This window comes from Negadavirga shengliensis (assembly GCF_042652345.1).
Classification (GTDB): Bacteria; Bacteroidota; Bacteroidia; order Cytophagales; family Cyclobacteriaceae; genus Negadavirga; species Negadavirga shengliensis.
This window is the reverse complement of record NZ_JBHSJJ010000020.1, coordinates 1-57,671: the sequence shown is the minus strand read 5'-3', so window position 1 is coordinate 57,671 and position 57,671 is coordinate 1. Positions and strand designations below refer to the sequence as shown.

Genomic DNA, 57,671 nt, shown 5'->3' with positions numbered 1-57,671 from the left:
TTATTTCACATGATGCCGGTTGGTACTCTCCAGGGGAAGAAAGCGGAGGAGATTTCCGGCCATTCAGTACCATAACCCGAAAATTTATTCCCCTGCTGCTGGAAAATGGATGGGAAGAGGCAGACATCAGGCAATTATTGGAAAAAAATCCTGCCAAGGCATTTGCTGTTCGCGTCAGAAGCACTTCTTAATACCCTTTAACCGTTCCTGAACAAATCAAATAAATATACAAACGACTCAAATTACCTAAATGACCAACCCATGAAAATCAACAAAATGATACCCGTTTTTTTACTGATGTTTTTCAGCCTTTCCCTGCTGTTTGCCCAAGAGGTGAAAATGAAAAGCATTTTTAACGGCAAAAACCTCAAAGGATGGACGGTAGAGCCTGCTGAAAACATCTGGTGGAAGGTAGAGGACGGGCTGCTGTCCGTAAAAAATGACCCCACCAAAACAGGTTCCACCTTATGGACAAAAAAGAAATACAAAGATTTTATAGTAGAGCTTGATTTTCTAATGGGTGATGGCGTGGTAGATTCGGGCGTGTTTTTGAGATCTGAAAAAGACCAGATACAAATAGGGATCTCAGGTTCGCTGAAGCGGGATATGACAGCTTCCCCCTACATCCCGGGCAAAGCCTATCCCGTAGAAGCCGAAGGGGTGCCAGCCCTGTTAAAAAATGATGACTGGAACACCATGAGGATAAAATTGGTGGACGAAACCTACACCGTCTGGCTCAACGGAAAAGAAGTGATGACCTATACTTCAGAGAACATGCCGGAAAAGGGCCCGGTTGGCCTACAGCTTCATCCGAATAATGAGATGAGTATTCAGTTCAAAAACATCAAAATAGGCAATCTCTGAGTTATTGATCACGAAAAAGCAGTCCGCGATCTTTTCTCTATGATCAATTATAATAGAATCCGGATATAACCTGAAATATCATGATTGACAGGACACTGGGTGGAAAAGTGTCAAGTTCCTGAATGACATTCGTCATGTTTATAATCAGCTGTATTTTGTTATTTTGGGGTATACCAAAACAAAACCCGAGAAAAACATGAAAAGAATTGTTGTTCCCATCGACTTTTCCCCTTATTCAGAAAAAGCCTTTTTAAGTGCGGTAAAGATTGCAGCCAAAGGGGATGCCTCCATAACCTGTATCAATGTGGTCAATACCACAGTAGATTGGAAAAACCTATCCGAGAAAGAAAAAGCCAGGCATCAGGAAATCCTCGACAGGCAATCAGAGGCAATTGATAAACTAAAGGCCTTCATCATAGACCATAAGGTGAAACATAATCCCGTAGAGGCAGTGGTAGAGGTAGGAATTCCCGCGCATTGTATAGCAGAAACCGCAAAAAAACAAATGGCAGACCTTATCATTATCGGTGCTTACGGCAGGGGCTACGAAGAAGGCAAATTCATAGGCTCGACCATGCAAAAAGTCCTTCGGTTCGCCGATTCCCCGGTATTGGCAGTAAAAAGAGTGGTGGATAGAAGGGCCATGAAAAAAATGGTCTTCGCCTCCCTGTTCAACGAGGACAGCAGGCCTGCTTTCGTCAGGATGAAACCTTTGATAAAATCCCTGGGAGCCTCCGTCTATTTCCTTTATATCAATACACCATCGAAGTTCACCAACAGCGGCAAAGCTGAAGAATTGATGCGTAAATACGGTTCTGGTAATGAGGACCTGATTATCCACAGGCATATTTATAATCATGACGAAGCGGAAAAAGGGATAATCGATTTCTCGGAAAATCAGAAAGCAGGCTTGATCGGGATCGCCTCCAACACCCGTAAATCCAATTCAAGCTATCAAATAGGTGTTACGGAAACGGTATTGTACAAGACCGAGATCCCGGTTTTGAGTGTGAAATTTGAATGACCAAACGGAAAAAACCAAAGCCTCTTGACGGAAGCTCAAGCCGGCCTTGGTTTTTTTCCTTCGTGAATCCTGTGGAGGTATATCACGGCATCCCCCATATGGTCCAAACCTGAAAACACCTGCCTGATCACATTGGTCAAGGTGGAGATGGGCACATCAGGTTTATGAAATTTCAGCTTTTGGTATAAAGAATGGATGATTTCAAAATATCCGAAGCGCACGCTCGGCTTTTCTTCCACCAATAAATTATCCTCATAACGATCCCCTTCATGATAGGTTTTCAACTGACTCAGGCACGCAATGACGGTTTCCTTGAGGTTCTGCAACAATTCACTGACCAAAGGATCCTCTGATGCTTCCATTTCTTTTATATTATGGATGATATCTTTGAATTCCTTGGCACCATATACCATTGAACGGAGTGCCCTCATCATCAGCATCAGGCTTTCTGCCTCTTCCGCTCTCAAATTCTCTTCCTGGACGTGAATGCCGTATTCCGTCAGTTCATCCTCCAGGTATTTTAACATCGCATATTCCGACATCAGGTCCTTCGGTTGGTAGATAATCCTCTTCCATACCGAAGCGTCTTTTTTGGGACCAAAACTTTTGGTCATCAGTTTTTTAATGAATTTCATTGTCCTGTCCAAAACCAAGGCGATTTCCTTCTCAAAAGAAAGGATGGCCACAGAAGGCATTTCGGTACTGACATGCTTTATGAAAACCGATACACCCTTCGGTTCAGAACTTCCGAATTGTTTTCTAAGCCACTTTTCCATGTTTCCTAAAAACGGATAAAAAATCAATATGCCGAAAACATTGATCAGGGTATTCAGCAAAACCAATTCCATTAGAGGGTCTGCAATCTGAAAAACCCCGGCAGCAAGTGAAATCATCTCGTCGATAAGGAAAAATGTGGAAACTCCCGCTACGGATTTGAATATCAGGTTTGCCAGGGAGAGCCTTTTTTTATCAGCCGTCCCCCCTATGGCGCCTATCACCAGCGTAAAAGTAGTCCCTATATTTGCTCCGATAGTAAGCGCAAGGGCATGGTTCATTTCGATCACATCAGCGTTAAGGGCACTTAATACAATCACAATCATTGCCGAACTGGATTGGATGAGGGCTGTCACCACAATCCCAACCAACAAAAACACCCATAACCCATAACCGGTATAATCCCGGAGGTCTATTTGTTCAGCTATATTCTCTATGGCGGTTTTCATAAAGTCCAAGCCCAGGAACAGTAACCCGAATCCTACTAAAAAAATACCTGAATTTTTAAGAAACGGGCGGCTGGACATAAACAGGTACGTCAAAGTTCCCAAAGCCAGAAAGGGAAAAGCAAAGTCCGCAACGCTTATTTTAAAACCCAACGTGGCTACGATCCAGGCCGTAAAAGTAGTTCCCAGGTTTGCACCCAAAACCACTCCAAGGGAATTTCTCAGACTGATCATCCCCCCTCCTAAAAAAGCCAAAACCATTAAGGTCACCAACGAACTGCTCTGGAGTATGGCCGTGATCAACGTCCCCACAAGGATACCTTTCCACCCCGTATCTGTGAAACGCTGCAATAAATCTTTAAAGGATTTACCCGCCAGTTCCCTTAGGGCAAACTCCAATTGATTCATCCCCCAAAGGAAAATACCAATTCCTGCCAGGAATTTCCAAAAATCAAACGATTCCTCCATCATCTGCAACAAAACCGCCATCAAGCTCACCACAGCTATATTGCCGGTCTAATTTTATAAAGAATTAAAACCATAGCTCATACCCTAATCCCGGGTCACCCGTAATAACAAACATACACTTCAAATTTAGGAATAAATATTGCTGAATGTTTTTTATCATCCATTAACTTCACGGAGCGTTCAGATGAGTGAAAAAACAACAAAGGTAGATGAAGAGATAAAACAGTCCAGCACCTATCGGAAAATAGACAGAAAAATGGTATCCTGGATGAAAGCCAATGGGCTGTTTGTCTTAAGGATCAGCATCGGCATCATTTTCCTGTGGTTCGGGGCTCTTAAATTTTTTCCGGACCTGAGTCCTGCGGAAGATTTAGCCGAAGCCACGATTTCTATGATTACATTTGGTCTCTTCTCGTCATCCCAGATCAATACGGGTTTGGCAATTTGGGAAGTGCTCATCGGCTTGGGACTTTTATTTGGAAAATTCATGAGACTGACCCTGCTGCTTTTGTTTCTTCAGTTGCCAGGCACATTCCTTCCGGTGTTTCTCTTTCCCGATCAGGTTTTTGAAATAATACCGTTTGTACCTACCTTGGAAGGTCAGTACATCTTTAAAAATCTGGTATTGATAGGAGCTGGCTTGGTGATGGGGGGCTTTCTGGAAAAAAGGCCTACCGGAGGACTAAAAGACCAACCTACCAAGTAAATTATTAGCGGTTCTTTGGTAATTCTTTCCTAATTTCGGTTTGAAAATATTTTCACAACCTTTAATTATCTTTACCATGACCCAAAGAAGAAAGTTTTTTAAAGATTCTGTCAAAGCAGGACTCGGACTGGCTATTCTCTCGGGAGCCACTGCTACTTCATCAAGTGCAGCGCCATATAAACAAACAACCGCGAAAACCTCTCCCTATAAGCTGTCGCTCGCTGAATGGTCCTTACGGGACTGGTTGAATTCGGAAAAAATCAGCAATCTCGAATTTCCCGAAACTTCCAAGAAAGAATTCGGCATTGAGGCCGTGGAATACGTAAGCAGTTTTTTCAAAGGAAGGGAAACCGACCAAAATTACCTCAGAGAACTCAAGCAAAGAAGCGATGATCATGGGGTCAGAAATGTCCTTATCATGGTGGATATGTGGGGAACTGAGGGCGCCCTGGCCAGCCCGAAATCGGATGAGAGAAAAAAGGCTGCCCAAAACCATCATAAATGGGTGGACGCCGCCAAATACCTGGGCTGCCATGCAATCAGGGTCAATGCCTCTGGCTATCGTGACGCCAATTACCAGGATGCCAAAAACTATTTTGCAGACGGCTTGTCCCAATTGGTGGATTACGGACAGAAAAATGACATCAGCATTGTGGTAGAAAACCATGGGGGATTTTCCAGCAACGGGAGATGGCTGGCTGAGGTGATGAGGGCCGTCGACCATGATTACTGTGGCACTTTGCCGGATTTTGGAAATTTTGGAATAGATATGGAAAAAGGCATTTTTTATGACCCTCTGGTAGGAATGGCCCAACTCATGCCCTATGCTAAGGGGGTAAGTGCCAAATCCATGGGTATCGGCCCCAATGGCCAGGATACCACGATAGACTTCCCAAAAATGATGAACATCGTCGGCGCTTTTGGATTTGAAGGCTATGTAGGGATCGAATGGGGAGGCGGATATGCCAAAATGAATGCGGAAGAGGGAATCCATGCCACCAAAAAGCTTTTAATGGAAATTATTGGCTGACAAGGGCAGGTCGCTTTGGTTCTTAATCGCCTTGCCGGCGGCGGGTCTGAAATATTGTGCAATCGATTGCTTACTTTTTTCCGTTATCCGCTGTTAATGCTTACCTTTATACCAAATTCCCGTTTTATAGAAATTTACGACCGGTAATTACATAAAAAACAAAATATTAATAACTAAAAAACCAATAAAATGAACAAAAGTACTTTATTGTTGCTTTCCCTTTTATTGGGGATGATCGCAGGATGTGATGGCCCCGCCGTGGAAAGTAAAGACGGTTGGACCAATTTATTTGACGGCAAGAGTCTCAATGGCTGGACACGCCTGGACGGCGAAGCGGAATTCGTTATTGAAGACGGCGCCATTGTGGGCCGGGCGGTCGCCAACACCCCCAATACCTTTCTTGTCACAGAAAGACAATACAAGGATTTCATTCTCGAACTTGAAATCAAAGTTGAAGATGAATCCAGCAATTCAGGCGTCATGGTAAGGGGGCAGCATGACCCCGGTGCCCGAGATGGAAAAGGCCGGGTATTCGGATACCAGGTGGAAACCGATCCTAAAGAAAGGGCTTGGTCCGGCGGTATCTATGATGAAGCCCGGAGAGGATGGCTGTATCCGCTTGACTTGAATCCCGAAGCAAGAAGCGCCTTCAAATTGGGTGAATACAACAAATACAGGATCGAATTCATAGGAAACACCCTCAAAACCTGGATCAACGGTCAGGAGGTAGCCTACCTCGTAGATGAGATGGACGGATCGGGTTTTATCGGTCTTCAGGTTCATAGCATCCCTAATCCGGAGGATGCCGGCAAAAAAACATATTTTCGAAACATACGGATCAAAACAGAAGATCTGAGCCCCACTCCTTTTGAGTCGGATATATTTATCGTAAGTACATTGGACAATGAATTAACGCCATATGAAAAAGAAAGGGGCTGGAAACTGTTATTTGACGGGGAAAGCAGCGAGGGATGGAGAAGCGCCAAAAGCGAGAGTTTCCCTGAAAAAGGCTGGACCATCCGGGACGGCGTTCTTACCATAGAGGCATCTGGAGGGGGAGAATCCACCCATGCGGGGGATATTGTTACCCAAGACAAATACAGTGCCTTCGATCTGGCATTTGATTTCAAACTTACTGAGGGAGCCAATAGCGGTGTCAAGTATTTTGTGACCCTGAGTGAGGGCAACAAAGGTTCTGCCATAGGCCTGGAATATCAGGTACTCGATGACGAAAGACATCCTGATGCCAAACAAGGCAAAGACGGGAACCGGACTTTGGCGTCACTGTATGACCTGATCAAAGCAGACAAACAAGCCAGATTCGTGAGACCCATCGGCGAATGGAATAAAGGCAGAATTGTCGTTTATCCCAACAACAAAGTGGAACATTATATCAATGGCCTGAAAGTGGTGGAATACATAAGGGGATCTGAGGACTTCAGAAAACTGGTGGCGGACAGCAAATATAAGATATGGGACAATTTCGGTGAAGCGGAAGAGGGACATATACTCCTCCAGGATCACGGCGATGAGGTGCATTATAAAAGTATAAAATTAAAAGAATTATAATATATATATTTTTATCCATAAATTTAACTTATTTAAAAAAAGGGATTATCTAATAATCCCTTTTTTATTTAAAAATATGCGTAACTAATGGGAATTGTTGCTAATTTTTTATGATAAAAATCCCTGAAAATATTTTTAATATTGAAAAAAGATATAATTTTACCGATTAAAGAAGAAAACTACCACTTAACAGCGCAAAGAATGAAATCGATTTCATGAGTTTGCTTTGTTTTCTTACCGCCCGTTATCGGGTTACTGACTTAGCATAGCCTATTGAAAACGCCAACGGACTGCCTATGATGAAATAACGCCTACTCCCGGGAGACTGCTCCACCCCCCAATCACCCCTAGGTACAACTACCGAAATCAACCTAACCAATTACAATAAACACCAAATGTTATGTCAAAAATGATGTACTTAAAAGCAGGGCTAATATTGTTCCTGCTGAATTTAAGTTGCCATTTGTTTGCACAAGACGTGCAGGTAAGTGGCCAGATCACAGATGAAAACGGTGCTCCTATCCCGGGTGCATCCGTCCTGGTCCAAGGTACTTCCACAGGAGTCGCAGCGGATATGGATGGCAATTACAGCATTTCCGCTCCTGCCGATGCCACTTTGGTATTTTCCTTTATTGGATATACCTCCCAGGAAATCGAAATCGGCAACCAGTCCCAAATAAACGTTACCCTCCAACCCGATCTTTCGGATCTGGAAGAAGTGGTAGTGGTCGGGTATGGTACGGCCCGAAAATCCCAGTTGACGGGCGCAATTTCCTCCGTGGGCAACAAGGAAATCGTTGAACTCCCCATCACCGATGCCCGGCAGGCCCTGCAAGGGCGGGCTACAGGGGTAGACGTCACCCAAGCCGGCAGCAAGCCCGGTGCAGAGCCCCAGGTACGTATCAGAGGGCGCAGGTCTTTTAATGCCGGAAACGATCCGCTGTATGTGGTGGATAACATCCCCATAGCAGGCGGTATAAATGATATTAACCCCCAGGATATTGTATCTATGGAGGTGTTGAAAGATGCTTCCGCCACCGCCATTTATGGCTCCAGAGGGGCAAACGGCGTGGTTCTTATCACGACAAAAAGAGGAGAAGTGGGTAAAACCGTCGTCTCTGTCGATTCGTATTACGGGGTCAATCAAAGTTTGGGGAGAATCCAGAATTTTAACGGAGAAGAATTTGCGGAATACAAAAGGGAATCCAGAAGGGCAGTGGGCCAATACCCGGAAGGACCGGCCACTCCGGAAGCGGATGCCACGCTGTTCGAACCCGTTGAATTGGAGAGCATCGCGCTGGGCAGAAGTTTCGATTATATAGATGCCCTTACCCGGACGGGATCCATTCAAAGCCACCAGATCAGTGTCTCGGGCGGAAGTGACAAAACCACCTTTTTCCTCTCCGGAAACCTCTTCAGAGATGTGGGGGTCGTGGAACTACAGGATTTCAGCCGGTACTCGTTCCGGGCAAATATCGATCACCAACTGAATGATAAATTCAGGATCGGTACCTCCACCCTATTCACCTACAGTGAAAGGAACGGGGAAAACTTCAATCCATTGGGCGGGGCATTACAGGAAAATCCCTTGGGAAGGACTTTTAATGAAGATGGATCCATCAACTTTTTCCCTACCCAAGATGGCCTGAGAACCAATCCGCTGGCTGAAATTGTGCCTGGGGCACACGAGGACCTGACCAAAAGGTACAGGATTTTCAACAGCGTATACGCGGTTTGGGACATTGCCCCGGGGCTTAATTTCCGCGTAAACTTTGGCCCTGACATTACCATCAGAAGGAGTGGCAGGTTTATCGGCGCCCAAACCAATGCCAGAAGAGGCGGCGACCCGACCGGAAGTATTGATGAAGAATTTCAGGTGAACTATACTTTGGAAAACATCATCAACTATACCAAGACCTTTAATGAAGCCCATACCTTCCAGTTTACAGGCTTACAATCCTTGCAAAGGGACAACAGGGAGTTTACCAACATCAACGTTTTGGGGGTTCCTGCTGAAGGTCAGTTGTTCCACAGATTGGGTGATGCCAGCCAGATCACCGAAGCAGGAACAGAGCTTATCCAATGGACTTTATTGTCCTTTATGGGAAGGCTGAATTATGACTACCAAGGGAAATACCTGGTAACCGCAACCATCCGGGCAGACGGCTCCTCCAGGTTTGGCGAAAACAACCGGTTTGGCTACTTCCCCTCTGTAGCTTTGGGATGGAATATCGGTGATGAAGGATTTCTTCAGGGAAGTACTTTCCTCGACCAACTTAAACTGCGAACCAGCTATGGTTCTATCGGTAATCAAGGAATTGATCCTTATCAAACGCAGCCCCTGTTGGCAAGGACGGCATATGAATTTGGCGGAAACGCGGCTTTCGGTTTTCGGCCCAACACCATTGGTAATCCCAACCTGCGGTGGGAAACCTCCACAACGGCCAACGCAGGGTTGGACTTTGCTTTTTTTCTCAGGGAAGGATTGCCGGTAGTCTGGAATATTACGTAACCACTACCTCCGACCTGCTTGCCCCTCAGCCGTTGCCCAATTCAACCGGCTTTGACGGCTTTATCACCAACGTCGGTAAAACCCAGAACAGAGGTATCGAACTGACATTAAGCACCATCAATATAGATAGAGGGGACTTCAGATGGTCAACGGATTTCATCTTTAACCGCAACCGTGAGCAGATTTTAGAATTGGCCAATGGAGATGACGTAGGTGCCGGGCGCTTTATAGGTGAACCCATCACCGTCTTCTTTGACTGGAATAAGATCGGCATTTGGCAGCTGGATGAAGCCGATGTGGCAGAATCATACAGTGACCGTCCGGGTGAGATCAAAATAGAAGACATCAACAACGACGGGCGTATCAATGCGGACGACCGGAAGATCCTCGGATCCCCGGTGCCGGATTTCTCCGGAGGCATTACCAACCGGCTTTCTTACAAGGGAGTGGATTTGTCTTTCTTTGTATTTGGCAGGTTTGGTTCAATGATCCGAAGTGCTTTCCACACAGGAGGATTCAATGCTTTGGCAGGCAGATATAATAATCTCAACGTGGATTATTGGACGCCTGATAATCCCACCAATGACTATCCACGCCCGAACCAAAACCAGGAATTCCCCAAATATTCGTCTTCCCTGCAATATTTCGATGGTACATTTTTAAAAGTCAGGAATATCAACCTGGGCTACACCTTACCTACCCAAGTGGTCGAAAGGCTTAAAATGGAAAGTCTTCGGATATACACCAGTATTCAGCAGCCGTTCATCTTCTCTGAATACAGAAGCCGACATGCCGGCATAGATCCGGAGACCTTTGTGGATGGTGAGCAGGGAGTGGAAGGAGGCGTCATCAACTCCAACATATCCCCCGCTGTAACCCAGATCACTTTCGGCATCAATGCCAGGTTCTAATCATTTAACTTCAATTGTATCCAAAATGAAAACGAATATAAAAACCATAATTTCACGCTCTTCCAAAGTCTGGCTTATTGGAGCCATCTTCTGGGCTACTGTAAGCTGTGAAGGGTTGCTGGAAGAAAAAGTCATTTCCAATGTAGGAACGGATTACCTGAATACGCCCAGCGGATTAAACGACGGCCTAAATGCTGCCTACAGCTCTCTCCGCGCCTGGTATGGCACCGAAAGAGGGAACAACCTGACGATCTTTGGTACGGATACGTATACCAACGGGGCTGACGGTGCTTTTAAATTCATGAACTTCTATACCTCTGATTTTGATTCGCAAAACTCCCATATCAGGGAATTATGGGATCAGTTTTATGAGGGCATCAATACCTGTAATGCCGTCATAGAAAGAGCACCGGGGGTTGAAGGGATGGATGAAGAAGTTCGGAATCAGAGGGTAGCGGAGGCCAAATTCATACGGGCACACAATTACTTCATTCTTACCCAGCTTTTTGGGGGAATAGACCTTCAACTCAGTGAAACCACCGTCCCGACCAATTTGGTAAACAGGTCCACTGTACCTGAAATGTATGCAGCTATCGTTCAGGACCTGGAAGAGGCCATTCCTCATTTGGAGGCTGCATCCCAATCCGTCGATTATGGCAGGGCTACACGTCCGGCTGCCGAACATCTTTTGGGAAAAGTTTACCTTACCAAGGCCACCTCCGAGGCGGCGGAAAGCGACGACTATGCCAAAGCTGAGCCTCTCTTACAAAGTGTAATTGACAATTATGACTTCACCTTACTGGAAAATTTCGGCGATATCCACGCTTTTGGCAACGAAGTAAACAGCGAAGTGGTTTTTGCCATTCAATACAGCAGAAATCTCCTCACCAACGCCGGAGGCAACAATGCCCATGTCTTTTTTCTGATGGAATACGACGTACAGCCCGGAATGCGCAGGGATACTGAAAATGGCCGTCCGTTTAAGCGGTATAGGCCCACAGATTACACCTATAATGTCATATTCGCCGACAGGGAAAATGACAGCAGGTACTACAACACCTTTCTGGATGTCTACTATTCCAACAATCCCGGCACCTTTAATACGAATTTTGACCAATCCAAATCGCAGGTGGAATTTGCTTTGGGAGACACTGCCATATACATCCCGGGACACGAAATGCCTGAATCAGAAAGGGCACAAAAACCCTATCAGGTGTTGGTACCGAGTGCCTATAACGAAAGACTTTTTCCTAGCATGAGAAAACACATGGATCCGGGAAGGGTCGATCTTACCCAGTTTGAAGGGGGCAGGGATTATATCGCCTTCAGATTGGGAGAGACCTATCTCCTTCTGGCTGAATCCCAACTCATGCAGGGGAAAATATCCGAAGCCACGGAAAACATAAATACCGTAAGAAGAAGAGCGGCATTTCCCGGCAGGGAAGCAGAGATGGAAATCTCACCAGCTGAGATGGATATGGAAATGATAATAGAAGAAAGGGCCAGAGAACTTATCGGTGAGCAACAAAGATGGCTGGACCTCAAGCGCTGGGGCTTACTGATAGAAAGGGTTACAACCCATAACCCACAGGCCACCGGAATCCAGGATTACCATGTGTTAAGGCCTATCCCTCAAAACCAAATAGACCGCACTGAGGGAAACGAAGCAAATTTCCCCCAGAATCCCGGATACTAAATTCAGATAATTTGAAATGGAAAGGGCCAGAATTGATTTCAGGCCCTTTCTTTTACACGGGTAGGAATCAAAACATCCCATGGTATTTCATGGTATCCCTTATTCTGGAAAGGAACAATTTGACTTTTTCATAGGGGTCTCCCGCTCCCAGGGTCTCAACCGGCAGGTATCCATGATATCCGCTGTTTTTGATAATACGCATCAGTTTTTCCAGATCAACGTCTTCTTCTTTCCCAAAGTGATTCACCTTTTCTTTAATCTGCCAACTCACTGCATGGTTTATATTACGGGCAATTTCTTCATAAGGCTCCTTTTGGGAGTAACTCCCGATATCAAGAACCAACCCAAACCATTTAGAATCCACGGCTTCCACAACAAAATTGACCTGATCCGCTGTCTTGATAAAATCATTGTGGTTTTGCAAGGCAACCAGCACGCCATGCTGCGCCCCGAAAGCCACGCAGGATTTGATGTCGTCAATCATCCAGTCCGCCACCTTGCCCCACTCCTCTTCGGCTACCGGCTGGGTACCGGAAAATATCCTGAGGACAGGGGCTCCGAGTTTGGCAGCGGCAACAATCCAATTTTTTACCAGCTGGATATCCTTATCTCTCTTGCTTTTGTCCGAATGCGTAAAATCGTTTCTGACACCCGTTCCGCTGATATGGAGGCCAAGACGGTGGGCCTTTCTTTTAACCTCATATAAAAAAGCATCCTCCGGAACATCAGGATATCCGGGAAAATAATAGGCCGTTAAATCCAACCCTTGAAAGCCCTGACCGGCACAGAATCCCAACAGTTCATCCAAAGACATTTCTCCTTTCGTCAACAGCGCGTTAAATGAATAGGCATTGAGACTCAATTTCAAATTATTGGCACTACGTCCGGGTTGGGATTTAAGACTGTCCTGCGCCAAGACGGCGCCTGTACACCAGGTGCCAGCCGCCATCCACACACCACCTTTCAACCATCTTCTTCTATTCATAATCGGTTTATATCAAAGTTTACCATACTGTTTTATATATAAAGAATGCCAGGGGCACGGTCATTTAACTAAGTCAAATATGGTATTTCGAACTATTTGCTTGTAAAACTGCTGGTTTCCAAGAGTGCCTGGTTGCCCCCAGCCTACCCTGGACATCTTACGAAACTAAGGGGGATGATCCGAAACCCTACTTGACATAACACTGGCCCCTTCATCAAAAGAAAAGCAATTGATTTCAGTTGACAAATTTTAACGCGCTCCCACACCAAAATCCGGCACATTATATCTCGCCGATCCCAATTTCTCCGAATGTTCCGTTTATTTTGTGCAATCGATTGTCTAAATTTAGAGAATCATTGGAATTTGAAACAATAAATTTTTAATATTACCCCAATTTAATAAATAAAACGAAATGGATAGCTTGATTAAACCTACAAAAAATACATTTTTGACGGATGATTTTCTTTTGAAAAGTGATTTTGCCAAAAGACTTTATCATGATCATGCCAAGAAGATGCCCATCATCGATTACCATTGCCATTTATCCCCTCACGATATAGCCACTGACCGGCAGTTTAACAACCTTACTGAAATCTGGCTGGAAGGAGACCACTATAAATGGAGGGCCATGCGAACACTCGGTGTAGATGAAAAGTACATCACCGGGGATGCCACCGGCCGGGAAAAATTTCAAAAATGGGCAGCGTCGGTTCCCTATACCATGAGGAATCCCTTGTACCACTGGACCCACTTGGAGCTGCAACGGTATTTTGAGATCGACCAGTTGCTTACTGCCGACTCCGGGGACGAAATATATGAAGAAGCCACCCATTTGCTACAGCAGAAAGAATACAGTACGCGGGGACTGCTCTCCAGAATGAATGTGGAAGTGGTATGTACCACAGATGATCCGGTCGATGGTCTGGAATTTCACCGGGAAGCAAAGAAAAAAGGCATCCCTTTAATACTGCTTCCCGCCTTCAGGCCCGATAAGGCTTATGCCGTGGAAAACCCTGAAAATTACAATAAATACATAGACAAGCTGGCCGAAGTCAGTGGTACGACCATTGGCTCCTATGGCGACTTGTTATCCGCTTTGGAAAACCGCGTGGATTATTTTCACCAAAACGGGGGCAGGCTGTCCGACCATGGGCTGGAACAGCTGTATTTCTTTGAAGAAGGGAAACATAACATCGGCAAATTATTCGAAAATATCAGGAACGGGAACATCCTCGATCCGGAAGAAGTGAGGTACTTCAAATTCACGACCCTCACCGAACTGAGCAAAATGTACCACGCCAAAGGGTGGACGCAGCAATACCACCTGGGGGCTTTGCGCAATGCAAACGAAAGAATGTTGAGGGTGCTGGGACCGGACACCGGATTTGACTCCATCGGCGATTTCCCCCAAAGTGTGTCCCTGGCCAAGTACCTCAACAACCTGGATTCCAGTGACCAGCTGGCCAAAACCATATTGTATAACCTCAACCCGGCTGACAATGAGATCATGGCCACCATGGTGGGCAATTTTAACGACGGCTCCGTAAAGGGCAAGGTTCAGTTTGGATCGGGATGGTGGTACCTGGATCAGAAAGACGGTATGGAAAAGCAAATGAATGCCCTTTCCAATATGGGCATCCTCAGCTGTTTTGTGGGCATGTTGACCGACTCCAGAAGCTTCCTTTCATTTCCCAGACACGAATACTTCAGAAGAATCCTGTGTAACCTGATAGGGGAAGATGTCAGCAACGGCGAGCTTCCCGCAGATGAAGCCTGGCTCGGCCAAATGGTGGAAGACATCTGCTATAACAATGCCCGTGAATATTTTGGGTTTTATAAGGTGTAAAATAGGGCTCCTTGGAAAATTAATCTATAAAAAGCCACGAAGAGGGGCGATGACACTCTTCGTGGCTTTTTTCTGTTTTCCTGGCTGATTTCTGGTTCAATTATGTATTGAAAAAATACAATTTATTTTCCGGGGAGTATCTTCGGTGAGGGGTTTTTGGCTATCGGGCGCAGTTATCCCATCAAAGCAATTTTGGAGTGCTTCCGGCTTAGGCTGCCCTGTCTGCGGGGGGTGGTCTTTCCTGTTTCCTTTTTGCGATTTTTACCGCATTGGCTGCCATGGTGGCAAAAAGTACCATCAGTTTCTCGCGCTTCTCACCTTTGACCTTTATTTTCCTGAGCCCGTAATGGTCCTTGTGGGTTCCGAACACACCTTCCATCACAGTGGCCCTCTGTCTGGCTATTTCACCGCTGAGCATCTGTTCGGCCCTCGAGTGCTTTTTCGGGCCTTTTTTGGGGAAACAGGTGAATATTTTGTTTCCCGTGCAGTACCTCCTGTTGGCATTGGAGGCATATATCCGGTCAGCCCCCAGCTGTGAGGTCTGGCCAAACACCGTTTTGTGTTTCAGCACCGACAGTTTCAGCCTCGTGGTTTCGTTGAAGTTTTTGAAGCTCATGGCATCCAGAAAGGAAAGCCCGTCCACCTGGAGCATGTGTACCTTCATGCCGAACTCCACAGGTTTGTTTTCCTTGCCCCTTTTAATGGGTCTCACGTAGGGTTTGTGGAGGGAAACGATCCTGTCCTTCAGTTCTTTGGGCTGGTGGTCCAGGAGAAAAACCTGCTGGACCAGAACCTTTTTGACGGTCCTCAGGCAGGAAAAGTCTTCGGGTCCCATACATTCCGCCCTGGACACATCCAGGACTTCCTGAAGCTGTTTTAACCCTTTTTCCAGAAGGTAGACAAGGGATTCGCGCCTCTTTTTGGTCTCCTTATAAGTGTTCTTTCTTTTCCGGAAGTAGGCAAGCTGTTTCCTCTTCTGTTCCACGTATTTTGAACGGGGCCTTTTGGTCCCAAGGATCCTGCAGAGCCTGTAAAGCTGTTTTTCGAAAACCCAGTGGCAGCTCTCCCATAACAGTTTGACATCCGTGGGGAAACGGATATAGCTCTCATAACAGGTGGCGTCCATAAGAAGGACGTGGGTATTGTTGACATCCCTTTTCCAACAGTCCAGCAGCACTGACTGGATCTGTTCCCATTCACAGTGCCCCTCAATATGTTTTCTTATCCTGGTCATAATGGTGGTATCCCTGATCTGTTTGTCCTCGGCCAAAAGCCTGCCGCAGAACATCTGGAGGCTGTAGTCGGTGTTGAACCTTTCTATGAGCTGCCTGTCACTGACGTTGAGATAGGCCTTCAGGAACATCAGTGCGAACATACCCTTGGCGTCGAACCATTTGGGGGCTCCCGGTCCCGTATCCTCGCCGGGCAACAGGGAGGCCAGCCCGTCCCAGGGCAGGGAGTCGTGGACCTGGCCCAACAATGAATTCTTGAAAAAATGATACTTTGGAGAATATCCGTCAAAGTCTTTGAAAAGCGGGAGCTGGGTGGTATCTTTCATGGTGTTTTGTTCTGCAACCTCAAAATACAAAAAAGAAAACCCCGAAAAAAGCCTTTAAAGGACTATTTTCGGGGTTTTCTGGTTAAATTTTCGTTACCTAACTATCTGGAGATCAAATATTTGGATGATCTACAAGGAGCCCTAAAATAATGTCCCTTGGGTTTTGACGCTCATTATCAAAAATTTTAAACAGCATTAAAACCCGCGGAGTGGGTGGAATTATTGTCCCCGGGGATGAAAATCCCCCGACGTTATGGGTAAATTTTACAGGATTTTGGCGTGGGTTTTCACAAAGTCATTTAGCCATACTTGTTAGCGAAACCTGAAAACCGGTCGAAAAAAAACCATTGCGCTTTGCAATGGTTTTTTTTATTCCTAATGGACCATTTTTACCGGTGGATGTTGGACCTTGGCTTTTTTTCTGCGGTAATGCGACAAACCAAAATACATCACCACCACAAAACAAACCAACGGCACATAGTAAGACAGATGTATACTTCCCGTGATATCGGAAACCTGCCCCTGTACCGCTGTGATCAATGCTCCGCCCAAAATGGCCATGATAAGTCCTGATCCCCCCAGTTTGGTATCCTTGCCCAAACCCTCTGCCGACAAACCATAAATCGTAGGAAACATCAGGGACATACATAGGGATATCAACACCAAAGCAATTACCCCGACCATGCCATTGGCATAAATGACTACCAAACAACAGGCTATGGCTACCAGCGAAGATAATGCCAGCAACAGGGAAGGTTTGAAAAATTTCATCAGGGCGGTAAATAAAAACCTGCTCAGTGCGAATAAGATCAGTGCCACTAAATAATAATCAGAAGCATCGCTTTCTTTGAGGTCCAATTCAACCATGACATACCGGATGGTAAATGACCAGACTCCGATCTGGGCCCCCACATAAAAAAACTGGGCCACTACGCCTCTCACATAATTCTTGTTTTTAGCCAAACGCCGGAATCCCGAAATCACACCATCGCCCTCAACGGTCTCCGAAGCCACCGGCATCCGGACGGCTCTGATCACAAACCATACAAACACCAAAAACAACGCCACTCCGACATAGGTGTTCATCACACCGGCCAACTCCTCCGCCTGGATGGCTTTCAATGCTTCAGGATCCATGCTGGTCCTGTCGTCCGCCTCAGCCATATTGAGTTTGGAAAGGATAAAAACCTTGCTGAGAAACACCCCCATGATCGACCCAATAGGATTAAATGATTGGGCCAGGTTGAGCCGCTGGGTAGCGGTTTCCTGCGGTCCGATTACCAGAATGTAAGGATTGGCCGCGGTCTCCAGAATCGATAATCCCCCGGCTAAAACATACAAGGCAAACAGGAAAAACCCATAGGACATGGTAATGCTCGCGGGATAAAAAAGCAGGGAACCTATGGCAAATAATCCCAATCCAAGGAGAATACCTGATTTGTAAGTGTACTTCCTTATATAAAGAGCCGCAGGCAACGCCAAACAGAAATAGGATCCGTAAAAGGCCAGCTGTATCCAGGAAGTCTGGAAATCCGTCATGCTCATGATCCTTTTGAATGCGGCCAAGAGCGTATCGGTCATGTTGTGGGCGACGCCCCATAGCATAAACAAGGTGGTCAGGAGGAGAAATGGCCAAAAATCCTGCTTGGCTATCAGTTCAGGTTTTGGCGGGCTACTTTGGTGATTCATGGGTATCGTATCTGTAATTGATGTATGTTATATGAAATCCAATTTTTGTATAATCCCTTTGCTTTTTAACTCATCCCAAAAAGCCTGGGGCAGCTTTTCGGTAGCCGAGCGGAGATTTTTGACTATTAAAGAGGGATCGGTGATGCTCAATGCCACGCTGTTTACCCCGGGAACAGACAACGCGAACTGTATGCAGGCGTGGTCCGGATCGACTTCGTATTGTTTACAAACCCCGAAAAATGATTTTCTCCATGCCAACCGCTCGAGGTCTTGGGAATCCGAATAATCTATGGGCCTGTAATCATAATAGTCCTCTCCCACCAGAAAACCTGATTGAAAGACAGCGGCATTAATGATTCCGACATTATCCATCCTGAGCCTGTGGATAAAATCCAGTAAAGCCGTGGGGTGGGAAATAAGGGTCAGGCTATTGGCCACCATCACATAGTCCAGCTTAACATGATCATATATTTCCCGGATGGTTTCCCATTTCTTGGCACCTACCCCTATACCGGCCACCAAGCCCCTGCTCTTGAGCTCAGCAAGTGCTTTGTATGCCCCAAGTACATCTCCAAACCGCTTGTTCTTTTCCCTTTCCGTCCTGGCCTGGTCTAGGTATTCATCCGGATCATGGACAGAAACCAATTGGGGCACATGCTGTCCTAAGAGTTGGTTGTCTTTTTCAAAACATTCCAATATGCCCTCATAACTTATTTTTTGAACAGCATCATGCTGTATCCCTTTCCATATTCCCGGCTCAAAAGTAGGTTCCTTCGTTTTTAAAGGTGTCCTCACCCACCCCAGCTTATTGCTGATGACCAGCCGCTCCTTGGGCATAGGGTGGCTTTTGAGAAAATTGCCCAGCACCTCCAAAGCAAGGCCTGCACCGTATTTCCCCGCGGTATCAAAAACGGTCAGGGGTTCAGTGTGCTTGAAGCTTTCTTCAAGAATGGCATTTTTAACTTCCTGGGAATAAACTTTGAAGAGATTGCCCAAGGCACTGCTTCCAAAAACCAGCGGGGGAAAATCAAGGCCGGTATTTCCAAAAGGTTGTAATTTCATCATGTCAGTAAGCTGGCGCAAGGTGTTTATTTTACCGTCTTTTTCCCATAAAATCTGTCTCTCTCAAAAGTCTCAATGTGGCGGTGTTTCTTTGTTTCGTAAATGTCGGCTATGGTAATCAATATCCCTGTTTCCTCCACCGCCCCGAATTCGTAATTCATGGCAGTCCCAAAGGTTTTCATGGTGGAAGAGAGGTTCATATAAGTATTGATGAGAGGGGGGATGTTTTCTCCCAGACTCCGAACCCTGGTATTTAATACCTTGTAGCCTTCCTTATAGGCCAGTCCGTCAAAAACGCCTTTGAACGCACCGATGTTTCCTTTGTATCCCACAGGATCGATCGGGAAAATAAGCCTTTCTTTATCGGGAAAATAATGGTTTAAAAAATAAATCAGCAAATCCCGGGCTTCTTGGTTATAATGGGGATACATGGTCACTTTTCCAAACAGGTATTTGATGTCGGGATTGATAACGACAACGGCGCCCAGACCATCCCAAAGATTGTCCAGGGAAAAAAGCCCCCGCCGGTTATCGATGCTCGGCTGGTATTTTGGCTGCACAAAAGACCTGCCCAATTCAATGGTATAGGGAAGGTATTGCTTGATAAACTTCTCCGAAAATTCGAACAAATGGGCTGTGGACAGATTTACTTCTCCGTTTTCAGTAAACCCCGCTTCCTTGCATTTGATAAGCCTATATCCGGCTATGATCTCCTCATCTTCCGGATTCCAGGCGATCAACTGGTCGTAACATTTTTCGCAGGTATCATTTTCATCAATATCCAGTCTCAGTCCGGTGCCCCCACCCGCGGCCCTAAAGGAAACTTCCCTTAATCTTCCGATCTCTTTGACCACATTCGGTGCATTGTGGTAGTTTACCAAGTAGATTTCATTATCCCCATTGTTCACATATCTCAAAAAACGCTCACGGGTCAATTCGTTTTTGATGGTTTCCCTATTTATCGGACTGATAATGTCTTGCATAAATTCTATTGATCTTGGGCAATGTTGTATACTATCCTTTTTACCTCCTCTGCCCAGTATTTATCGCTTTTGGAGGCATCAAAATACTGGTAAGATATCGGTTTTCCTATATGCACAACGACTTTTTTGTTTTTCTGGCCAAACATCTCGTCAGCCAGATAAAACATTTCTATATTGGCTTTGACACCTATTTTTTTCCTAAGGCTGGCTAAGTTATAAAAAAAAGAAGAGTTTCTTCCTTCAATATACACGGGCACAACATCCTTTTTATATTTTCTGGATTTGTTAATGAAGCTTTTTTTCCACTCCAGGTCCTGGATGCCATATTCCTGCTTTCTGGATACCAAACCTGCCGGAAATATCAAAATGGCATTGTCAGAGGCGTAGGTCTCTTCGATCAATTCCGCTCCCTTCCTGCCATGTCCCCCATGCTTATTTACCGGGACAAACAACCTTCCAAAATGGGGGATATTCAGCAGAATGTCATTTACCAAAAAACGCAGATCCTCTCTGTACTTGCCTATCAGATGCATCAACACAATGCCATCAAGCCCCCCCAACGGATGATTGGAAACAAATATGACGCTTCGGTCAAGCGGGATATTCTCGGCACCCCTCAGTTCGGTTTCAACACCGAATTCCTTGATAAGCGCATCCACAAATGCCAGTTCTTTCAAATCCCCATGCTTGGACATGATATCATTTACATCATCCTCATGCACTATTCTCTGGATGTAAGACATGACAAAGCCCGGAATCCATTTAAGAAGCCGTGGGTTCTTTTCTCCAATAACCTGTTTGATATCTATAAATTTCTTCTTCTTATCCACAACTGAAAGCTTTGATCAAATACGCCATCCATCCCTATTTTTTTTCCAAGCAATTGAAACACAATTCAATAAATAACATTTAACCCAATACAAAATTATCTCTAAACCTTATTTTAGAATTTTCACAAAGCAAAAATAGAAAAAATTAATTTATCGGCTTAAGCAAAGAAAAAAAACGAAATTTTATAAGAAAGATTATTCATGTTTTTCCCATAATCCCCCTTAGATTGTCATATAAACACATCATAATGCATTAATTATAAATAAATTAACTATATAAAAATAAATTATACAATGAAAAATTATTTTAAAACAAATAATATTACAATATTATTGCAGTAATTTAATGAACACTGCCAACGCCGGGTCATGCCTGAAATGGCGCTTCCCTTCGCGCACGCTTCACTCCTCCCGATAGCGGGAGAGGTCCTAAAGGAGAAGACTGCGCAGGATGGCTCCGCCGCTGGAACAGGGTGAACATGCGTCAAAGCAGACATGATACTGGCCGGATAACGGTTAGTTTTTAGATAAACCAGCTTAACTACAACCACATGAACTTAGCCATCACCGGTGCCACTTCGGGAATAGGAGCAGAAACTGTAGCTGCATTGGCTTCCAGATTCCACAGGATATTTTTATTGGTAAGAAACATTGAAAAAGGAAAATCATTGATAAAAAACCTGGACACCGTAGACAAAGATGAAAAGTTTGCGGTGATATATTGTGACCTGGCCGATCTCCAGTCCGTATCAGAAGCCGCCGAAGCCATAAAAAGCCAATGTGAAAGCCTCCATGTCTTGATAAACAATGCCGGAGGTGTTTTCCCGGAACGGGTACTTACAAAAGCCCACCACGAAATGACCTTTTCCACCAATTACCTTGGTCATTTTCTTCTTACAAAAAAACTTCTTCCTTTGTTGAAAAAGGATGGAAACGCCCGGGTCATCAATGTAAGCTCGGAGGCCCACAGGGCAGCAAACCCTGATTTTGCCGATCTCCAGTTGGCAAAGGGCTACCAATCCTTTACAGCGTATGCCAATGCCAAATTATTCAACATCCTCTTCACCAAGTCCCTGGCCGAAAAGTACGGGCGCAGCCACATCCATGCCTATGCCCTGCATCCCGGATTAGTGGCTACCAATATTGCTGAAAAGACTACAGGTGTATTTAAGTGGATAATGGCCCTGGGAAGGCCCTTCATGATCAGCGCCAGGAAAGGTGCTAAAACCGGTGTATTTCTCGCCTCCACCCCAATTGTCCCTGGAAAAAATGGAGAATACTTCAAAAAAGGCAAGGTGGTGACCCCCTCGAAATTGGCCCGTTCGAAAGAAATGCGGAACACCTTATGGAACATCAGTGAGGACCTGATAAAGAACCTGTGATAAAATGCATGTTGGATAAATGAAAGATTTTTATGAAATTAAGCAGATTAATCTTATTTAATCCCCACAGAATTCATGATCAAACCATTTTTTCTGATAGTTCTAAGTGCATTATTCATCAGTATCACGGCATTTTCTCAAAATGACTCCGGTTTGGTATTGAGTCTGGATGATGCAATTTTACATGCCGTGGAAAATCACCCCGTGCTGGAACAATACAGGAACAGTGGGGATATGGTCAACTTTCAAATAAAATCCGTCCGTTCGGGATGGCTTCCCCAAGTGGGACTGAATGCGGATTACAACCGGTATTTTCAACAACCTGTGGCCATTTTCCCGGATTTCAATGATCCTGAATCCGGGCGCTTTCAGGAGGTGCGGACCGGTGTCCCCCATAATGCAAGCCTCAATTTCAGCGCGGAACAAAGCCTGGTCAACAACGAATTGTTTCGCATCAATGCACAGTCTTCTTCCTTAAAAAAACAAGCCTTACAATCCTATGAGGAAAGCAAAATAGAAGTCGTTGTCGGCGTGAGCAAGGCTTTTTATGAAGTCCTTCTTGCTGAAGAACAGATGAACCTGGCCAAGGGAGACTTGGTGAGACAGGAAAAACAGTTGAATGATGCCCAACTCCAGTTTGAAGCAGGTATGACGGATAATATAGACTACAAAAGAGCCATGATTGCCATCCAGAACACCCAGGGTTTACTCTATCAGTATCAGGAAGATTACCAGGCTAAAATCACCCAGTTAAGATATTGGTTGGGTTTGGAAAAGGATGTCCCTGTGGAATTACAGGTTGATTATGAATCTCTTGAAAGCCAATTGGTAACAGATACCCTATCCGGAGTGAGTGTAGCGGAAAGAATAGAATACCAGTTGCTGGAAACCCGCCACTCCATCCAGGAGTCTGAAATACATTATCAGAAAAGACGGTTTCTTCCTTCCCTTACCGCATTTTATAATTACAACATCCTGTTTTTAAGTCCGACGGGAAGGTCCCTTTGGGATCAGTCATACCCTTTTTCCCTTATCGGATTAAGATTGAATTACCCTATTTTTCTCGGAGGCCAGAGACACTATGACACCAAAGTGGCCGCACTGGAGGCACGGAACTTGGAGTTGGAACAGCAAAATTTTGTGCTTCAGGCTGCCAATGAAACCCAGGAGGCCCTGAGTGCCTACAAGAGCAGCCTTTACCAACTGAGAATACAAAACAAAACGAAAGAACTGGCGGAGGAAATATACAACACCATCTCTCTTCAATATGAGCAGGGCATTAAGAATTTTCTGGAGGTCACTGTGGCGGAAACCGACCTGAAAACCGCCAGAATCAACTACCTGCGTGCTTTGTTCAATGTGCTGGAAAACAAACTGGATCTTGAGAAAGCAAGAGGAGAAATTAAAACCGACTACTAAATGAAAAACTATCTTTTTATCTTTTTTCTGGTTTCCGTCTCTGCCTGTGATCAGGAGAAGAAAACTGAAAATGACTTGCTCACCGTTACCGTGGAACCTGTAAAAAAAGAAACCGTGTACCTCGAAGATACCTATCCCGCGTCAACCATTGCCCTTCAGGAAGTGGAGCTTCGTGCAGATGTATCAGGCTATGTTACCAACATCCTGTTTGATGATGGTCAGCGGGTAAAGAAGGGACAATTACTTTATGAAATCGATAAAAGCCGCTACCAGGCCCAGATGGATCAATCACATTCCAATCTGAGAATCGCCAAAGCCAATTATGACCGTGTGCAACGGGATGTAAAAAGATACGAAATGCTCAAAGAGGGCAACGCCATTGCGGGGCAGGTCTATGACAATGCCTTAACCGACCTGAACAATGCGGAACAGGAAATGATTGCTGCTCAAGCCGCCGTGGATGATGCCATGACCAATCTCCGGTACGCTGATATCAAGGCTCCTTTTGACGGTACCATAGGATTTTCGGCCGTGAGGTTAGGAGCGCTAGTAAATCCCGGCCAAACCCTTCTCAATGTGGTCTCTGCCGATGATCCGATGGGTGTGGATTTCTATGCCGCTGAAAGCGACCTCTATCATTTTCAGGGTCTTGTCGGGAATGCGGAAGTGCTGAAAGATTCGGTTTTCACGATAGCCCTGCCCGGCGGCGTCCGTTATCCGTTTCCTGGAAAAATTGAAAACATAGACCGCGCCGTAGACAGGGGTACCGGCACCATCATGATCAGACTTGCCTTTCCCAATCCGGAGTTAACCTTAAAACCGGGACTCAGTGCTACGCTGATGGTCCGTACAAAATCCGGAGAAAGCGCTATTACCATCCCCCAAAAGGCGAAAACAGAAAGAATGGGCGAAACCTATGTATTTGTGGTCCATGAAGATACCGTCAAAGAACAGCGGATCAAAATGGGAAGAAGAATAAGGGACCGTGTGATCGTTGAGGAGGGGCTGGCAGAAGGACAGGAAGTAGTGACCAGCGGTATCCAAAAGGTCACCGAGGGCGAAAGGGTACAAATCAAAAAAGAAAGCACAGAATGATCTCATCTGTTTTTATAAGGAGGCCCAACACCGCCATTGTCATCTCCCTTTTCATCTTGCTTTTGGGAACTTTGGCCATTGTCAACCTCCCCGTTGCACAATATCCGAACATCACCCCGCCTGTGATACAGGTCACCGCCACCTATACGGGAGCAGACGCGGAAACCATTGAACAGACCGTGGCCACACCCTTGGAGACCCAGATCAACGGAACGCCGGGGATGGCCTACATAGAAAGTACCAGCAGCAATGAGGGTACCATGACCATCAACATCACCTTTGAAGTAGGTACCGATATCGATGTCGCAGCGGTGGAAGTACAAAACCGCATCAACGTGGCAGAAGCATCACTTCCGGAGGAAGTCAGAAGGCTCGGCATTACCATCAGAAAAAGAAATCCAAGTCTTTTGATGATCGTATCTCTTTTTTCGCCCGAGGGCACGCATGGGATCGATTTTTTAAATAACTACACCAATATTTACGTGAAAGATGAGCTGCTGAGGGTCCCGGGGGTGGGAGACATTTTTACAAGAGCCGAAGATTTCAGTATGAGGGTTTGGCTGCAACCGGATAAGCTGTTTCAGCTGGGGATATCGGCGAATGAAATTATCAGCGCGCTCCGGGAACAAAATATCCAGGTTGCCGCCGGCGCACTGGGAACCCCGCCGCAGAAAGATTACCAGGCCTTTGAATACACACTTTTCACTAACGGACAACTCAGCACCGAGGAGGAATTTGAAAACATCATCATAAAAACAGCGGAAGAGGGGCAACAGTTGGTCTACCTGAAAGACGTGGCAAGAGTGGAATTGGGCAGGTTTGATTATGCCACCAATAATTTCACGGATGGCCATCCGGCAGCTTATATCATCGTCTTTCAAACGCCTGAAAGCAATATTCTGGAGACGGAGGAAGGGATCATCAACACCATGGAAAGGATCAAGAAAAATTTTCCTCCGGATGTGGATTATGTCATTCCCTTCGAGTCAGCTTCGGTGGTGAGGGTTTCCATATGGGAAGTGGTCAAAACACTCATCCTGGCCCTGTTGCTCGTTTCTTTGGTGGTGTTTGTTTTTCTCCAAAACTGGCGGACCACCCTGATACCCATTCTGATCATTCCCGTTTCCATCATCGGCACGTTTGGTTTGTTTATCCCTTTGGGTTTCTCTATCAACAACCTCACGCTTTTCGGTTTTGTTTTGGCCATCGGGATCGTAGTGGACGATGCCATCGTGGTGGTGGAAGCCACCATGGGTTATATGGAAAAAGAAAAACTAAAGGCCAAAGAGGCAGTCACCAAAGCCATGAAAGACATTTCAGGTCCGGTGGTGGCCATGTCTCTGATCGTGGCCTCCGTATTTATCCCCGTAGGCTTCATACCCGGCATCGTGGGCAGGTTATACCAGCAGTTTGCCATGGCCATAGCGGCTTCCGGGCTCATATCCGGCTTTGTGGCACTTTCCCTCACTCCTGCCCTCTGCTCGCTGATCCTGAAACCCACAAAAGAGGAAAAAGAAAAAAAAGGCTTGAACTTTTTATTTTATTGGTTCAACACAAAATTTGATTCCCTCAGCAAGAAATATGACCGCAGTATCAAAAAAAGCTTCGCCAATGCAAAATACTTCGTGGTGGGACTGGTAATCCTGGCTGTGGGGATCATCTTGCTGTTTAATCAAAAACCAACCGGTTTTATTCCCAACGAAGACGAAGGCAGGCTGTTCATTACCTATGAACTCCCCGAAGGCGCTTCCACTTCCCGGAGTCTGGAAACCATCCGCCGGCTGATGGAAATACTGCAACAGGAGGAAGACATCTACCATTTCACCGCGGTCACCGGATTGAATGCCATCAACTTTTCCAGTAAGTCCAATAGTGGCACCGTATTTTCACAGCTCAAACCCTGGGACCAAAGGACCGGAAAGGGGCAGCACGCATTTGAAATCAGAGACAGGCTGCTGGATGAGCTCCGCCAAAAGTTACCCGAAGCCAACATCGTTATTGTCGCTCCTGCTGCGATCCCGGGACTGGGAAGCACATCGGGATTCACAATGGTCCTTCAGGATCTGGTGGGTACTTCTGATATACAGGCGTTCGAAACGGAAGTGAAGAGCTTTGTGTCCACCATTAACCAATCTGACGAAGTTGACAACGCGTTCAGCTTTTTCAGCGCCTCCACACCTTCCTACAGACTCAACCTGGACCGGCAAAAAACCGCCCGGTTGGGGGTGAATATCGGTGAGGCTTTCGCTACCATCCAAACCTATTTAGGAAGCATATACGTCAATGACTTCATACTTTATGGCAGAAATTTCCGGGTAGTGGCCCAGGCTGATACGGCTTATCGGGAAGATCTGACTTCGCTAAAGCACTTTTTTGTCCGCAACAATACCGGCGGCATGATACCGGTCAGTAATCTGGTGCAAACCGAAACGGTCCTGAATGCTCCTTTGATAAGTCATTATAACCTTTTCCGGTCCAGCACCATCAACGGCGACGCGGCTCCGGGCTATAGTTCCGGTCAGGCCATCGAAAAACTGACTGAACTCGCGAATGCCCACCTTCCCAGTGGCTACAGCTATGAGTTTTCGGGTGTAAGCCGGGAAGAAATCAAATCCGGTGGAAGCACAGTGGTTATTTTCCTGCTTTCCATTGTTTTTGTATTTCTGTGCCTTACTGCCCTGTACGAAAGCTGGTCCGTTCCCTTTTCCGTGCTTCTGGCGGTTCCCACCGGGGCGTTCGGCGCCATCCTTACCCTGCTAATGTTTCCCTCCCTGACCAATAACGTCTATGCCCAGATTGGTCTGCTTACCCTGATAGGACTCGCTGCCAAAAATGCCATCCTGATAGTGGAGTACGCCAAAAAAAGAGTGGATCAGGGGGTTCCCATCAAAAAGGCCGCTAAAATGGCTGCTAAACTCAGACTGAGGCCGATCCTCATGACTTCCTTCGCGTTCATTCTCGGCGTGTTGCCGCTTGCTTTTGCCACCGGAGCGGGGTCGGTCGCCCGCAAGACCATCGGCTGGACCGTGTTTGGCGGAATGATCACCGCCACATTCATTACCATCTTTCTGGTCCCCGTGCTTTTTGTGCTGATCAGCAGAATGGCCTATAGCAAACGTGAACTTGAAGCGCTGAAAGCTGTGCGAAAAGAATCCGGGCAGTAACCGATATGGCGCTTAACCTAAGTTTCTTCGCCAACTATCGAAGATTGTAAACAGCAGCAAAACCCGTATAGCGGGTGGCTTATTATATACCCGAAATTAACTAACCTTAAGAACCCGCGGAGCGGGCCAATATATTGTAGCCGGGGATGACAATCCCCGGCCCCCATGAAACGGATGCTAAAGGATTTTGGCGTGTGTTTTTGCGGGGAAACCGAGCAAAAACCATGACAAAATCCAACGGAATTGAAAATCACATGAAGCAACGTCAACCGAACTCAAATTTCCCGGAACCGATGGCTTGAACCGACCATCGACGCGATCTGCTGTGGCCAGCCGAAGTTTTTTGTCCACGAATTCCTCTAATTTCCACGGATTTATTCCTAGCCTGAGTCCGATGCCACTATTCAGGATGCTAAACAGCAGCAAAACCCGCGGAGCGGGTGAATATATTGTAGCCGGGGATGACAATCCCCGGCCCCTATGAAACGGATGTTACAGGATTTTGGCGTGTGTTTTTGCGGGGAAACCGAGCAAAAACCATGACAAAATCCAACGGAATTGAAAATCACATGAAGCAACGTCAACCGAACTCAAATTTCCCGGAACCGACGGCCTGAACCGACCATCGACGCGATCTGCTGTGGCCAGACGAAGTTTTTTGTCCACGAATTCCTCTAATTTCCTCCGATTTATTCCTAGCCTGAGTCCGATGCCAACTATCGAAGATTGTAAACAGCAGCAAAACCCGCGGAGCGGGCGAATATATTGTAGCCGGGGATGACAATCCCCGGCCCCTATGAAACGGATGTTACAGGATTTTGGCGTGTGTTTTTGCGGGGAAACCGAGCAAAAACCATGACAAAATCCAACCGTAATCGGAAATTATATGCAACAACGTCAACCGAACTCAGATCCTTAAAAGAAAAAAATAGTTATACTTAATCGCAAAAATATCCGGTCATTCTTTATCCACAATCATCACGGATTTGACCAATACCATAGAAGTCATAAAATAGCCAAGAACCCTCCCGGAACCCTGCGCCACCTCAATATTTGACTTGGGGTTTTCCGGTGGCGGACTGAATAGCCCACCATCATTGAAAAGCAGATTGACCATCTGCTCCAGGTACTCATAAGCATCCCTGTTCAGCCGGTACAATTCGAGTTTCACCCTGTCATTTTTCTTGAACGAAAAAGCGCTCAACTCAAATCCGCTATTAAGGATGGAGGTCCCGAAGGAGTCGTCGAACAAAAAATAATCCGACCGCCGATTGAGCAACGTATCGTTCCGGCTAATCCTCAATCTATAGTAATTGTTGTCCGAAAAAGGGATTTTACCGTACAGAGTAAGGTAATACCCTTCCCTTCGGAATATCCTTTCCGGTTCATATTGATAGGTGATGCTGTCCAAAACCGGAGGTTCCAACGTCCTCCCGGTAGAAACATACAGATTATCCTCCAATTCTACTTCAAGCCTGTAATCATGCCCCACCTGTGCAGTCCTCCCATTCACGGCAATATAGTGCCCCAGACTTCCCACATACCTGAGCTCTATGGTCTGCCCCGTGGTTTCATCCACAATCCGGACTTCTGCATCGGAGATAGTCTCATTTGGCAAGGTATCGTAATAATCCCTGGAATAAGAAACAACAACCCTGTTTACGGAATGGGTGTCTGTCCAAATTGCTTCTATCACAGGGATTTTGTCCGTGTTTCCCAAGTCCAGCAGGACCTCTTCCTGACAGGACCATAAAAACAAACATACCCACCATATGTGATAACCATTTCTCATGTCAAAACTCAAAATTATAAGTAACCGATGGCAATATCCCAAATAAATAGGTCATGATAACGCCAGGCCTGACCGATTCTATTTCCTGTCCAGGACCAGGGGCAAAATTTATCTGATCATTATAAATATCGGTAAACTGGTAAGAAAACGGGTTGGTTCTGTTATAAAGATTGTATATACTGAAGTTCCAGCTTCCTTTCCACCACCTCCCTTTATCCTTGTTTTTCAAAGTGACAGCAACATCCATGCGGTGATAGTCCGGGAACCTGTCCTCATTTCTTCTGGGCCCATACAAGGGTAACCGTTGATAATCCAGCTTGTAGGAGCCTATTGGAAAAGTAACCGCCACCCCGCTGGTGTATATAAAAGTACCGGATACCCGTACCCGCCTGCTCAACTGATGGTTCAACACCAAACTTACGTCATGGGGTCTGTCAAATCGCGGGTTATAAGGTTCATTTTCATTGATCCCGGCAATTTTCCGGAAAACCCTGGACCAGGTATAACTCAGCCATCCGGTAGTGTTGCCTATGTTTTTCCGTAATAAAAACTCTACGCCATAAGACCACCCAATACCGGAAAGCATCTCCGTTTCCACATTGTCATTGAAGAGCATAGTCGCTCCTTGTTTCAGGTCTACGATGTTGTCAAAATCCTTGTAATACCCTTCCAAAGAAAGCTCCCATTGATTCTGATGCAGGTTTTTGAAAACACCCAGGGAAAACTGGTCACTTTTGATAGGCCGGATGTACCTGCCTGCCGGCACCCACCTGTCAATGGGAAGGCCGGCCGAACTGTTTGTCGCTATCTGTATATATTGATAGTTGCGGTTATAAGCCCCTTTTAAAGACAACCCCTCCCCCATCAGGTACCTGAAAGCCACACGGGGTTCTATGCCCTGATAATGCTGCATACGTTGGGGGAAACGGTAGTCCAAAGTATCCCTTATGCTGCCGTTGCCAATGGGGTCATCTTCGTCATAAAGATAATCCACACCTCTTCCTATCTGTTGGTATTGACTCCAGCGAAGCCCTGCCTCCAGGCTTACCTTCGGTCCTGCATTGAAAATCCCGGAAATAAACACATTGTTTTGTAAGCCTGTCCGCGGATTGGTATTGATTTCTTCTATTTCACTGCCTTCGGCGGGTGCAAGATTAATCGGAGCAAAATGGTACAATTGGCTGTGGACTCCGGCCCTGATTTCCGTAGCGTCATCAGCTAACCAGGTCAGCTGTCCCCTAAGCCCCGTTTCCGAAAAATTGTTGCTCCAGTCAAACCCGCTGTCCTCATCGGAAAAAGCGATGAGGTAGTTATAATGGGTCCTGTAGGCCGCCACATCAAAGAAGGTCCTTTCATTGATGTTCCTGTCCCAGTTAAAGGAACTGATCCAATTGGCCCAGCCCAATCCAAACTGCCCGTTGAGACCCAAATAATCGGCACCATAGTAAGAGGACAATGTGAATTTATCCTTTTCACCCTTCCGCCACATCAACTTACCACTCAGATCATAAAAATACAGGCTGTTGTTCCTTATATTTTCATTGGAAGAAAGGCCGAGAAAAATGTCAGCATAAGTCCTGCGGCCTGAGACAACAAAAGAAGAATTTTCGGAAAAAAGAGGACCATCCACCGTCACCCTTGAGCTGATGGAACCGATTCCTCCCTCTCCCCGTATCTTTTGGGTATTCCCCTCCTTTAATGATATATCTATCAGCGAGGAAAGTCTGCCGCCGTATTGGGCCGGGATGTTGCCTTTGTACAACTGCACATCATGCAATGCGTCCGGATTGAACACGGAAAAGAACCCAAAAAAATGCGAGGGGTTGAAAATAGGTGCCCCATCTATCTGTATCAGGTTCTGATCCGCCGATCCTCCCCGGATAAAAAGTCCTGTGGTACCTTCACCGGCTGTATTCACTCCAGGCAGCAGCTGTATACCCCTCAGCAAATCCACCTCACCAAATAAAGCCGGAATACTTTTCAGTACACTGGCTGAAATCGTGTTTTTACCAATCTCTGTGCTGACCACATGGTGATCTTCCCTTTTGTCGGAAACCACCACTTCATCTAACGATATCTCCTCCGGACTAAGGAAGAACTTCAGCTCCTTATCCCATTCCTTGTCCGTAATCTGCCTCCTGCTTTCCCCGTAACCCACGAATTTTATCACCAAAAGACGGGGCAGTTGATCTGTTTTTATCATAAAAAAACCGGCGGTGTCAGTGACCACAACGTTTTGGCTTTCACCTTCCCAATAAACCGTGGCTCCGGGCAGCGGATCATCCGAAACCCTGTCCTTGACTATTCCCCTGATGGCATTGTTTTCCTGTCCAAAGCTTTGGGGAAGGTATAAAAAAACAAGCATAACCGGGAGATATACAATGACGGCTGATTTCATGTGTTTATAATTTTCTTTCAGCGGCCACATGCTTGCGTGCCGTAATGCAATTCAGCATGCAGGCATGGAATTTCGCATGTTGGATAATCATCCCTCCGTGTGTCGCTCGCGTCATGCTCGATTTCATGCCATAAAATTAATCAAATAATACGGGTAACCAGCGGGGTTGTCGGGACGCTGTATGTAGGCCTGGCCCACGCCATTCACTTAGATAACGGATGTTCTAAAAAAAGGGTTAATAAAACTTTTCAATAATTATCCCGTATTTATTCCGTTTTGAGTATAAATATTTAATTTCAAGGCATGATTTGGGCATATACCGACAACCGGCTTATTGTAATTTTAACAGCAGTTTTCATTATACTGTATGCATTGTACCTAGTCCGCTTCTGGAAAATCAACCAAAAGCTGAAAGTGAGGAAAAGAAGACTTGTCTGGAAAATGATGCTCCGAAGTCTTTATTTTCTGTTGTTCTTGGTGGCGCTGGCGGGCCCGTCCATAGGAAGTGCCATGAAAGAAATCAAGCAGGAAGGCAAGGATATTTTTTTGGCGCTTGACCTCTCCCAATCCATGAATGCCCAGGATATCAGCCCCAGCAGGTTACAGCGCATCAAGTTTGAATTGAAAAATCTGGTGAAGAACTTCAGCTCAGACCGGATAGGTATCATTATCTTTTCCTCTGAAGCCTTTATCCAATGCCCCCTCACTTTTGATCAGAATGTGATCCAGTTGCACTTGGACGGCCTGAATACCAACCTTGTACCCAATTATGGGACAGACATAGCGGCCCCCCTTAACCTTGCTTACGAGAAGTTCCAGGCTGATGAAAGTCCGGAACCCAAGTCGAAAGCCATTATCCTTATCAGTGATGGGGAGGATTTCGGAGAAAATCTAAGCGGTACACTCAGCAAACTCGCCGATGAAGGAATCAGAGTATTCAGCCTCGGGGTGGGTACTGAGACCGGCACTTCCATTCCACGCGGCAGCAGTGTGGTGATGGATCCCAAATCCAACAGGCCCGCCGTTACAAGACTGGAAGCATCTAATCTGAAAATGATCGCCAACGAAACCAGCGGTGAATATTTTGAACTCAGCGATATTTCCCAGGAAATACCCCAGCTCATCAATGCGGTGGAAAAGCTGGAGGGCACGGTAATGGCCAGCAGAATGGTAGAGGCCTCTGCTAACAAATACTTCTATTTCCTGCTTGCCGCATTGATATTGGCCATGATCGATATGATGTTGCCGGTAAGAACGTTGTCCATATAAAAGACCCCCAATTAAAATAATGCTACTGTCCAAATACATATTAGTGGTTTTGCTCTTTCTGCCCAGTTCCTGGAAACAAATTGCCCAAAAGAATCAGACCATCAGGGAAGCCGAAAGAGCATATGCTGAAACGGATTTTGAGGCCTCTGTAAGACAGCATTTGGCCCTGATTTCGGAACATGATATGAATACGCCCCAGGCCCGGTTTAACCTGGCCCTGAGTTATCAGAACAACGGGCAGGAGGAGGAGGCAAAAAAGACCTATGAGGAACTGATACGGGCAAGCCACCCCCATATCCCCTCCTTCGCTGCCAACCAACATGGGGTGCTGTTAGGAAGGGATGAAGCTTACCGGGAGGCCCTCTCCTATTTCAAGACGGCTTTGCTGAAAAACCCTGACAATGAGGTGGCCAGGTACAATTACGAACTACTCGCCAGATGGCTGGAGCAAAATCAGGATGAACAGCAAGATGAAAAATCGGATCAGGAGGACAGCATCCAACCTTCCAATTATGCCAAAAGAATGAAAGCCCAGGCAGACGAAATGGTGGACCAGTTCAGGTTCAGGGAAGCTTTGGAGATTATGAACAGGGCTTTGGAAATAGATGAAACTGTTTCTTATTATCAGGGGTTTATAAATAACCTGGGAGATATCAATGAAATCGATGCAAATTAAACACCTATTTTATACCCTTATGATGTCGCTTCTGGTGTGTAGCGCGCAAGCTCAGACGCAGGGCGACTATTTCAACAGGGCCGCCAAGCAGTATGTCAATGAAGACCTGCCGGGCACCGGCCAGATCCTGGCTGAAGGGCTACAGAAATACCCCGAGGATCCTAAGTTGAATGCGCTGCTTGAGAAGCTGAAGCGGGACGAAGAAGACCAGAAGAAAAAGGATCAGCAAAACCAGGAACAGGACCAGGGGGATCAACCCCAGGATCAGCAGGAGCAGGACAGCGAGGAGCAAAAAGACGGGGAAGGTGACGAACAAACCGATGAAGACGGAGCGGATGAATCGGATGAAATGGAAGAACAGCGGGGTGAACAATCCCAGCAGGACGAGCAATCTGAGGATCCCAGCAGCATGGACAGCGACCTGAGTGAAAGGGAAAAAGCCATGGAAGAACTGCGCCAACGATTGGAAGAAATGAACATCACGCCCGAACAGGCAGAACAGATCCTGGATGCCATGAACAGCAATGAATTGCAGTATATCCAGCAAAACAGAAAAAAACCGACTCAGCGACCTGCCAGAGGACTTCCTGACTGGTAAAATCCTTTGGGCACCGCCTATAAACCCATAACTTTAAATGACTGCCATGATGAAAGAAGTATGTATCTTATCAGCTGTAAGAACGCCCTTGGGAAGTTATGGCGGCAATTTGTCAGGACTGACGGCTATAGAACTCGGAGGCATTGCCATTAAAGCCGCATTGGAAAAAGCGGGAATAAATGAAAAAGAGGTGCAGGAGGTCATGATGGGGAATGTGCTGTCGGCCAACCTCGGGCAAGCCCCGGCCCGGCAGGCAGCCATCAAAGGCGGAATAGGATATGACGTCCCCTGTACCACCATCAACAAAGTATGTGCATCCGGCATGAAGGCGGTCATGTTTGCCGCCCAATCCATCATGTGTGGCCAACAGGATGTCATTGTGGCAGGAGGCATGGAAAGCATGAGCAATGTGCCTTTCTATATCCCAAAAGCAAGGTTCGGATACAAATACGGTTCCGGTGAACTCGTAGATGGATTGGCCAAAGACGGCCTCCATGAGGTTTACTACAATTTCCCAATGGGCAACTGCGCCGAGAATACTTCCAGGCAAAAAAATATAAGCAGGAGTGAACAGGACAATTATGCCATCCAATCTTATAAAAGGGCCGCTGAAGCTTGGAGCAAAGGGTATTTTAAAGAGGAAGTCATTCCTGTCGAAATCCTAGGAAGGAAAGGGGAAATACTGAGTATCAATGAGGACGAGGAATACAAAAGAGTGGATTTTGAAAAAATCCCCTCCCTGAAACCCGTATTTGACAAAGAAGGCTCGGTTACTGCTGCCAATGCTTCGACCATGAATGACGGCGCCGCAGCGTTGGTGCTCATGAGCAGGGAAAAGGCGGAAGCTCTGGGAGCAAAGCCCATTGCCGTGATCAGAGGCTTTGCCGATGCGGCCCAGGATCCCATTTGGTTCACCACGGCCCCGGCATTGGCCATTCCAAAAGCCTTAAAAAATGCCGGCCTTGAACAAAAAGATGTGGATTTCTTTGAAATCAACGAAGCTTTTGCCGCTGTAGCCATCGCCAATCAAAGGGAACTTGGCATCGATATGGAAAGACTTAACCTTTTTGGAGGAGCAGTTTCCCTTGGCCACCCTTTGGGATGTTCGGGGGCAAGGATACTGGCCACACTTTATTCTGTATTGAAGCTCAGGGATGGAAAAATCGGGGTGGCCGGAATCTGCAACGGTGGCGGTGGAGCCTCCGCCATGGTCATCGAAAGATCCGGAAATTGAAGCTCAGGGATGGGAACAACAACTTATATATCAACAATTCCTGAAAAAATGATCAGACCCCATATCTTTTTCCTGTGGCTTGCCCTTTTCTGTTTTAATCCGCAAGCGTTTTCTCAGGAATTGAAAACCAACTATTATGACGAGGAAGAAACCCTGGTCAAGGAAATCTATGAAACATCGGAGGGCCTGCCCCACGGAACGTACAAACGGTACAATGAAGAGGGGTTATTATTCCAGACAGGACAATTTAGCCATGGAAAAAAGGAAGGTGCTTTTGTGGATTTTTTTCCCGGCACCCGGGATACTGCCCGTGTTATTTTCTATCAGGAAGATCTGATAAGGGGTACAGCCACTTCTTACCATAAAAATGGGGAAGTGGCCCAGTTGGCAAGTTATGAAGGCGGAAAGATCACAGGCAAGGTAAAGACTTTTTACGAAAACGGCACGGTCAAAAGCATCACCGAATTCAAAGAGAACCAACCCCATGGCGAACATGTGGCCTATTTTGAAAACGGCAACAAAAAAGAAGAGGTCCATTTCGAAAACGGCCTCTTGAACGGTCCCGAAAAAAAGTATGATGAAAACGGGCAGCTTATTTCCTCGATGACCTATAAAAACGGCCAACCGGAAGGCCTGCAAACCACCTATTATCCGGAAGAGACCAAAGCCTCCGATATTCACTATAAAGAAGGGGTGAAACACGGAAAATTTACCAGGTATTTTGAAAACGGCCAAGTGGAAACTGAAGGGAACTACCGCCGGGGATTGGCCGACGGTGCTTTTGTTTCTTATTATGAAGACGGACAGATTGCTGAAACCGCTGCCTTCAAGAGAGGCCGGCCTATCGGGGAAACCATCAGTTACTACCCCGATGGAAAGGTCAGGGAAAAGACCCGCTACAATAAAAAAACAGGGCATCCCGAGTCTGAAATAAGCTTTCACGAGGATGGGTCCGTGTTGAAAGAAGTTGCTTTTAGAGAGGGAAAGGCGCATGGCCAGACAAAAACTTTCTATCCCAACGGGCAGATCCATGAAATTATTCCTTTTTACTATGGGACGCCCGAAGGTAAATACTTAAAATATGATCAGAACGGTGAACTGGTCCTCGAAAGGGTCTTTAAAAAAGGCAGACAGATAGCCGAAACCCAACACCGTTAAAAATCCTGCCAAAAAAGACCTTATAACCAAGGCCTTTTTATATTTTTGTGATGCTATTATTAATAACTTAATTTATGAGGAAAGGCATTAAAGAAACTGATTTCCGATTTCCGGGACAAGCAGGTTTTTACAAAGGAAAAGTCAGGGATGTATATATTTTTGAGAAAAAACTGGCCGTAGTGGCCACTGACAGGATATCCGCATTTGATGTGGTACTCCCGGCCGCCATTCCCTACAAAGGGCAGGTCCTCAATCAGATTGCCTACCATTTTCTGACCGCCACCTCAGATATCGTCCCTAATTGGGTGATTTCCTCCCCCCACCCTAACGTCACTATCGGCAAAAGGTGTGAACCTTTCAAAGTGGAGATGGTCATCAGGGGCTACTTGGCAGGACATGCCTGGAGGGAGTACAAAGCGGGAAAAAGAACGCTCTGCGGTGTCCAGCTCCCGGAAGGTTTAAAAGAGAATGATCCCCTGCCATCCCCCATCATCACACCTACCACCAAAGCAGACGAAGGACATGACGAAGACATCTCCAAAGCCGAAATCCTTGCAAAAGGGATAGTAAGTGAAGCGGATTATGCCTTACTGGAAAAGTACACTTTTGACCTGTTTAAAGCAGGAACTTCGATGGCACAGGACAAAGGTCTGATTCTGGTGGATACCAAATATGAATTCGGCAAATACGGGGATGAGATACTGCTTATTGACGAAATCCACACCCCCGATTCATCGCGTTACTTTTACCGGGAAGGATATGCCCAACGGCAACAGGCAGGACAGCCCCAAAAACAGCTGTCCAAGGAGTTTGTCAGGCAGTGGTTGATAGAAAACGGATTCCAGGGCAAAGAGGGCCAAAAAATCCCCGTGATGAACGAGGAGATTGTCGAAAGCATTTCCCAAAGATACGTGGAGCTTTACGAAAACATCACCGGAAAGACCTTTGTACCAGGTGAAAACGAAAATATTTCCGGAAGAATCGAACAGGCAATCCTGGATCACATTTAATTTCTTCCCGGATTTTGGCAGCAACAGAATTTTATCCTAATTTTAAAAACAGTTCCCGTCACTGACCGATGACCGAGATGATTTTGTTCCCGGTCAAACGGGCGTCCAACAGAAAACAATACTAAAATGAAATATACAGTAGATAAAAAGGAGCAATTCGTAATATTCACTATGCTGGAGGAAAAACTCGATTCCACCCTGTCTCCCCAACTCAAATCCGAGTTGCTGACCGTGCATGCGGAAGGATACAGGAACCTCATTTTGGATATGAGTCAGGTAAAATACGCCGATTCCAGCGGATTGAGTGCTTTGCTCGTAGGAAACAGGACTTTTAGTGAAGACGGCGGGATTTTTATCATTTCATCACTTCAGGAACATGTGTTAAAACTCATCAAAATCTCCATGTTAGATATGGTACTTAAGGTGGTGGATAACAATGAGAAAGCTGCTGAGGCCATATTTATCCACGAGATCGACAGTGATGATACGAAGGAAGAAGAGTAGACCATCGATAGGATTTGGATTTTAGCGTCACTATCCTTGGTTCCAACTCTGCTGCCCCTGCTCATGGCAGAAACCAGTCTTCCCAGTTGGTAAATTGGGGCAACCATTATTTTTTGGTGGACTGTGGAGAGGCTACGCAGCATCAGCTTCGCAAATACAAAGTCAAATACGGGCGCATTGACCACATTTTCATTTCCCATTTGCATGGGGATCATTATCTGGGGCTGATGGGCCTGATCTCCACTTTCCATCTCAACAACCGGGAAAGGGAACTGAGAATCTACGGCCCAAAAGGGTTGGATGAAATCATTACCGTGCATCTGCGGTATTCCCAAACCCGCTTGAAATTCCCGCTGACTTTTCATCCAGTCACCCACGATGGGAAAAATTCCCTTTTGGATCTTGGCGATATGGAAGTGTACAGCTTTCCTTTGCAGCACCGCATTCCCTGCACAGGATTTTTATTTGCAGAAAAGGGCCGTCCGGTAAAACTGATAAAGGAAAAGATAATAGCCTATAAACCTGGCTTGGAAGCAATCAAAACCCTTCTAAAGGGAAAGGACGTCAGGAATCTTAAAGGGGAAATCATCTATAAAGCGGAAGATTTTTGCAGGTTCCTGCCCAATAGAAGTTATGCTTACTGCTCAGATACCATCTATGATCCCAAATTGATTCCTTACATCAAAAACGTGGACTTGCTTTATCATGAGGCTACCTTTATGGCAGCCGAAAGGGACAGAGCCATCCAGACCGGCCATAGTACCACCGAGGAGGCGGCGGACATCGCCCGGACCGCCAACGTCAAAAGATTATTGCTGGGCCACTATTCCGTAAGGTATAGCGACCTTCAGACATTATTGGAAGAAGCCAGAAATATTTTTGCGCCTTCATTTTTAAGCGAAGAAGGCATGTCTTATATCATCAGATAAATGGAAACCAACAACAAAATATTCCAATCAAAAAAAACCAACCTTTTCATTATCCTTTGTGGTATATTCCTTACCAATGCCATTCTTGCCGAAATCATTGGGGTGAAAATTTTTTCCGGAGAGATGACCCTGGGATTTGAGCCTGTGGGCTGGACTTTTTTCAATAATTACATACTTGATTTTAACCTGACTGCCGGAGCGGTGATTTGGCCCGTTGTGTTCATCACCACAGATATCATCAATGAATACTATGGAAAAAAAGGGGTCAGGAAAATAAGCTTCATTACAGCAGGATTCATCGCCTATATCTTTATTGTCATCGCGCTTGTCACGCAGCTCCCACCTGCCGGGTTTTGGCTGGAAGTCAACGCCCAGGATAATGACGGCAATCCTTTTAACATCGATTACGCCTTCAATACGATTTTCAGGCAAGGATTGGGGATCATCATCGGCTCCCTGGTGGCCTTTTTGCTGGGACAGCTCTTGGATGTATTTATTTTTCAAAAGCTAAGGAAAATCACCGGCGCAAAAATGATCTGGCTCAGGGCCACGGGGTCCACCCTGGTGTCCCAGCTTATAGATTCCTTTGTGGTATTAGGCATCGCTTTTTATGTTTTCGGCAACTGGTCGATTCAGCAGATCGTCGCGGTGGGCATTATCAATTATATCTACAAATTTACGGTGGCCATTGTATTGACCCCCCTATTGTATGTAGGACATGGTCTCATTGACAATTACCTGGGCAAGGATATTTCAAAGAAAATGACCGAGGAAGCGGCCACAGACACTTCTTTCATATAGCACCATCCTGCTTGAGCTGAGTCCGGCCCTGGTTATCGAAAATTTTAAACAGCAACAAAACCCGCGTAGCGGGTGAAAAATACTGTACCCGGGGATTGTCATCCCCGTATCTTATGGACGGGGTTTTACAGGATTTTGGCGTGCGTTTTTGCGGGGAACCAAGCAAAAACCATGACAAAATCCAACCCCAACGGACAATCATACACAGTAACGTCAGTCAAAGCCGGATTGCTTACTTCCCAATTTCTCCGCTAAAACACTTCCGATGATCAGTTGAAGCGTATGATACAACATCAACGGCAACAGAACCACCCCAAAAACAATGGGATCCGGAAACAGGATTTTTCCCATGACCGCACCTTGCACCAACGACTTCTTCGAACCACAAAAGAGCACCGTAATGCTGTCTTCCCTGTTAAACGAGAGCCATTTTCCCAAAGCATACATTACCGCCAGCATGAAAACAAACAACAACAACATCAAAGCACCCAATCCCAAAAGGTCTGAAACCCGTTGCCCCTGAAACATTTGCTGCCCAAATGACTGGGCAAACGCCGAAAAAACAATCAATAAAATAATCGTCTGGTCAAAGTTCTTCAATATCTTATTGTATTTCAACACAAACGAACCAAGATGCTTGTGCAAAAAGAACCCCACCACAACAGGGAAAAACACCTGCTTTATCAGCTTGATAAAGGTATCAATCAATTCAAAATCCACCTGCGAGGTACTCATAAAGAGTTCCATCCACACCGGTGTGATGAAGATCCCTACGATACTGGATATGCTGGCATTAAAAATCGCCGCGGGGAGATTTCCCCCCGCTATGGATACCATCACCACAGATGAGGATACCGTGGAAGGCAAGGCAGCCAGATAAAAAGTCCCCAGCCAGAACAGTGATCCGTCCTTACCCCATAAAAAATTAAAAATCAGGATAACAAGTGGAAAAACCAGAAAAGTAGTGGACTGTATCAACAGATGCAGCCGCCAATTTGACATCCCCAGCTTCAAGGTTTCCGGACTTATTTTTACGCCATAAAAAAAGAAAATGAAGGACACCCCATAATAAGTCACCTCATCCAAGGGAATGGTATTGTCCGGTGAACCCCATTCCGGAAAAAGATACGCGAGAAGAATGGTGAACAACAACAATAGAAAGAAGGTATTGAGCCCTACCTTATTTAATTTCTTACTTATGGAAGACATGGATTACAAAATTTAAGCAAACAGATTAGGATAATCCGCCCATCCGCCGGAAATTATCACACAAAACGGCTGTGGCAATCGCGACATTCAGAGACTCCGCCCGGCCGAAGGAGGGTATGGTTACCTTTTGGCTGACAAAGGGCTCAAGTCCGGGGGAAATGCCCTTTGATTCATTGCCCACCAGTATAATACCTTCCGGCTCGATGTCAAGAGAATGAATGCTTTTACCCTCCAAAAAAGCCCCATAGACCGGCAATTCAATAGCGCTTAACACCGGTTCAAGGGAGACATATTGAAAAGATACCCTCGAGAAAGATCCCATGCTGGCGTTCAATACTTTGGGATTGTAAAAGTCGGCGCATTGCTGGGACAGATAGAGTTTCCTGATGCCATACCAATCCGCAATGCGGATAATGGTCCCTAAATTACCCGGATCCCTTACCTCATCAAGAGCAAGCGCCAATTCCCCTTTCTCAACCTGAAGGGGGGCATCAGGTTTGATTCTGGCCACTGCCAGTGCATAATCATTGCTGGAAAAAGACCCTGTGGCGACCAAGACGGCTTCAGTGGTTTCATATTTTTGGCCCCCACAGGAACGGACCAGGTCAGGGTATTCACTTTTAAACCGCGGGGTATAAAGTAAATAAATACATTCAAAATCTGATTGCAGCAATTCCGTTACATTTTTAGCACCCTCTACAAAAAAAGCATTTTCTTGTTTACGGAATTTTTTCTGTTGCAAGGATTTAATAAACTTAAGCGTATTTTTGCCTAGCATTAGCCCATGAGTGTTGTAGTGAATAAAGTCAAATATATAAACTTTCTTTTTTCCATCCTTTTACTGTCTGGTTGTTCCCTAACGAGAGGATTAAAAGACGGTGAATATTTGCTTTATGAAGTAAACATCAAGGGGGTAGACCGGAGTAACAATGAGTCTGTCAGAAACCTCATCCAGCAAAAACCCAATACCCGGATTCCTATCCTGAACGTTTCGCCAGGGGTCTTGATATATGACATCGGAAAATTGACCTATGACAGTGTCAGGATTGCGGACAGAAAAACAGAGTTGGAAAAGGAAAGGGAACAGTTGGTCCAACTCATCACCGGTGAGAAAGCCACCAAAAGACATACCAAACGTTATGACAAAATCGTCTCCCAAATAAACACCCTTGAAAGAAAGCTGGAGTATGGCAACTGGTTCATGAGGACCGGGAACCCAAAGACCATCTATGACAGTGTGCAGACGTTGGAATCTGAAAGACAGATCCGGTTTTACCTGATGAACAACGGTTTTTTTGAAGCTGAAGTAAGCACGGAGGTATCCCGCCGCAAAAAAAAGATTTTTCTTACCTATCTGATCAACGAGAACGACCCGTATCTGATAGACAGTACTTTCAGCAGGTCCGATGATGACGCGATCTACAAATTATTGGATAGATACAAGGATGCCTCACTCATCAAACCGGGAAAACGGTACAGCCAGTCAGATCTGACCAAAGAGAGGCAAAGGGTAGAAGACGCCCTCAAAGACAATGGCTACTATACTTTTTCCAAATCCTATATCGAATACAACGTATACAAGGATTCCCTGGAGAAAAAAGTCACCATCGAACAGTTGATCCGAAAACCCGAAATCGGCGAAAGACATAAAGTATATACCATCGACTCCATGACTTTTACCATTGCCAGTCCCACCGATGTGATTTCGGATGAACGTGTACAAACGGAACTGGATGGCATCCACTTCACCATGTATAGGGACCGTTATGCAGAAAAAATCATCAACTCCAGGATTTTCCAGCGCAAGGGAGATACCTATAACCGGACGGATGTCATCGAAACCCAGCGTCAACTGGCGAACCTGGACATCTTCCGTTTTGTGAACATATCATTTGACACACTTGGGAGCAGCATCACCACTAAAATCTTCACCCGGCCCAACCAGAAATACCAGATAACCAACCAATTGGGCGCAAGCGTCACGGAACAGCTACCGGGCCCATTTTTCAGTCATTCGCTGAGAAACAGAAATCTTTTCAGGGGACTGGAAATATTTGAATTTAATTTCAGGGCCGGCTTGGAGGGGGTGGCTTCCGCCACCACCGAAGGGGGAGTGTACCGGAGCCGCGAATTGAGTGCTTCAGGTTCCATCATCTTTCCGCAGTTTTTGGTGCCTTTTAATTTTGGTGCCTTGGAAAAATTCGGGCGCTATAATCCGCGCACCAGGTTGCTCCTGGGTTACAGTTATGTCAATCGCCCGGAATACGTGCGGGACGCCTTGAATACCATCATCGCCTATAACTGGGCCACGAGAAACATGAGGCAGCAATTTTCCATCAACCTTCTGGATGCCAACCTTATCCGGTCTTCATTGCACCCTATGTTTCAGGAGAGGCTGGAGGACCTGCAGAATCAGGGAAATAACCTGATCAATTCCTTTTTGCCTTCCTATGTGGGCAGCGTTTCAGGCCAGGTCATCATCAACTTCAACCAATATGGCCTCTATCAAAGAAACCGTGCCTCGCTTTGGAGGATTTTTGCGGAAAGCGGGGGCAGCACCTTTAATTTATACAGCCCGGAAGTCTTCGGAGAGCGCAACCTGAAATACTTCCAGTTTCTGAAATTCCAGTCCGATTTCAGAAGATATGTACCTTTGAACAACAGAAGTACTTTTGCCTACAGGCTTAACGTAGGTCTGGCAAAGCCTTATGGCATCAGCGAAGGGGTCCTTCCTTACGAAAAATATTTCTTCGCCGGCGGCTCCACGAGCATCCGGGCCTGGCAGCCGAGGCGGCTGGGACCGGGAAGCTTTACACCGGAACGCCGGGAAGACGGTACGTTCGATTACCGCTTTGAGCAGCCGGGTGAGATTCTCTTTGAAAGTATGTTTGAATACCGGCGGAAATTATTCGGCTATTTTGACGGGGCTTTTTTCATAGATGCCGGCAATACCTGGACATTTGAACCCGACCCTACCCGTGAGGGAACTGATTTCAGGGTCGATAGATTTTATAAAGAGATTGCCGTAGGCACCGGCCTCGGTTTGAGGATGGACTTTGAATTTCTGGTACTCAGACTGGACATGGGAATCAAAGCGTACGACCCCGCAAGACCTGAAGGCGAAAGGTTCGTCCTGGACAATATTTCCTTCAGCAGGCCATTCGGGGAAAGAGGGCAACAGGTGTTCAACATCGGCATTGGGTATCCTTTTTAAGCACATTGAATCAACCATTTCAGAAATGACCAAAATCGATAAAGACAAAATCGCCCAGGATTTCAAAACCATCCAACAGCATATCTGTGCTGAACTGGAGGCAGCAGATGGCAAAGGCAAATTTGAAACCGATGAATGGACCCGGACAGAAGGAGGAGGCGGGATTACAAGGGTGATGAAATCCGGCCATGTCATCGCTAAAGGAGGCGTGGCCTTTTCGGCGGTGTATGGCCCCACTCCGGAAAAAATCCTTAAAAAACTCCAACTTGAAACCGCTGATTTTTTTGCCACAGGTGTTTCCATCGTCATTCATCCGGATAGCCCCATGGTGCCCATCATCCACATGAACATCCGCTTTTTTGAAATGAGCAACGGGACTTATTGGTTCGGCGGGGGCATTGACCTTACCCCACACTATCTGGATCTGGAAGATGCAGCCTATTTCCACCGGGAGATAAAGAAACTGTGTGACGGTTTTCATCCCGAATATTATCCCAGGTTCAAGAAATGGGCGGATGATTATTTCTATATCCCCCACCGAAAAGAAACCCGTGGTATTGGGGGGATTTTCTTTGACCGCATGGCAGCGGATCAGGAAGTGTCCTTCGAAAAGCTTTTTGAATTTGTGAAATCTGTAGGCTATCTTTTCCCGAAAATTTACCGGCATCTTATGGCTAAAAATGCTAAACTTCCTTTCGGTGAGAGGGAACGCCAATGGCAAGCCCTTAGAAGAGGCCGGTATGTGGAGTTCAACCTGGTATGGGATGCGGGCACCAAATTCGGTCTGGATACCCATGGCAGAACAGAAAGCATCCTCATGAGCATGCCTCCACAGGCCCAATGGGAATATAACCAAAAGCCTGAGCCCGGATCCCCGGAGGCGTTTACGCTGGAAAATCTGAAAAAAGATATGGATTGGATAAACAGACCGTCATGATCGAAAAGCTTAAAGCCTGGGACGAACAACTCTTCATCTATTTGAACGGCATTCACGCCGATTGGCTTGATCCGGTGATGATGACCCTCACCGGCAGGTACATTTGGATACCGCTCTATCTTTTTTTGATTTATCAATTGGTCCGGATATACCAGAAAGAAGCCGTTTGGTATGTATTCGGCATTGCCTTGGCGATTCTGATAGCCGATCAGTTCACCTCGGGCTTCATGAAGCCATTTTTTGAACGCCTGCGCCCCTGTCATGACCCCAGGTGGGCCGATACCATCGTTAATTACGCGGGATGCGGAGGACAATACGGCTTCGCCTCGTCTCATGCAGCCAATACTTTTGCACTGGCAACCTATTTAAATCTGGTAGTGGGCTCCAAAAGAAAAGGATTCATCTGGCTGTTTTTATGGGCGGCCGTCATTTCATACACCCGGATTTATCTGGGCGTCCATTATCCCAGTGATATCCTGGTCGGCGCTTTTGTCGGTGTGGTGGCCGGGGGAATCGCATGGTTCACCATCCAAAAGCTGAAATTCATGGTTACCAAGCATAGCAAAACACATCGGGTCGACACCGATAAACGGTAGACTGGATCCGTTCACAGGGCCGCAACTAAAAACGTGGGGGTTCGGAGCACCTTACCTGTCTGCTTATGGCATAGGTGACCTTGAAAACCTTGCGGAAACTCCAGTCCTCCCCGTGTTTTCTTAGGTGCTGTTATCGGCCTTATTTCCTCTTGTATGTTAACGTCATGTCCTTGTCTTTTTTCGATTTCATTACTACCAAATTATCTTTAAATGAAATGATAAAAACCTGAAAATCGACCTCCCTGTTAAAATCAATCAGGTGAAACTCGGGATCATGCGCATCCATGTGCCAAAAACCAAATGATTGAGAGCCGTCCGGGTTCGTTTTACGGTAAGTTTCCGTCCAGCGAATAAGTATTGTCTCTTTGTTTTCCGGGTCGTAGGATGTTGTAATATCCTCATCGTTTTTAATTACAGAGATCAGTTCCCAGCTTCCGGCTATACTGTCTTTGGGAGACATGGGCATTTCGGTGATTTCAGAGAGAGAGACTGTCACATGCATACCATCCTCCATTCGCTCCCAAGTCATCTTCTCGCCTGAAAACGACACCTTGAACGGGCCGTATTCGTCCTTACCGTTTTTGCTTTCGGGAAGGAATTCGTTTTTTTCTTTGTCATATTCCCAAGTACCAATATCATTCTGTGTCCAGCCATTTCCAGCTTGATAGGTATGGTCTATATGATATTTGAACCATTTGGCAACGGGAGTTAAATTTTTGTCTCCCACCTTTACCTGATCGACAGTCCAGAAACCAACCACTGATTGTGCATTTGCAGATAACGATACGGTCAATATGATGCTTAAAAAGATAATTAGTCTAGTTTTCATTTTCTGAATTGATTAAGATGTTTGCAATTTTTTTTGCCAGTTCCATTTCGTTTGTTTGATCGCCGGTATTGGCAAGGAAAGCGACGATATACTCTCCATTTTCAATATTGATTAGCATGGATTTGAATCCTTCAGTTGCTCCTCCGTGAATGATGTACTTTCTGTCAATTCCCAGGTCTCCCATTCGATAGGGCCGCTTACCATCAAATACTACCCATCCGTATCCATAAGAGAACTCATAAGTAATATCCTTCAGGTGGTTGGCGTGCATCAGCCTCGCAGATTCCACACTGAGAATTGAAGGAGAGTCCATTGCTAATCCCCACAAATAGAGGTCATGAGCTGTGGAGAATATCCTTCTGCCTAATGTCAGGTCGATAAACTGGTTGCGCTTCCAGCTATCCGTAGTTTCTTCGTAATTATAACCTTCCACCATTTTCTCAAATACTTCTCCGTTAGAAACGGTGCTAAAAGTATGTAGAAGCCCGAGCGGCTTGCAAAGCTTTTGGTCCAGCAACTCAGGAAAGGGCAGTTGATATAAGCCTTCAAGAAGAATAATGAGCAAGTGATAGGCGAAATTGCTATAGTAGAATTGCACTCCTGGGTCGTTTACGGCTTGGACGTTACTGATGAAATCAACATATTCCGCGTTGGTAAAATGTTTTCGTTTGAACATCCGGAATAGGTTTTCCGACAGATCAGGCTGAGTTTGCCCATAATCCGGAAGCCCGGAAGTATGCGTGAGCATCTGATGAATGGTGATATCGGGATTAAATTTCCCCGAATATGAAAATACTTCCAGGTGATCAACAAGACGGTCATCAAGTGAAAGCCTGCCTTCTTCCACAGCAATGAGGATAAGTGTGGCAACAAAAGATTTGTTGATCGAGCAAATATCAAACCGGTGGTCCAAACGCATAGGGATATTCCATACGCGATTAGAAATGCCGATCGCTTTTTCATATAGGATGACACCCTTCTTTCCAATTACAACTGTCCCATCAAATCTCCCGGAAATGTGTTCATGATTAAAGAGACTGTCAAGCCTGAGTGTCTGCGAGTCTATATTTTTGCGTTTTTGCTCAGTGCAAGAAGCCGCTACCACACCGATGATCACAGTAAATAGAACAATTTTTTTCATTCCCTATCAGATTTCGTGAAACAAGAAAATACGGGCAAAGTGCAGGGCCAACAAATTCAGACGATTTGGGACGAAATTTCCGGATGAGGGGTAAACAATTGAGGGATTTTCTCTGTTAGGCTCTGGACATATTTTTTTGAGACGGGAATTGTGACGCCGGAAATATTTAACTCCAGGTTGTTATTGGATCTTTTTACATGATCGATGTTTCCGGGATTTACCATATAGCTTCGATGACATCTTACTAGAAACGGATTTGGCCGATGCTCTTTCTCAATATCTTTCAAACTTTTGCGCAAGAGATGTTTGTTTACCTGCTGCATAGAAATGTAAAAAATCTCAATGTAGTTATCTGCGGATTTAATAAAAAGAAGGTTTGCGGCCTTGATTTGAAAATGCTCTTTTTTATTTTCTGAAGTAATGGTAATGATGCGATCTGACCTGGTTCTTGAATGGCTCGATAACCGATCTATTAAAAGGCTCAAGGTCACCGGAAAAGCTATGACCAGTGGATATTCATATAAGAATTGGAAATAGCTGCTCCAATACAACTCTGTCCAGTGATAAAAATAGTTGAATGCCAGAAAAGTCAGGTTAAGACCTATAAATGTAGCTATAAGGGCTGTTATGAATGGTTTAACCTGTTGATTTACCTGTAGGTGTCGACTCACGTAAAATTCGAGGATAAAGAAAACGATGGATATTATGGAGGAATGTGTCAATGCTCTGAAAAGCATACTATGTCCTGAAAAGGCCGGTACCTGGTCTATATGGTAAGCGCGGTAAACGTACAGCACGATGAACATGAACAGTCCTGACAAAACAGTGACTGACCATTTGTAGGTGTTGCTTACGCTATTTGACGATAATCTGGCTTGCATGAATTGCCGATAACTTCCTTTATAATGGCCAAGTAATGGTTTTTGTCCATAGGTTTTGGTATGCCCTGACTGAGATGCTGTCACCCAAAATCCAAAGTAAACACCGTTCTTTCCCCCACCACCGATTCTACTCCCAGGCTACCTTTATGAAGGTTCATGATCTGGCGGGATATGGCCAGACCAATACCGCTGCCGGTTTTTTTTGTGGTATAAAACGGAACAAATATCCGCTCCATGGCTTCCGGGACAATCCCCTCTCCGTGATCGATCACCTGGATGAAAGGAAAGGATTGCTTGTTGACCCCCGCCTTCAATATAATGGTCCGGTTGTAGGTGTTCTCCATGGCTTCCTTCGCATTTTTGATCAAATTGATCAAAATCATCTGGATCAAATCCTGATCGGCATACACATTCAGATTGGAAGGCGCTACCTCAACTTTTAAATGTATACCCGCCTGCACCATCTCTTCCTTTAACAACACACAGATATTATCAAGAAGCTCCCTGATGGAAAAAAAGGAGGGAACAGGCTGCGGAATATTGGTGTAATCCCTATAGGCATTGACAAAGCTGACCAGCCCCGCACTGCGCTTGGATATGGTCTCCAAACCTTCACTGAGGTCAAGATAACTGTCCTTATCCATCACCAGATTTCCGTTTTCCTCCTCTTTTAAGTCCTCTTCCAGTATGGATCCGAGTGAACTCGCCAAACTGGCTATCGGTGTCATGGAATTCATGATTTCATGTCTGAGTACCTTGGTGAGGTTTTGCCAAGCCTGGAGTTCATTTTTTTGCAGCTCGGCTTTAATGTTCTGGAAGGACAGCAGCGTCCAGCTTTGGCCCTCCATTTTGAAAGCGGCCGACTGGACATTGAGGTGGAGCTCGTTGTTGATCCTGATGGAAAAAGAGCCGCCTGGCGGGAGCCGGAGCACGTTTTTCAGGAGCTCGATGGATATTTTACCCAAATCGTTGATGTCCTTAAACTGTGGGATTTGGAGCAGCTGTTTTGCCGCACCGTTGATCACCCCGATTTTCCCCCTGCTGTCGAATGAAATGATGCCCGTGTTGATATGTTGGATCATGATCTGGAGAAACAGCATCTGTTCTTCCTTTTCTGCCCTGGTTTTTTTAAATGCCTCGATCACTTCATTGAAAGACATGTTCATCTCTCTGAATGACCGGCCCAGCTTGCTGTCTTTGGTAAAAGAGGAGGAAAAATCAGAATACCGGATAGATTCCAAAAAACGGGTGATTTTTCTGTTGGTGATGTTCCCAAAAGAAATGAGGTTCGACGCCAGGAAAATAATGATGATGACGAATACAAGGCCCTGGGCCACGGAGTTTTCCTTAAGAAAAAAGTAAAGCCCTACGTAGGCCGTGACCACGATCGCGATGACCCTGATGAGGATTCCCAGAGAAAATGATCTAAAGCCCATACCTTTCGAGTCTTCTATACAGTGATGAACGGGTAAGCCCCAGTTCTTCTGCAGCCCGGGTAATATGACCGTTATGCTTTTGAAGCGCTTTACGGATCAGAATCTTCTCCACATCCTCAATATTCAAATGGTCCAGACTCACCATTTCATCCTGTTTTTCAGGCGTCAGCTGCTTCTGCATAAACAAATCCTCAGGCTGCAGCACACTGTGTCCGGTCATGATGACCGCCCGCTCTATGCTGTGCTGAAGCTCGCGGATATTGCCGGGCCAATGGTATTTTTGCATGCGTTTGGTCAAAGCCTCCCCTGCTTTTCGGATACTTTTATTGTACTTTTTGGAATAGATCTCTATAAAATGATTAGCCAGAAGGGGTATGTCATCCAAACGCTCCCGCAGAGGGGGAAGGGTGATTTCAATGGTGTTGATCCTGTACAGCAAATCCTGCCGGAAAGTATTGTCATATACCATGTTATGGATCGGCATATTGGTAGCGGAAATCAACCGGATATTGATGGGGATGGGCTTATTGGCACCCACGCGGGTCACCTCCCGGTTTTGGAGAACTGCCAGAAGCTTGGCCTGCAAAGGCAATGGCAGGTTGCCGATCTCATCCAAAAACAAGGTGCCTTTGTTGGCCTGTTCAAACCGGCCCACCCGGTCCTCCTTTGCATCGGTAAATGAGCCTTTCTTATGGCCGAATAATTCACTTTCAAACAGCGAGGTGGTGATGGAACCCAGATCCACTCCGACAAACGCTTCCCGGTGCCTTTTCGAATTTCTGTGGATCGACCTGGCGATCAACTCTTTTCCGGTCCCGTTTTCTCCAAGAATCAACACATTGGCATCTGTCACAGCCACCCGTTCGATGGTTTCAAATACCTTCACCATGGCCTCACTCTGCCCGATGATGTCCTGGAACTTGCTGTCTATGTCGAGATAGAGCTGTTCCTGCTGGGTTTTGAGGTTGGAAATCTCCAGTTTGGATTGCCGCAGTTTCAGCGCCGAATGGAGCGTGGCCAAAAGCTTTTCGTTCTCCCAGGGCTTCAATACAAAATCAGTGGCCCCCTCTTTAATGGCTTTGACGGCTGTATTCACATCTCCATATGCCGTAATCAAAACCACCACCGCGGTGGAGTCTATCTCCAGGATCCTGTCCAACCAATAAAATCCTTCTTGGCCGCTGCTGACATCCTTGGTGAAGTTCATGTCCAGCATGATCACATCATATTGTTCGTTGACCATCAGGATGGGAAGTAACCCCGGGTTGGTTTCCGTATCCACTTGGGAAAAATGTCTCTTTAAAAATATCTTGGCCGCTTTGAGCAAATCTTCATTATCGTCCACAACAAGAATTTTCCCTGATTTCTGTTCTTTCATATGTTTATAATTGTTCCTTAATTGTCCATATAGCCTGGCCTGGCCTGCCCCTGCCTGCCCCGAACTCGATTCGGGGAACTTGTTTCGGGGAACCCGATTCGGGAGAATCTCGCCCCCGATAGCCCCGATAGTTATCGGGGGGCATCCCTCCGTGTGACGATTCCGTCATGCTCGATTTCATATGTTTACAATCTATTTTTTATTGGCCTTAACCTGTCCCGCGCCTCAGGTCGGGAACAGCGGATAAATATTTGTTGCTGAAGCTGTTGGCTTCCCAAAAAACCTAAAACACAAGCCCATCCACTCCCCAACCATCACAACCACGACAACCATGACAACCACAACAACCACTATTTTCCCCCGCTCATAATTTATCATTCATCTGCCAAAACCTGTACCGAACTGTAACCTCCGGACAAAATTTTCCCGAAAACGGTCCATAGAGGAAATTTAGGCAATTTTCCCGATATTTGATCAAGGTTTTTCGAAGGTTCATTTACAGATCAATAAGAAAAAATCGTCCGCCAGCGATCATTTTTGTTCGAAATCCGAGCCAAGTATTTAGGTAATAATGCCCGTTGGGTGAACTGGGAGGGATTTTAGGCATGGCATATTAATTGGCTATCATCAATCAACTTGTAATAAGAAGCAGCAGAAGTAATGGACAGAAAGATTAAAAAGAAGACCTGGACCCCAAAGTTTATCACAATGATATCAGGAGGTATATTATTGGTCGTTTTTGTAGTATACCAGTTGGTATTTGCAGACGCCAGGTCTTCCATGAACGTAAGCAGGGAACGGATCACCATTGCCACGGTGAGAGGCGGAGAATTCACGGACTATATACCCGTCAACGGCACCATAGAGCCCGGCGAAGTGTTTTTCCTGGATGCCATAGAAAGGGGCAACATCCAACGGATCGTGCGGGAGTCCGGCGCCATGGTAGATACCGGGGACACCATATTGATACTGACCAATTCCAACCTGCAGCTGGATGTGATGCAACGGGAAACCGATCTTTATTTTCAGATCAACAACCTCCGGCAGACCAGGCTGATGCTGGACCAAAATGACCTGAGCCAACAGGCTGCCCTGGCTGAAATCGACTACCAAATCAACCTGCTGAAACCCCAATACGAACGGTTCCAGGAACTGCACAGCAAAAAACTGATCTCCGACCGTGAACTGGAAGAAGTCAGGGAACAGTATGACTACAACATCAAACGCCGAAGACTGACCTATGAGTCTTATAGAAATGACTCCATCGCCCGGGCGATCCAAAAAAAGCAACTTCATGATTCTGAAGCACGGATGAACCAGTCGCTGGAGGGAGTAGGCCATATCCTTGACAACCTGGTGGTAAAAGCCCCCATCACCGGACAATTATCCACAGAACAGATAGAAGTGGGTCAATCCATCAGCGCGGGCCAGCGGTACGGACAGATCGATATCCTCGATAAATTCAAAGCCAGGGTGCCTATTGATGAACTTTATCTGCCCCGGGTATATACGGGATTGAAGGGCAGTTTTACGTTCTCTGGAAAATCGTATGAACTGGAAATCTCCAAAATATATCCCAATGTTACCGGTGGTAAGTTTGAGGTGGACATGGAATTCACCGGTGAGGTGCCTAACGGGATACGCAGAGGGCAAACCGTGAGAATACGCCTCGAACTGGGTGAAAGCGAACAAGCCACCTTACTGCCTACAGGGGGATTTTATAAGGATACCGGAGGCAACTGGGTGTTTGTGGTAAACGAAAAAAGCGGAAAAGCCGAAAAGCGGAACATCCGTTTGGGCCGCAAAAACCCCGAATACTATGAAGTCCTCGAAGGATTGGAAATGGAAGAAAAGGTGATCGTAAGCGGATATGAGAATTTCGGCAAAAACGAGGTACTCAACCTGAAGTAGGAAGAAGAGGGAAACAGGGAGTCGGAAGTTGAAACACCGAAGGAAAGTAAGTGTGTGGTATCACCGCTGATTTGACGCATACCCCATACCTATCCTCCCGGTAGCCAATGAGCGGAAACTTAGAAAAACGGGGTCCGGTGCCGGTTATCGAAGATTTAAACGGTAACAAAACCCGCGGAGCGGGTGAAACCATGGTAACCGGGGATGATAATCCCCGGACCTTACGGAACGGACTTTACAGGATTTTGGCGTGTGTTTTTGCGGGGGAACCAAGCAAAAACCATGACAAAATCCCAACGGAAACAACCAAACATGAAAAAACAAGTAATCAATAAAAGCACCATACACCATGCAAAACATCATCAAAACCGTCAATCTCAAAAAACTCTACACCACAGAAGAGGTGGAAACCACCGCCCTCGATGATATCCACATCGAAATCAAAAAAGGGGAATTCGTGGCCATCATGGGCCCCTCAGGCTGTGGAAAATCCACCTTGCTCAATATCATAGGCCTTCTGGACAACCCGGATACGGGCGAATATCATTTTCTGGACAAGGAAGTAGCCAGGTTTTCGGAAAGACAGCGCTCCCAATTGCGAAAAGGGAACATTGGGTTTGTTTTTCAAAGTTTTAACCTCATTGATGAGCTCACCGTTTTTGAAAACGTGGAATTGCCGCTGCTTTACCTTAAAATACCCTCCAACGAAAGAAAACAAAAGGTGGAAAAGGTACTTACCCGCATGAACATCATGCACAGAAGGGACCACTTCCCCCAACAGCTGTCCGGTGGCCAGCAGCAGCGGGTGGCCATTGCCCGGGCCATCATCGCCAAACCCGCCGTCATCCTTGCGGATGAACCTACCGGTAACCTGGACTCCGCCAATGGCGAAGAGGTCATGCGGCTTTTGGAAGAACTCAACAATGAAGGCACCACCATCGTGATGGTGACCCACTCCCCCCATGATGCCAACTATGCCCACCGCATCATCAACCTCTTTGACGGTAAAGTGGTGACCGAAAACATCCGCGAACAGTTTCATATATAAGTGCAAAGCCGGAAGTCCGACACAAGCCAAACTTCGGACTTCCGGCTCCTAACTTTCCCACTTCCCCCATGTACAAAAACTATTTTAAAATCGCGTTAAGAGGCTTCATCAAACACAAGTTGACTTTTTTCATCAACCTGTTTGGTCTTGCCCTTGGTTTATGGGCAGCCATTTCCATAGGGTTATGGGTGCAGAGTGAACTGACCATGGACAGGGATTTCCCGGAAATCAACCAGGCGTACCGCATCATGGAACACCAGCGCTATGGTGCGGAGATCTTCACCACCCGCTCTACACCGGGAATCCTCGCCCGGGAACTGAAAGAGGTATATCCGGAGGTGGAAAGGGCCGCCTGCTTTTCCTGGATGCAGCCCCATCTTTTCGTCCACGGCGACAACAGGATAAAGCTCAACGGCTTTTATGCCGAACCCGACTATCCCCATATCCTGCAATACGATTTGCTGCATGGGGACCGGGCCAATTTGCTCACCGAGAAAAGCCATATACTTCTTACCGAGGAAGCAGCCGTCAAACTGTTCGGCAAAACCGATGTGATCGGAGAAACGGTGGTACTGAAGGACGCTGACGGCGAAGATCCCTTCCAGGTCCAGGCCGTGTTGGCTTCTTTGCCCCGCCATATCAGCGAGCCGTTCGAATATATCCTGCCCTTTCAGGTGATGTTTGACAAACCTTACAACTCCTGGCTCCACGAATGGGGAAACAACGGCCCCAATACCATTGTCAGGCTTCTTGAGTCCGCGGATGCCCAGCAGTTTTCCAATGACATCAAGGATTTTATCCTACAGCGAAACGAGGGGAGCAATGTTGCCCTGTTTGCTTTTCCGCAACAGGACACCTACCTCTATGGAAGCTTCAAAGACGGCATCCAACAAGGAGGTAGGATCGAATATGTGAAATTATTTGCCCTCATCGGACTGTTTGTACTCCTGATCGCCTGCATCAATTTCATGAACCTTTCCACGGCCAAATCCCAAAAAAGGGCCAAAGAAGTGGGCGTGAGAAAAGTCGCGGGAGCCGAAAAAGGCGCTTTGGTCCGGCAGTTCCTGAGCGAATCCCTTTTGCTTACAGCGCTGGCCGCGGTTTTTGCGGTGATTTTGGTCCAACTCACCCTGCCCCTGATCAACGGACTGACGGGTAAAAACATGTCCATACCCTACGACAGCGGCATCTTTTGGCTACAGCTCGCCGGCGTGATGGTATTCACCGGGCTGGTGGCCGGCAGCTATCCCGCCTTTTACCTTTCCGCCACCCGGGTGGTGTCCGTATTCAGAAGCCAGATCTCCTCTTCAAAAAACGTGGTACTGGCCAGAAAAGGCCTGGTGCTTTTTCAGTTTATCCTGGCCACCATCCTGATCGTCTCCACAGTGGTGGTTTACCAGCAGATCAACTACGCCCTCAACCAAAACCTGGGTTATGACAAAGAGCAACTGTTGGTGGTCCCCCTGGAAGGCCGGCTGATAGAAAATTATGAAGTTTTCAAAAACCGGTTATCCCAGCAGCCGGGAATCCAATCCATGACAAGGTCCTCCCACAGCATGCTGGGCAGAAACAGCAATACGGGAAGCGTGTCCTGGGAAGGAAAAGACCCGGACTTTACCGCGCTGTTTGAAATCATGAGGGTGGATTACGGCTTTTTGGAAACTTTGGGCATGAAGCTGTTCGAAGGCGATGATTTTTCGCCCGAAAGGGGCGCCGATTCCCTGCAGGGGGCGATCATCAACAAAAGGGCCTACGAACTGATCACCCAGGACAGCCCGGAAGCCAGTAGCTTCAATTTATGGGGAGATGACCGGAACATCACCGGAGTGGTGGAGGATTTCCATTTCCAAAGTTTCCGTCAAAACATGGAGCCCGCCATCATTTTGCTGGATCCCAAGTTTGCCGGTGAGGCCTTTATCAGGGTGGAAACACAGGATATCCAGAACACCCTGGCTGCCATACAGGCGGTGGCGGAAGAAATCAACCCCGATTTCCCCTTCACTTATTCGTTTATGGATGAAAATTACGCGAAGCTGTACAATGAAGATGTGCGGGTGAGGGACTTGGCCAAGTACTTCAGCATCCTGACCATCCTGATTTCCTGCCTGGGCCTTTTGGGACTCTCCGCCCATATCGCCGAACAGAAAACCAAAGAGATCGGTATCAGAAAGGTGCTGGGGGCCTCCACCATGTCCATTCTCCATGTCATCAACAAAGAGTTTGTCGTCATCGTGGCGGTCTCGATCCTGGTGGGTTCTGGCTTGGCATATTGGCTGATGCAAAACTGGCTGGCCAACTATGCCTACCGGATAGATTTTGAGTGGTGGTTCATTCCTTTGGCCGCGGCGATGATCCTGTCCCTCGCCTATCTCACGGTCACCCTCCAGGCCCTCAAAGCCTCCCGGATCAACCCGGCAGCTACCTTGAAAAGCGAGTAAGGGCCTTACCGGGAGTCGGGGGTTTTCAAGGAGCTCCCTACAATTTTTTTTATAAGGCGGTGTAATAACTTTCTATTCTCTTCTGAATTAACAAAAAGCTCCGTAGGAGCGGCCGAACTATTAACCATGGGTTTTAACCCATGGCTTAAGTTTGGCTAATTTCTTGTATAGAACAAGCTTGACAGTGAATGAATAGGGTTATTTTTGGCACTTCGCTGTTTATTTTCCATTGCGACGAAGTCGGTGAAATTGATTTTGACAGAATCAGTCC

At 46.2% G+C, this 57,671-nt stretch carries 43 protein-coding genes and 1 pseudogene (1 of these 44 running past the window's edge); 28 read left to right on the top strand and 16 right to left on the bottom strand.

The window, feature by feature from the left end; genetic code table 11:
• The 3 genes from ACFPFU_RS23205 to ACFPFU_RS23195 form a co-directional block, all read left to right on the top strand.
• Window positions 1-191: the 3' portion of a phosphotriesterase family protein gene (locus ACFPFU_RS23205; RefSeq protein ID WP_377068668.1), read on the top strand. Its footprint begins 820 nt before the window's first position; only the last 191 of its 1,011 coding nucleotides appear in the window; its start codon lies beyond the left edge, outside the window; it ends in the stop codon at window positions 189-191.
• Window positions 192-261: 70 nt separating this feature from the next.
• A complete protein-coding gene (locus ACFPFU_RS23200) occupies window positions 262-864 on the top strand; it encodes a 3-keto-disaccharide hydrolase (RefSeq protein ID WP_377068666.1) in 603 nt (200 codons plus the stop codon).
• Between the two features lie 196 nt (window positions 865-1,060).
• Window positions 1,061-1,888: a universal stress protein gene (locus tag ACFPFU_RS23195; protein WP_377068664.1), complete on the top strand. Its 828-nt coding sequence runs from the start codon at window positions 1,061-1,063 to the stop codon at window positions 1,886-1,888.
• A gap of 35 nt (window positions 1,889-1,923) precedes the next feature.
• Here the strand turns inward: ACFPFU_RS23195 and ACFPFU_RS23190 are convergent, their stop codons facing one another.
• Window positions 1,924-3,597, bottom strand: coding sequence for a Na/Pi cotransporter family protein (locus ACFPFU_RS23190; RefSeq protein WP_377068662.1), 1,674 nt, complete (start codon window positions 3,595-3,597; stop codon window positions 1,924-1,926).
• Between the two features lie 163 nt (window positions 3,598-3,760).
• On the opposite strand from ACFPFU_RS23190, the gene ACFPFU_RS23185 reads away from it, so the two are divergent.
• From ACFPFU_RS23185 to ACFPFU_RS23165, 5 genes and pseudogenes are all read left to right on the top strand, one after another.
• A complete protein-coding gene (locus tag ACFPFU_RS23185) occupies window positions 3,761-4,282 on the top strand; it encodes a DoxX family membrane protein (RefSeq protein ID WP_377068660.1) in 522 nt (173 codons plus the stop codon).
• Between the two features lie 76 nt (window positions 4,283-4,358).
• On the top strand, window positions 4,359-5,312 hold the full coding sequence (locus ACFPFU_RS23180; RefSeq protein WP_377068658.1) for a sugar phosphate isomerase/epimerase family protein: 954 nt from the start codon (window positions 4,359-4,361) through the stop codon (window positions 5,310-5,312).
• Between the two features lie 189 nt (window positions 5,313-5,501).
• Window positions 5,502-6,881 (top strand): 3-keto-disaccharide hydrolase, encoded by a 1,380-nt coding sequence (locus ACFPFU_RS23175; protein WP_377068656.1) that lies wholly within the window; start codon window positions 5,502-5,504, stop codon window positions 6,879-6,881.
• Window positions 6,882-7,293: 412 nt separating this feature from the next.
• Window positions 7,294-10,304: pseudogene (locus tag ACFPFU_RS23170) on the top strand (SusC/RagA family TonB-linked outer membrane protein).
• A 25-nt stretch (window positions 10,305-10,329) separates the two neighbouring features.
• Window positions 10,330-12,000 (top strand): RagB/SusD family nutrient uptake outer membrane protein, encoded by a 1,671-nt coding sequence (locus tag ACFPFU_RS23165; protein WP_377068654.1) that lies wholly within the window; start codon window positions 10,330-10,332, stop codon window positions 11,998-12,000.
• A 67-nt stretch (window positions 12,001-12,067) separates the two neighbouring features.
• Here ACFPFU_RS23165 and ACFPFU_RS23160 read toward each other — a convergent pair whose 3' ends face one another.
• Window positions 12,068-12,985 (bottom strand): sugar phosphate isomerase/epimerase family protein, encoded by a 918-nt coding sequence (locus tag ACFPFU_RS23160; RefSeq protein WP_377068652.1) that lies wholly within the window; start codon window positions 12,983-12,985, stop codon window positions 12,068-12,070.
• Window positions 12,986-13,397: 412 nt separating this feature from the next.
• Here ACFPFU_RS23160 and uxaC point away from each other — a divergent pair, with 412 nt between their 5' ends.
• On the top strand, window positions 13,398-14,831 hold the full coding sequence (uxaC, locus tag ACFPFU_RS23155) for a glucuronate isomerase (RefSeq protein ID WP_377068650.1): 1,434 nt from the start codon (window positions 13,398-13,400) through the stop codon (window positions 14,829-14,831).
• A 208-nt stretch (window positions 14,832-15,039) separates the two neighbouring features.
• Here uxaC and ACFPFU_RS23150 read toward each other — a convergent pair whose 3' ends face one another.
• The 5 genes from ACFPFU_RS23150 to ACFPFU_RS23130 all read right to left on the bottom strand — a co-directional run bounded on the left by ACFPFU_RS23150 (window position 15,040) and on the right by ACFPFU_RS23130 (window position 20,953).
• Window positions 15,040-16,389, bottom strand: a complete 1,350-nt coding sequence (locus ACFPFU_RS23150; protein ID WP_377068648.1) for a transposase — start codon at window positions 16,387-16,389, stop codon at window positions 15,040-15,042.
• 375 nt (window positions 16,390-16,764) lie between these two features.
• On the bottom strand, window positions 16,765-18,078 hold the full coding sequence (fucP, locus tag ACFPFU_RS23145; RefSeq protein ID WP_377068646.1) for an L-fucose:H+ symporter permease: 1,314 nt from the start codon (window positions 18,076-18,078) through the stop codon (window positions 16,765-16,767).
• Window positions 18,079-18,105: 27 nt separating this feature from the next.
• Window positions 18,106-19,161, bottom strand: a complete 1,056-nt coding sequence (locus ACFPFU_RS23140) for an aldo/keto reductase (protein WP_377068644.1) — start codon at window positions 19,159-19,161, stop codon at window positions 18,106-18,108.
• A gap of 5 nt (window positions 19,162-19,166) precedes the next feature.
• Window positions 19,167-20,123 carry a GNAT family N-acetyltransferase gene (locus ACFPFU_RS23135; protein WP_377068642.1) on the bottom strand — a complete coding sequence of 319 codons (957 nt, stop codon included), beginning with the start codon at window positions 20,121-20,123 and terminating at the stop codon, window positions 19,167-19,169.
• Window positions 20,124-20,128: 5 nt separating this feature from the next.
• Complete coding sequence (locus ACFPFU_RS23130) at window positions 20,129-20,953, bottom strand: 1-acyl-sn-glycerol-3-phosphate acyltransferase (RefSeq protein ID WP_377068640.1); 825 nt, start codon at window positions 20,951-20,953, stop codon at window positions 20,129-20,131.
• 551 nt (window positions 20,954-21,504) lie between these two features.
• Between ACFPFU_RS23130 and ACFPFU_RS23125 the strand changes: the two genes are divergently transcribed.
• The 4 genes from ACFPFU_RS23125 (at window position 21,505) to ACFPFU_RS23110 (ending at window position 28,013) form a co-directional block, all read left to right on the top strand.
• Entirely contained in the window at window positions 21,505-22,335 is an 831-nt protein-coding gene (locus ACFPFU_RS23125) for an SDR family NAD(P)-dependent oxidoreductase (protein WP_377068638.1), read from the top strand.
• A 75-nt stretch (window positions 22,336-22,410) separates the two neighbouring features.
• Window positions 22,411-23,754 (top strand): TolC family protein, encoded by a 1,344-nt coding sequence (locus ACFPFU_RS23120; protein WP_377068636.1) that lies wholly within the window; start codon window positions 22,411-22,413, stop codon window positions 23,752-23,754.
• Window positions 23,755-24,849, top strand: a complete 1,095-nt coding sequence (locus ACFPFU_RS23115; RefSeq protein WP_377068635.1) for an efflux RND transporter periplasmic adaptor subunit — start codon at window positions 23,755-23,757, stop codon at window positions 24,847-24,849. It abuts the gene before it with no gap.
• A complete protein-coding gene (locus ACFPFU_RS23110; RefSeq protein ID WP_377068633.1) occupies window positions 24,846-28,013 on the top strand; it encodes an efflux RND transporter permease subunit in 3,168 nt (1,055 codons plus the stop codon). Before ACFPFU_RS23115 ends, ACFPFU_RS23110 begins: the two co-directional genes overlap by 4 nt.
• Before the next feature lie 958 nt (window positions 28,014-28,971).
• Here the strand turns inward: ACFPFU_RS23110 and ACFPFU_RS23105 are convergent.
• Window positions 28,972-29,805: a DUF4249 domain-containing protein gene (locus ACFPFU_RS23105; protein WP_377068631.1), complete on the bottom strand. Its 834-nt coding sequence runs from the start codon at window positions 29,803-29,805 to the stop codon at window positions 28,972-28,974.
• A gap of 1 nt (window position 29,806) precedes the next feature.
• The gene (locus ACFPFU_RS23100; protein ID WP_377068629.1) at window positions 29,807-32,203 is read right to left on the bottom strand and encodes a TonB-dependent receptor; all 2,397 of its coding nucleotides are present in this window, start codon (window positions 32,201-32,203) and stop codon (window positions 29,807-29,809) included.
• A gap of 303 nt (window positions 32,204-32,506) precedes the next feature.
• Between ACFPFU_RS23100 and ACFPFU_RS23095 the strand changes: the two genes are divergently transcribed.
• From ACFPFU_RS23095 to ACFPFU_RS23055, 9 genes are all read left to right on the top strand, one after another.
• Window positions 32,507-33,472: a vWA domain-containing protein gene (locus ACFPFU_RS23095; RefSeq protein WP_377068627.1), complete on the top strand. Its 966-nt coding sequence runs from the start codon at window positions 32,507-32,509 to the stop codon at window positions 33,470-33,472.
• Window positions 33,473-33,491: 19 nt separating this feature from the next.
• Entirely contained in the window at window positions 33,492-34,148 is a 657-nt protein-coding gene (locus tag ACFPFU_RS23090; protein WP_377068625.1) for a tetratricopeptide repeat protein, read from the top strand.
• Window positions 34,138-34,746 (top strand): hypothetical protein, encoded by a 609-nt coding sequence (locus ACFPFU_RS23085; RefSeq protein WP_377068623.1) that lies wholly within the window; start codon window positions 34,138-34,140, stop codon window positions 34,744-34,746. The genes ACFPFU_RS23090 and ACFPFU_RS23085 overlap by 11 nt, the downstream gene beginning before the upstream one ends.
• Window positions 34,747-34,795: 49 nt before the next feature.
• Window positions 34,796-35,980, top strand: coding sequence for an acetyl-CoA C-acyltransferase (locus ACFPFU_RS23080; RefSeq protein WP_377068746.1), 1,185 nt, complete (start codon window positions 34,796-34,798; stop codon window positions 35,978-35,980).
• Window positions 35,981-36,028: 48 nt separating this feature from the next.
• Entirely contained in the window at window positions 36,029-37,138 is a 1,110-nt protein-coding gene (locus tag ACFPFU_RS23075; RefSeq protein ID WP_377068621.1) for a toxin-antitoxin system YwqK family antitoxin, read from the top strand.
• A 74-nt stretch (window positions 37,139-37,212) separates the two neighbouring features.
• Window positions 37,213-38,148, top strand: a complete 936-nt coding sequence (locus tag ACFPFU_RS23070) for a phosphoribosylaminoimidazolesuccinocarboxamide synthase (RefSeq protein ID WP_377068619.1) — start codon at window positions 37,213-37,215, stop codon at window positions 38,146-38,148.
• A 126-nt stretch (window positions 38,149-38,274) separates the two neighbouring features.
• Window positions 38,275-38,652 (top strand): STAS domain-containing protein, encoded by a 378-nt coding sequence (locus tag ACFPFU_RS23065; RefSeq protein ID WP_377068617.1) that lies wholly within the window; start codon window positions 38,275-38,277, stop codon window positions 38,650-38,652.
• Between the two features lie 14 nt (window positions 38,653-38,666).
• Window positions 38,667-39,581 (top strand): ribonuclease Z, encoded by a 915-nt coding sequence (locus tag ACFPFU_RS23060; RefSeq protein WP_377068615.1) that lies wholly within the window; start codon window positions 38,667-38,669, stop codon window positions 39,579-39,581.
• Complete coding sequence (locus tag ACFPFU_RS23055) at window positions 39,582-40,382, top strand: queuosine precursor transporter (protein WP_377068613.1); 801 nt, start codon at window positions 39,582-39,584, stop codon at window positions 40,380-40,382. It abuts the gene before it with no gap.
• A 213-nt stretch (window positions 40,383-40,595) separates the two neighbouring features.
• Here ACFPFU_RS23055 and ACFPFU_RS23050 read toward each other — a convergent pair whose 3' ends face one another.
• Window positions 40,596-41,591 carry a bile acid:sodium symporter family protein gene (locus ACFPFU_RS23050; protein ID WP_377068611.1) on the bottom strand — a complete coding sequence of 332 codons (996 nt, stop codon included), beginning with the start codon at window positions 41,589-41,591 and terminating at the stop codon, window positions 40,596-40,598.
• A 25-nt stretch (window positions 41,592-41,616) separates the two neighbouring features.
• Complete coding sequence (locus tag ACFPFU_RS23045; protein WP_377068609.1) at window positions 41,617-42,369, bottom strand: TrmH family RNA methyltransferase; 753 nt, start codon at window positions 42,367-42,369, stop codon at window positions 41,617-41,619.
• Between the two features lie 6 nt (window positions 42,370-42,375).
• Here ACFPFU_RS23045 and tamL point away from each other — a divergent pair, with 6 nt between their 5' ends.
• Genes tamL through ACFPFU_RS23030 form a run of 3 tightly spaced genes read left to right on the top strand, consistent with a single transcriptional unit; the run spans window position 42,376 to window position 46,338 of the window.
• Entirely contained in the window at window positions 42,376-44,805 is a 2,430-nt protein-coding gene (gene tamL / locus ACFPFU_RS23040; protein WP_377068607.1) for a translocation and assembly module lipoprotein TamL, read from the top strand.
• Between the two features lie 25 nt (window positions 44,806-44,830).
• Window positions 44,831-45,742 carry an oxygen-dependent coproporphyrinogen oxidase gene (gene hemF, locus ACFPFU_RS23035; protein WP_377068605.1) on the top strand — a complete coding sequence of 304 codons (912 nt, stop codon included), beginning with the start codon at window positions 44,831-44,833 and terminating at the stop codon, window positions 45,740-45,742.
• Window positions 45,739-46,338 carry a phosphatase PAP2 family protein gene (locus ACFPFU_RS23030; protein ID WP_377068603.1) on the top strand — a complete coding sequence of 200 codons (600 nt, stop codon included), beginning with the start codon at window positions 45,739-45,741 and terminating at the stop codon, window positions 46,336-46,338. The genes hemF and ACFPFU_RS23030 overlap by 4 nt, the downstream gene beginning before the upstream one ends.
• A gap of 139 nt (window positions 46,339-46,477) precedes the next feature.
• On the opposite strand, the gene ACFPFU_RS23025 is transcribed toward ACFPFU_RS23030, so the two are convergent.
• The 5 genes from ACFPFU_RS23025 to ACFPFU_RS23005 form a co-directional block, all read right to left on the bottom strand.
• Window positions 46,478-47,167, bottom strand: coding sequence for a hypothetical protein (locus ACFPFU_RS23025; protein ID WP_377068601.1), 690 nt, complete (start codon window positions 47,165-47,167; stop codon window positions 46,478-46,480).
• Entirely contained in the window at window positions 47,157-48,308 is a 1,152-nt protein-coding gene (locus ACFPFU_RS23020; protein WP_377068599.1) for a serine hydrolase domain-containing protein, read from the bottom strand. The genes ACFPFU_RS23025 and ACFPFU_RS23020 overlap by 11 nt, the downstream gene beginning before the upstream one ends.
• Before the next feature lie 56 nt (window positions 48,309-48,364).
• Window positions 48,365-49,189, bottom strand: a complete 825-nt coding sequence (locus ACFPFU_RS23015; RefSeq protein WP_377068597.1) for a LytR/AlgR family response regulator transcription factor — start codon at window positions 49,187-49,189, stop codon at window positions 48,365-48,367.
• A gap of 80 nt (window positions 49,190-49,269) precedes the next feature.
• Window positions 49,270-50,625 (bottom strand): sensor histidine kinase, encoded by a 1,356-nt coding sequence (locus ACFPFU_RS23010; RefSeq protein WP_377068595.1) that lies wholly within the window; start codon window positions 50,623-50,625, stop codon window positions 49,270-49,272.
• Window positions 50,615-52,003: a sigma-54-dependent transcriptional regulator gene (locus ACFPFU_RS23005; protein ID WP_377068593.1), complete on the bottom strand. Its 1,389-nt coding sequence runs from the start codon at window positions 52,001-52,003 to the stop codon at window positions 50,615-50,617. The genes ACFPFU_RS23010 and ACFPFU_RS23005 overlap by 11 nt, the downstream gene beginning before the upstream one ends.
• 708 nt (window positions 52,004-52,711) lie before the next feature.
• Between ACFPFU_RS23005 and ACFPFU_RS23000 the strand changes: the two genes are divergently transcribed.
• The 3 genes from ACFPFU_RS23000 (at window position 52,712) to ACFPFU_RS22990 (ending at window position 57,400) form a co-directional block, all read left to right on the top strand.
• Window positions 52,712-53,914 (top strand): efflux RND transporter periplasmic adaptor subunit, encoded by a 1,203-nt coding sequence (locus tag ACFPFU_RS23000; protein ID WP_377068591.1) that lies wholly within the window; start codon window positions 52,712-52,714, stop codon window positions 53,912-53,914.
• Between the two features lie 349 nt (window positions 53,915-54,263).
• Window positions 54,264-54,962, top strand: a complete 699-nt coding sequence (locus ACFPFU_RS22995; RefSeq protein ID WP_377068589.1) for an ABC transporter ATP-binding protein — start codon at window positions 54,264-54,266, stop codon at window positions 54,960-54,962.
• 68 nt (window positions 54,963-55,030) lie between these two features.
• The gene (locus ACFPFU_RS22990; protein ID WP_377068587.1) at window positions 55,031-57,400 is read left to right on the top strand and encodes an ABC transporter permease; all 2,370 of its coding nucleotides are present in this window, start codon (window positions 55,031-55,033) and stop codon (window positions 57,398-57,400) included.
• Window positions 57,401-57,671 lie beyond the last annotated feature (271 nt).

Bases quoted from the DNA above. Each gene is read 5' to 3' on its own strand.
- ACFPFU_RS23185 (WP_377068660.1), top strand. From the start codon at position 3,761: ATGAGTGAAAAAACAACAAAGGTAGATGAAGAGATAAAACAGTCCAGC.
- ACFPFU_RS23150 (WP_377068648.1), bottom strand. From the start codon at position 16,389: ATGAAAGATACCACCCAGCTCCCGCTTTTCAAAGACTTTGACGGATAT.
- ACFPFU_RS23165 (WP_377068654.1), top strand. From the start codon at position 10,330: ATGAAAACGAATATAAAAACCATAATTTCACGCTCTTCCAAAGTCTGG.
- ACFPFU_RS23110 (WP_377068633.1), top strand. From the start codon at position 24,846: ATGATCTCATCTGTTTTTATAAGGAGGCCCAACACCGCCATTGTCATC.
- ACFPFU_RS23055 (WP_377068613.1), top strand. From the start codon at position 39,582: ATGGAAACCAACAACAAAATATTCCAATCAAAAAAAACCAACCTTTTC.
- ACFPFU_RS23105 (WP_377068631.1), bottom strand. From the start codon at position 29,805: ATGAGAAATGGTTATCACATATGGTGGGTATGTTTGTTTTTATGGTCC.
- ACFPFU_RS23125 (WP_377068638.1), top strand. From the start codon at position 21,505: ATGAACTTAGCCATCACCGGTGCCACTTCGGGAATAGGAGCAGAAACT.
- ACFPFU_RS23195 (WP_377068664.1), top strand. From the start codon at position 1,061: ATGAAAAGAATTGTTGTTCCCATCGACTTTTCCCCTTATTCAGAAAAA.
- ACFPFU_RS23080 (WP_377068746.1), top strand. From the start codon at position 34,796: ATGAAAGAAGTATGTATCTTATCAGCTGTAAGAACGCCCTTGGGAAGT.
- ACFPFU_RS23070 (WP_377068619.1), top strand. From the start codon at position 37,213: ATGAGGAAAGGCATTAAAGAAACTGATTTCCGATTTCCGGGACAAGCA.
- hemF (WP_377068605.1), top strand. From the start codon at position 44,831: ATGACCAAAATCGATAAAGACAAAATCGCCCAGGATTTCAAAACCATC.
- tamL (WP_377068607.1), top strand. From the start codon at position 42,376: ATGAGTGTTGTAGTGAATAAAGTCAAATATATAAACTTTCTTTTTTCC.
- ACFPFU_RS23045 (WP_377068609.1), bottom strand. From the start codon at position 42,369: ATGCTAGGCAAAAATACGCTTAAGTTTATTAAATCCTTGCAACAGAAA.
- ACFPFU_RS23000 (WP_377068591.1), top strand. From the start codon at position 52,712: ATGATATCAGGAGGTATATTATTGGTCGTTTTTGTAGTATACCAGTTG.
- ACFPFU_RS23030 (WP_377068603.1), top strand. From the start codon at position 45,739: ATGATCGAAAAGCTTAAAGCCTGGGACGAACAACTCTTCATCTATTTG.
- uxaC (WP_377068650.1), top strand. From the start codon at position 13,398: ATGGATAGCTTGATTAAACCTACAAAAAATACATTTTTGACGGATGAT.
- ACFPFU_RS23095 (WP_377068627.1), top strand. From the start codon at position 32,507: ATGATTTGGGCATATACCGACAACCGGCTTATTGTAATTTTAACAGCA.
- ACFPFU_RS22995 (WP_377068589.1), top strand. From the start codon at position 54,264: ATGCAAAACATCATCAAAACCGTCAATCTCAAAAAACTCTACACCACA.
- ACFPFU_RS23025 (WP_377068601.1), bottom strand. From the start codon at position 47,167: ATGAAAACTAGACTAATTATCTTTTTAAGCATCATATTGACCGTATCG.
- ACFPFU_RS23190 (WP_377068662.1), bottom strand. From the start codon at position 3,597: ATGGCGGTTTTGTTGCAGATGATGGAGGAATCGTTTGATTTTTGGAAA.
- ACFPFU_RS23085 (WP_377068623.1), top strand. From the start codon at position 34,138: ATGCAAATTAAACACCTATTTTATACCCTTATGATGTCGCTTCTGGTG.
- ACFPFU_RS23090 (WP_377068625.1), top strand. From the start codon at position 33,492: ATGCTACTGTCCAAATACATATTAGTGGTTTTGCTCTTTCTGCCCAGT.
- ACFPFU_RS23050 (WP_377068611.1), bottom strand. From the start codon at position 41,591: ATGTCTTCCATAAGTAAGAAATTAAATAAGGTAGGGCTCAATACCTTC.
- ACFPFU_RS23135 (WP_377068642.1), bottom strand. From the start codon at position 20,123: ATGCAAGACATTATCAGTCCGATAAATAGGGAAACCATCAAAAACGAA.
- ACFPFU_RS23180 (WP_377068658.1), top strand. From the start codon at position 4,359: ATGACCCAAAGAAGAAAGTTTTTTAAAGATTCTGTCAAAGCAGGACTC.
- fucP (WP_377068646.1), bottom strand. From the start codon at position 18,078: ATGAATCACCAAAGTAGCCCGCCAAAACCTGAACTGATAGCCAAGCAG.
- ACFPFU_RS23160 (WP_377068652.1), bottom strand. From the start codon at position 12,985: ATGAATAGAAGAAGATGGTTGAAAGGTGGTGTGTGGATGGCGGCTGGC.
- ACFPFU_RS23175 (WP_377068656.1), top strand. From the start codon at position 5,502: ATGAACAAAAGTACTTTATTGTTGCTTTCCCTTTTATTGGGGATGATC.
- ACFPFU_RS23115 (WP_377068635.1), top strand. From the start codon at position 23,755: ATGAAAAACTATCTTTTTATCTTTTTTCTGGTTTCCGTCTCTGCCTGT.
- ACFPFU_RS22990 (WP_377068587.1), top strand. From the start codon at position 55,031: ATGTACAAAAACTATTTTAAAATCGCGTTAAGAGGCTTCATCAAACAC.
- ACFPFU_RS23020 (WP_377068599.1), bottom strand. From the start codon at position 48,308: ATGAAAAAAATTGTTCTATTTACTGTGATCATCGGTGTGGTAGCGGCT.
- ACFPFU_RS23065 (WP_377068617.1), top strand. From the start codon at position 38,275: ATGAAATATACAGTAGATAAAAAGGAGCAATTCGTAATATTCACTATG.
- ACFPFU_RS23015 (WP_377068597.1), bottom strand. From the start codon at position 49,189: ATGCAAGCCAGATTATCGTCAAATAGCGTAAGCAACACCTACAAATGG.
- ACFPFU_RS23200 (WP_377068666.1), top strand. From the start codon at position 262: ATGAAAATCAACAAAATGATACCCGTTTTTTTACTGATGTTTTTCAGC.
- ACFPFU_RS23010 (WP_377068595.1), bottom strand. From the start codon at position 50,625: ATGGGCTTTAGATCATTTTCTCTGGGAATCCTCATCAGGGTCATCGCG.
- ACFPFU_RS23075 (WP_377068621.1), top strand. From the start codon at position 36,029: ATGATCAGACCCCATATCTTTTTCCTGTGGCTTGCCCTTTTCTGTTTT.
- ACFPFU_RS23005 (WP_377068593.1), bottom strand. From the start codon at position 52,003: ATGAAAGAACAGAAATCAGGGAAAATTCTTGTTGTGGACGATAATGAA.
- ACFPFU_RS23100 (WP_377068629.1), bottom strand. From the start codon at position 32,203: ATGAAATCAGCCGTCATTGTATATCTCCCGGTTATGCTTGTTTTTTTA.
- ACFPFU_RS23120 (WP_377068636.1), top strand. From the start codon at position 22,411: ATGATCAAACCATTTTTTCTGATAGTTCTAAGTGCATTATTCATCAGT.